This window comes from Nocardioides epinepheli, assembly GCF_037936805.1.
Classification (GTDB): Bacteria; Actinomycetota; Actinomycetes; order Propionibacteriales; family Nocardioidaceae; genus Nocardioides.
Map to the genome: position 1 here is coordinate 683,874 of NZ_JBBMMC010000001.1, position 57,671 is coordinate 741,544.

General features: G+C 71.3%; 42 protein-coding genes (2 of these 42 cut by a window edge). 20 read left to right on the forward strand and 22 right to left on the reverse strand.

Translation table 11 applies throughout. The annotated features are described in order from the left end of the window. The 10 genes from WMR31_RS03215 to kduI form a co-directional block, all read right to left on the reverse strand. A protein-coding gene (locus tag WMR31_RS03215) for a LamG-like jellyroll fold domain-containing protein (protein ID WP_340537323.1) crosses the window boundary here: on the reverse strand, nt 1–604 show its beginning. 6,128 nt of this gene lie to the left of the window's left edge; 604 of the gene's 6,732 nt are visible here — the first part of the coding sequence; it begins with the start codon at nt 602–604; its stop codon lies off the left edge, out of view. 515 nt (nt 605–1,119) lie between these two features. Next, complete coding sequence (locus tag WMR31_RS03220; RefSeq protein ID WP_340537324.1) at nt 1,120–2,217, reverse strand: sugar kinase; 1,098 nt, start codon at nt 2,215–2,217, stop codon at nt 1,120–1,122. Beyond that, on the reverse strand, nt 2,214–2,870 hold the full coding sequence (eda, locus tag WMR31_RS03225; protein WP_340537325.1) for a bifunctional 4-hydroxy-2-oxoglutarate aldolase/2-dehydro-3-deoxy-phosphogluconate aldolase: 657 nt from the start codon (nt 2,868–2,870) through the stop codon (nt 2,214–2,216). The genes WMR31_RS03220 and eda overlap by 4 nt, the downstream gene beginning before the upstream one ends. Continuing rightward, complete coding sequence (locus WMR31_RS03230) at nt 2,867–4,369, reverse strand: aldehyde dehydrogenase family protein (RefSeq protein WP_340537326.1); 1,503 nt, start codon at nt 4,367–4,369, stop codon at nt 2,867–2,869. The genes eda and WMR31_RS03230 overlap by 4 nt, the downstream gene beginning before the upstream one ends. 82 nt (nt 4,370–4,451) lie before the next feature. Beyond that, the gene (locus tag WMR31_RS03235) at nt 4,452–5,444 is read right to left on the reverse strand and encodes an ABC transporter permease (protein ID WP_340537327.1); all 993 of its coding nucleotides are present in this window, start codon (nt 5,442–5,444) and stop codon (nt 4,452–4,454) included. A gap of 2 nt (nt 5,445–5,446) precedes the next feature. After that, nucleotides 5,447–7,003, reverse strand: a complete 1,557-nt coding sequence (locus WMR31_RS03240) for a sugar ABC transporter ATP-binding protein (protein ID WP_340537328.1) — start codon at nt 7,001–7,003, stop codon at nt 5,447–5,449. Next, nucleotides 7,000–8,001 carry an ABC transporter permease gene (locus WMR31_RS03245; protein WP_340537329.1) on the reverse strand — a complete coding sequence of 334 codons (1,002 nt, stop codon included), beginning with the start codon at nt 7,999–8,001 and terminating at the stop codon, nt 7,000–7,002. The genes WMR31_RS03240 and WMR31_RS03245 overlap by 4 nt, the downstream gene beginning before the upstream one ends. Nucleotides 8,002–8,003: 2 nt before the next feature. Beyond that, complete coding sequence (locus WMR31_RS03250; RefSeq protein WP_340537330.1) at nt 8,004–9,098, reverse strand: sugar ABC transporter substrate-binding protein; 1,095 nt, start codon at nt 9,096–9,098, stop codon at nt 8,004–8,006. 149 nt (nt 9,099–9,247) lie between these two features. Next, entirely contained in the window at nt 9,248–10,006 is a 759-nt protein-coding gene (gene kduD / locus WMR31_RS03255) for a 2-dehydro-3-deoxy-D-gluconate 5-dehydrogenase KduD (protein ID WP_340537331.1), read from the reverse strand. Next, a complete protein-coding gene (gene kduI, locus WMR31_RS03260; RefSeq protein ID WP_340537332.1) occupies nt 10,003–10,785 on the reverse strand; it encodes a 5-dehydro-4-deoxy-D-glucuronate isomerase in 783 nt (260 codons plus the stop codon). Before kduI ends, kduD begins: the two co-directional genes overlap by 4 nt. A 239-nt stretch (nt 10,786–11,024) precedes the next feature. Here kduI and WMR31_RS03265 point away from each other — a divergent pair, with 239 nt between their 5' ends. Beyond that, entirely contained in the window at nt 11,025–11,900 is an 876-nt protein-coding gene (locus tag WMR31_RS03265) for an IclR family transcriptional regulator (RefSeq protein WP_340537333.1), read from the forward strand. Between the two features lie 326 nt (nt 11,901–12,226). On the opposite strand, the gene WMR31_RS03270 is transcribed toward WMR31_RS03265, so the two are convergent. Next, the gene (locus WMR31_RS03270) at nt 12,227–14,275 is read right to left on the reverse strand and encodes a PTS mannitol transporter subunit IICBA (protein WP_340537334.1); all 2,049 of its coding nucleotides are present in this window, start codon (nt 14,273–14,275) and stop codon (nt 12,227–12,229) included. A gap of 208 nt (nt 14,276–14,483) precedes the next feature. On the opposite strand from WMR31_RS03270, the gene WMR31_RS03275 reads away from it, so the two are divergent. After that, nucleotides 14,484–15,530: a zinc-dependent dehydrogenase gene (locus tag WMR31_RS03275; protein WP_340537335.1), complete on the forward strand. Its 1,047-nt coding sequence runs from the start codon at nt 14,484–14,486 to the stop codon at nt 15,528–15,530. A 433-nt stretch (nt 15,531–15,963) separates the two neighbouring features. Here the strand turns inward: WMR31_RS03275 and WMR31_RS03280 are convergent, their stop codons facing one another. Next, nucleotides 15,964–17,115, reverse strand: coding sequence for a class F sortase (locus WMR31_RS03280; RefSeq protein ID WP_340537336.1), 1,152 nt, complete (start codon nt 17,113–17,115; stop codon nt 15,964–15,966). A 213-nt stretch (nt 17,116–17,328) separates the two neighbouring features. Between WMR31_RS03280 and WMR31_RS03285 the strand changes: the two genes are divergently transcribed. Both WMR31_RS03285 and WMR31_RS03290 read left to right on the forward strand, forming a co-directional pair. Then, nucleotides 17,329–18,195, forward strand: a complete 867-nt coding sequence (locus WMR31_RS03285; protein ID WP_340537337.1) for a class I SAM-dependent methyltransferase — start codon at nt 17,329–17,331, stop codon at nt 18,193–18,195. A gap of 133 nt (nt 18,196–18,328) precedes the next feature. Then, on the forward strand, nt 18,329–31,687 hold the full coding sequence (locus tag WMR31_RS03290; protein ID WP_340537338.1) for a CLIPPER-2 domain-containing protein: 13,359 nt from the start codon (nt 18,329–18,331) through the stop codon (nt 31,685–31,687). A gap of 102 nt (nt 31,688–31,789) precedes the next feature. Here WMR31_RS03290 and WMR31_RS03295 read toward each other — a convergent pair whose 3' ends face one another. Continuing rightward, entirely contained in the window at nt 31,790–32,956 is a 1,167-nt protein-coding gene (locus tag WMR31_RS03295; RefSeq protein ID WP_340537339.1) for a GDSL-type esterase/lipase family protein, read from the reverse strand. A 67-nt stretch (nt 32,957–33,023) separates the two neighbouring features. Between WMR31_RS03295 and ppgK the strand changes: the two genes are divergently transcribed. The 4 genes from ppgK to WMR31_RS03315 all read left to right on the forward strand — a co-directional run bounded on the left by ppgK (nt 33,024) and on the right by WMR31_RS03315 (nt 38,517). Then, the gene (gene ppgK / locus WMR31_RS03300) at nt 33,024–33,779 is read left to right on the forward strand and encodes a polyphosphate--glucose phosphotransferase (RefSeq protein ID WP_340537340.1); all 756 of its coding nucleotides are present in this window, start codon (nt 33,024–33,026) and stop codon (nt 33,777–33,779) included. Between the two features lie 16 nt (nt 33,780–33,795). Beyond that, nucleotides 33,796–37,023 carry a PAS domain-containing hybrid sensor histidine kinase/response regulator gene (locus WMR31_RS03305; protein WP_340537341.1) on the forward strand — a complete coding sequence of 1,076 codons (3,228 nt, stop codon included), beginning with the start codon at nt 33,796–33,798 and terminating at the stop codon, nt 37,021–37,023. 136 nt (nt 37,024–37,159) lie between these two features. Beyond that, nucleotides 37,160–38,245, forward strand: a complete 1,086-nt coding sequence (locus WMR31_RS03310) for a glycosyltransferase family 2 protein (RefSeq protein WP_340537342.1) — start codon at nt 37,160–37,162, stop codon at nt 38,243–38,245. Between the two features lie 62 nt (nt 38,246–38,307). Next, entirely contained in the window at nt 38,308–38,517 is a 210-nt protein-coding gene (locus WMR31_RS03315) for a hypothetical protein (protein ID WP_340537343.1), read from the forward strand. On the opposite strand, the gene WMR31_RS03320 is transcribed toward WMR31_RS03315, so the two are convergent. After that, the gene (locus WMR31_RS03320; protein ID WP_340537344.1) at nt 38,476–39,510 is read right to left on the reverse strand and encodes a phosphatase PAP2 family protein; all 1,035 of its coding nucleotides are present in this window, start codon (nt 39,508–39,510) and stop codon (nt 38,476–38,478) included. The genes WMR31_RS03315 and WMR31_RS03320 overlap by 42 nt on opposite strands. Nucleotides 39,511–39,666: 156 nt before the next feature. Here WMR31_RS03320 and WMR31_RS03325 point away from each other — a divergent pair, with 156 nt between their 5' ends. Next, nucleotides 39,667–40,329 (forward strand): SDR family oxidoreductase, encoded by a 663-nt coding sequence (locus WMR31_RS03325; RefSeq protein ID WP_340537345.1) that lies wholly within the window; start codon nt 39,667–39,669, stop codon nt 40,327–40,329. A 238-nt stretch (nt 40,330–40,567) separates the two neighbouring features. On the opposite strand, the gene WMR31_RS03330 is transcribed toward WMR31_RS03325, so the two are convergent. Both WMR31_RS03330 and cobT read right to left on the reverse strand, forming a co-directional pair. Further along, the gene (locus WMR31_RS03330; RefSeq protein WP_340537346.1) at nt 40,568–41,284 is read right to left on the reverse strand and encodes a tyrosine-protein phosphatase; all 717 of its coding nucleotides are present in this window, start codon (nt 41,282–41,284) and stop codon (nt 40,568–40,570) included. A gap of 222 nt (nt 41,285–41,506) precedes the next feature. Continuing rightward, nucleotides 41,507–42,553 carry a nicotinate-nucleotide--dimethylbenzimidazole phosphoribosyltransferase gene (gene cobT / locus WMR31_RS03335; protein WP_340537347.1) on the reverse strand — a complete coding sequence of 349 codons (1,047 nt, stop codon included), beginning with the start codon at nt 42,551–42,553 and terminating at the stop codon, nt 41,507–41,509. Nucleotides 42,554–42,603: 50 nt separating this feature from the next. Between cobT and cobS the strand changes: the two genes are divergently transcribed. Then, nucleotides 42,604–43,386 (forward strand): adenosylcobinamide-GDP ribazoletransferase, encoded by a 783-nt coding sequence (gene cobS / locus WMR31_RS03340; protein WP_340537348.1) that lies wholly within the window; start codon nt 42,604–42,606, stop codon nt 43,384–43,386. A gap of 8 nt (nt 43,387–43,394) precedes the next feature. Here cobS and WMR31_RS03345 read toward each other — a convergent pair whose 3' ends face one another. The 5 genes from WMR31_RS03345 to WMR31_RS03365 form a co-directional block, all read right to left on the reverse strand. Next, nucleotides 43,395–44,441, reverse strand: coding sequence for a maleylacetate reductase (locus WMR31_RS03345; RefSeq protein WP_340537349.1), 1,047 nt, complete (start codon nt 44,439–44,441; stop codon nt 43,395–43,397). 5 nt (nt 44,442–44,446) lie between these two features. Then, the gene (locus WMR31_RS03350) at nt 44,447–45,052 is read right to left on the reverse strand and encodes a hypothetical protein (RefSeq protein WP_340537350.1); all 606 of its coding nucleotides are present in this window, start codon (nt 45,050–45,052) and stop codon (nt 44,447–44,449) included. Between the two features lie 121 nt (nt 45,053–45,173). Continuing rightward, nucleotides 45,174–46,031 carry a dioxygenase family protein gene (locus tag WMR31_RS03355; RefSeq protein ID WP_340537351.1) on the reverse strand — a complete coding sequence of 286 codons (858 nt, stop codon included), beginning with the start codon at nt 46,029–46,031 and terminating at the stop codon, nt 45,174–45,176. A 52-nt stretch (nt 46,032–46,083) separates the two neighbouring features. Next, nucleotides 46,084–47,691 carry a 4-hydroxyphenylacetate 3-hydroxylase family protein gene (locus WMR31_RS03360; protein ID WP_340537352.1) on the reverse strand — a complete coding sequence of 536 codons (1,608 nt, stop codon included), beginning with the start codon at nt 47,689–47,691 and terminating at the stop codon, nt 46,084–46,086. A 46-nt stretch (nt 47,692–47,737) separates the two neighbouring features. Then, nucleotides 47,738–48,304: a flavin reductase family protein gene (locus WMR31_RS03365; RefSeq protein ID WP_340537353.1), complete on the reverse strand. Its 567-nt coding sequence runs from the start codon at nt 48,302–48,304 to the stop codon at nt 47,738–47,740. A gap of 187 nt (nt 48,305–48,491) precedes the next feature. Here WMR31_RS03365 and WMR31_RS03370 point away from each other — a divergent pair, with 187 nt between their 5' ends. Further along, nucleotides 48,492–49,328: an IclR family transcriptional regulator domain-containing protein gene (locus tag WMR31_RS03370; protein ID WP_340537354.1), complete on the forward strand. Its 837-nt coding sequence runs from the start codon at nt 48,492–48,494 to the stop codon at nt 49,326–49,328. A 7-nt stretch (nt 49,329–49,335) separates the two neighbouring features. Here WMR31_RS03370 and WMR31_RS03375 read toward each other — a convergent pair whose 3' ends face one another. Then, nucleotides 49,336–50,214, reverse strand: a complete 879-nt coding sequence (locus WMR31_RS03375; protein ID WP_340537355.1) for a LysR substrate-binding domain-containing protein — start codon at nt 50,212–50,214, stop codon at nt 49,336–49,338. 79 nt (nt 50,215–50,293) lie between these two features. Between WMR31_RS03375 and WMR31_RS03380 the strand changes: the two genes are divergently transcribed. From WMR31_RS03380 to WMR31_RS03420, 9 genes are all read left to right on the forward strand, one after another. Continuing rightward, a complete protein-coding gene (locus tag WMR31_RS03380; RefSeq protein ID WP_340537356.1) occupies nt 50,294–51,217 on the forward strand; it encodes an HpcH/HpaI aldolase/citrate lyase family protein in 924 nt (307 codons plus the stop codon). Further along, on the forward strand, nt 51,214–52,212 hold the full coding sequence (locus WMR31_RS03385; protein WP_340537357.1) for a MaoC family dehydratase: 999 nt from the start codon (nt 51,214–51,216) through the stop codon (nt 52,210–52,212). Before WMR31_RS03380 ends, WMR31_RS03385 begins: the two co-directional genes overlap by 4 nt. 1 nt (nt 52,213) lies before the next feature. Further along, nucleotides 52,214–53,443, forward strand: a complete 1,230-nt coding sequence (locus WMR31_RS03390; RefSeq protein ID WP_340537358.1) for a CoA transferase — start codon at nt 52,214–52,216, stop codon at nt 53,441–53,443. 71 nt (nt 53,444–53,514) lie between these two features. Next, entirely contained in the window at nt 53,515–54,729 is a 1,215-nt protein-coding gene (locus WMR31_RS03395) for an acetyl-CoA C-acetyltransferase (RefSeq protein ID WP_340537359.1), read from the forward strand. Nucleotides 54,730–54,731: 2 nt separating this feature from the next. Further along, nucleotides 54,732–55,514: a 3-oxoadipate enol-lactonase gene (pcaD, locus tag WMR31_RS03400; protein WP_340537375.1), complete on the forward strand. Its 783-nt coding sequence runs from the start codon at nt 54,732–54,734 to the stop codon at nt 55,512–55,514. After that, nucleotides 55,511–56,299 carry a CoA transferase subunit A gene (locus tag WMR31_RS03405; RefSeq protein WP_340537360.1) on the forward strand — a complete coding sequence of 263 codons (789 nt, stop codon included), beginning with the start codon at nt 55,511–55,513 and terminating at the stop codon, nt 56,297–56,299. The genes pcaD and WMR31_RS03405 overlap by 4 nt, the downstream gene beginning before the upstream one ends. Continuing rightward, complete coding sequence (locus WMR31_RS03410; protein ID WP_340537361.1) at nt 56,296–56,937, forward strand: CoA transferase subunit B; 642 nt, start codon at nt 56,296–56,298, stop codon at nt 56,935–56,937. Before WMR31_RS03405 ends, WMR31_RS03410 begins: the two co-directional genes overlap by 4 nt. Nucleotide 56,938: 1 nt before the next feature. Beyond that, a complete protein-coding gene (locus WMR31_RS03415) occupies nt 56,939–57,490 on the forward strand; it encodes a nuclear transport factor 2 family protein (protein ID WP_340537362.1) in 552 nt (183 codons plus the stop codon). Then, on the forward strand, nt 57,487–57,671 hold the beginning of the coding sequence (locus WMR31_RS03420; RefSeq protein WP_340537363.1) for a mandelate racemase/muconate lactonizing enzyme family protein. The gene runs 922 nt beyond the window's last position; the window shows 185 of its 1,107 coding nt (coding positions 1–185); it begins with the start codon at nt 57,487–57,489; the stop codon falls past the right edge of the window. Before WMR31_RS03415 ends, WMR31_RS03420 begins: the two co-directional genes overlap by 4 nt.

Sequence of the window (57,671 nt, forward strand, 5' to 3'; positions counted from 1 at the left end):
GAACGATCGTGTGCACGTTCTGAGCCGGGTTGACCACCCAGTCGTACCACTCGTCGTTGCGGTTGATCTGGGCCGGCAGCCCCGCAGCGAGCGGGCCGGCATCGTCGGCGACGACGACGCGGCCTGGGCGCACGCCGGGGTTCTCGGGGTGTCCTTCGGACATCGCGCCGACAAGCTTGAGGTAGAAGGGGTTGACGTCGTGCTCGCTGGTGCCGACCGACCATCCGGTGTAGTGGACGCCGGCGAAGCCGCCGCCACCGCGGATGTAGTCCTCGAGCGCGGTGCGCTGGGCGTCGTTGAAGAGCACCCCACCGGTCTGCACGAAGACCAGGGCGTCCTTGGACGCGAGGTTGTCGGCGTTGAAGCTGGCCGGGTCGTCGGTCTCCTGGATCTCGACCGGCTGGCTGTACTCGGTGCCGAGCTGGTTGACCAGATCCTTCACGGCGACCCGCGCCTCGGCCTGCGAGGCGTGGAACTGGGTCTTGTAGAACAACAGGACCCGTAGGACCCCGTCGTCGGCGGCTGGAGCGGCCGCGGCGGCTTGCGGTGCGGACACGATGCCGAGCACGGAGGCTGTGACGGCGAGTGCCGCTGCGAGCGCCACGGCGCGGGCACCGCGTCGGCGTCGCCGATCGTGGTGCCCGCGATATGACCTGCGAAGCAGTTTCATCTTGGGAGTCCCCTTGGTTGGCTCTACCTGAGGCGAGCCTGGACCGACGCCTGGGGGACCCCGGTCCAGAACTCTGGTGGGCCGACCGTATGAGCACCATCACACAGAGTCAAGAATCGTGTCCAGATTTGTGAACGAAAACGGCTTTCAGTTCGCATTTCTGAATTTGGTTGGGAAGTGGGTCACATTCAGGGCCAGATGTACGCGCCAGCGAACCCAGATCGCCCTGAGAGCCCACCGCGGTCTTCCGGAGGCGTCGGCGAGCCGTTCTGGCCCCGAGAGTGCCGCTCCTGCCCGCATCCGAGCCTGGCCCACGGTCCCCCAGGTCGGGTGAGTCCGGGAGCCGGTCGCAGCCACGAACTCGCGGCGGCCGCAAAACCTCCGGTGACCCGTCAGCTATGGCTGACGGGTCACCGAGAGATGGCGGGTCGAGTAGGGGCGAGCCGGGGTCAGCGGCGCACTCGGGCGCTGCCGCCGCCGGCCAGCGAGCGGACCTCCTCTGCGGTCACCATCGACGTGTCGCCAGGTGTGGTCATCGCCAGGGCGCCGTGGGCGGCGCCGAACTCGAGGGCCTGCTGGAGGTCCTCGCCCTCCATCAGGCCGTAGACGAGGCCGGAGGCGAAGCCGTCGCCGCCGCCGACCCGGTCGAAGATGTCGAGATGGTCGCGGGCGACCGACGACAGCACCCCGGTGGCAGGCGACCACGCGATCGCCTGCCAGTCGTTGTCGCTGGCGGTATGGACCGTCCGCAGGGTCGTGGCGATGACCTTGAACCAGGGCATCTTCTCCGCGACCGTGCCGACCATCGCCTCGAAGCTGTCCATCGGCAGCGCGCTGAGGTTCTCATCGACATGGGCGACCTCGAAGCCGAGGGCGGCGGTGAAGTCCTCCTCGTTGCCGATCATCACGTCGACGTGACCGGCCAGCCGGGTGTTCACGTCGCGCGCGAACTCCTGCCCACCGATCGCGCCCCACAGGCTCGGCCGGTAGTTGAGGTCGAACGAGACGACGGTGCCGTGCTTCTGCGCGGCCGCCATCGCCTCCTCGGCGACGGCGGCGGCGTTCTCCGACAGGGCCGCATAGATGCCGCCAGTGTGGAGCCACCGGACCCCGCGACGTCCGAAGAGGTCGTCCCAGTCGATGGTGCCGGGGGCGAGCTGGCTGATGGCGGTGTTGGCGCGATCGGAGACCCCGAGCGCGCCTCGGACGCCGAAGCCCCGCTCGGTGAAGTTCAGGCCGTTGCGCACCGAGCGCCCGATGCCGTCGAACTTCTCCCAGCGGATCATCGAGGTGTCGACGCCACCCTGCATGATGAGGTTCTCGACGAGATGGCCCACCTCGTTGTCGGCCAGGGCGGTGACCACCCCGGCGCGCTTGCCGAACACCTTCCGCATGCCGCGGGCGACGTTGTACTCCCCGCCGCCCTCCCAGGCCTCGAACCGCCGAGCGGTGCGGATCCGGGTGTCGCCCGGGTCGAGGCGCAGCATCACCTCGCCGAGCGCCACGATGTCGAACTCGCACTCGTCCGCGGGACGGGTCTCGATCACGAACTCACTCCTTCTAATACGGGCTTGTACAGAGCGACCGCTGCCGCGCAGCGGGCCGTCACCTCGTCCCACTCCCCTGCCGCGAGCAGATCGGGCGCGACCATCCAGGTACCGCCGAGCGCGGCGATCGCCGGGTGGGCGAGATAGGACGGCGCACTCGCGGCGGTGATCCCGCCGGTCGGCACGAAGCGCACCTGCGGGAACGCCGCCGCCAGGGCCTTGATGGTGCCCAGGCCGCCATAGGCCTCGGCCGGGAAGAACTTGACGACGTCGACCCCGAGGTCGAGTGCGGCGATGATCTCCGAGGCCGTGCACACCCCGGGCAGCACCGGAAGGCCGACCTCCTGGCACCGGCGCACCACCGAGGCGCTCAGGCCGGGCGAGACCACGAAGGTGGCGCCAGCCTCCTTCGCCTGGTCGACCTGGGCGGCGGTGATGACGGTGCCGGCACCGACGATCAGGTCGCCCCGCGCGGCCAGCGCACGTAGGACGGCGCCGGCCTCGGGGGTGCGGAAGGTGACCTCTGCGACCGGGAGGCCGCCGGCGACCATGGCGGCACCGAGGTCGTCGGCCCGGGCGGCGTCGTCGAAGACGACGACCGGGACGACGCGGTGACCACCCAGCAACTGGTCGAGAACGTCGGGTGCGCTCATCGAAGCTCGGCGATGACGGTCTTGAGCTCGGTGTAGTCGTCCAGACCGAACGAGCCGAGCTCGCGACCCCAACCGGACTGCTTGAAGCCGCCGCGCGGCAGCGTCACGTCGTCGGCGTGCCAGGTGTTGACCCACACGGTTCCGGCACGCAACTTGCCGGCAACGCGGTGCGCAGTCCCGAGGTCGCGCGACCAGACACCGGCCGCGAGGCCGTAGACGGTGTTGTTGGCGGCGGCGACGACCTCGTCCTCGGTGTCGAAGGGGATCGCGGTGACGACCGGGCCGAAGATCTCGTCGGTCTGGACGGCCATGTCCTCGGTGACGCCGGTGATGAGGGTCGGGTTGACGAAGTAGCCCTGCTCGAACGGAGCGTCGGCGCTGCCGGCGCTGATCGTCGCGCCGTCGGCGACGGCGCTGCGGATGTAGCCGAGCACCTTGTCGTGCTGCTCCTTGGAGACCAGCGGGCCCATGGTGGAGTCGGCGGCGAAGCCGTCACCGGGGGTGATCGCGCGGGCGGCCGCGGCCACGCCCTCGATCACCTGGTCGAAGACCTCGCGCTGGACGTAGAGGCGCGAGCCGTTGACGCAGCACTGGCCCTCGTTGAAGTAGCCGCCGAGGACGGCGCCGGCGATCGCGGCGTCGATGTCGGCGTCGGCGAAGATGATGTTGGGCGCCTTGCCGCCCAGCTCGAGCGAGACCTTCTTCAGGTTGCCCGCCGCGCCCGCGGCGATCTTCTTGCCGACCTCGGTGGAGCCGGTGAAGGCCACCTTGTCGACCCCCGGGTGGTCGACCAGAGCGGCACCCGCGTCGCCGAAGCCGGGCAGCACGTTGACGACACCGGCGGGCAGGCCGGCGTCGAGGAGCAGCTGGCCCAGGCGCAGCGCGGTGAGCGGGGTCTGCTCGGCCGGCTTGAGGACGACGGTATTGCCGGCGGTGATGGCCGGCACGATCTTGAACGCGGCCATCAGCAGCGGGAAGTTCCACGGCACGATGCCGGCCACGACGCCGAGCGGCTCGCGGCGGGTGTAGGCGTGGAAGTCGCGGCCGGGCACCGACATCGGGATCGAGGTGCCCTCCATCTTGGTGGCCCAGCCGGCGAAGTAGCGGAAGAGCTCGGCCGCGGTGGCGACGTCGCCGTCGCGGGCGGCCTCGACGCGCTTGCCGTTGTCGAGCGCTTCGAGTTGGGCGAACTCGTCGGCGTGCTCCTCGATGAGGTCGCCGATGCGCCACAGCAGGTGGGAGCGCTCGCGCGGGGTGAACTTCGACCACGGCGAGCCGGGCTCGAAGGCCTTGCGGGCGGCCTTGACGGCGCGGTCCGCGTCAGCAGCGGAACCCTGCGCGACGACGGCCAGCACCTCCTCGGTGGCCGGGTTGAGCGTCTCGAACGTCTTGCCGTCGGCGGCGTCGACCCACTCGCCGTCGATGAGGAGCTTCTTCGGGGAGGAGAGGAACTCGCGCACGGCGGGGAGGAGCTCGGCGCGGTCGTAGGTGACGGTCATGAATGGCCTTCCAGTTCTGGCAGCGGATGTGGACCGATGGCCCACGGAGGAACGAGTGATGCGGATGAGGTCAGTGGGCGTCCTACTTGATGATCAGCACCTTCGAGCGGTCGAGGGTCAGGGCGACGGCGATCACGATGATCGCGCCGTAGAGGATCTGCTCGTACGCCGAGGGCACGCCCACGATCGGCAGGCCGACGCGCAGCAGCGTCACGACGAGAGCACCGGCCACGCTTCGCCACATGCTGCCGTGGCCGCCGGTGATGGCGGTGCCCCCGACGACGATCGCGGCGACCGCCGGGAGCAGCAGGTTGTCGGCCATGGTCGGGCTGCCGCTGAAGTTGCGGGAGACCAGCATGACGGCGGCGAGTCCGGCGCAGGCACCGGAGACGGTGAAAGCTCCGATCTTGACGAAGTCGACCGGCGAGCCCGCCAGGCGCGCCGCCGACTCGGAGTAGCCGATGGCCGAGATCCAACTCTGGATCGGCGTCAGCTTGATGATCAGCGTCAGGATGGCGACGACGATGAGCGCCAGCGCGAAGGACATCGGGATGTAGCCGCCGACGTAGAGGTTGAGCCAGTTCAGCAGGTCGCGATCGACCAGGCGGATCGGGCCCGCGTCGGAGATGACCAGTGCGATCGCGGAGAAGATGCTCATCCCACCGAGGGTGACGATGAAGGAGGGGATCCGGAGCACCACGTGCACCACCCCCTGCACGGCACCGATCACCCCGGCGGCGAGGATCACCGCCGGCACCGACGCGGCCCCGAGGTCGGGCACCCACATCGCGAGCAGGACCGTCGAGAGCGAGCACATAGCCGCGATCGAGAGGTCGATACCGCCGCACAGCACCACGAGGGTGGCGCCGGCAGCGAGCACGATGAGCGGTGCCGCGGTCTTGGAGGCCGCGGTGAGATTGCTCTGGGTGAAGAAGCCCGGGTCCTTGATGCTGAGCGCGGCGATGATGGCCACCAGCGCGATCACGGGCATGAAGTTGGTGACCCGCTGGCGCAGCGTCGGACCGCGCTGGATCGCTGCCTCGGAGGGAGGGGCAGTCACAACGGGGGTGGCCATGATCAGACCATCTCCTTGACGAGGTCGAGGGGGGTCGGCTTGTTCCCATTGGGGCAGGCCATCTCGGAGACGATCCGGCCATCGCTCATCACGACGATCCGGTCGGCCATACCGATCGCCTCTTCGAGGCTGTCGGCGAGCAGCACGGTGGCGACGCCGGTGTTGGCGAGCTCCCGCATGAGCCGGTAGACCTCGGAGCGGGCGCCGATGTCGAGGCCTCGGGTCGGGTGGTCGAGCAGGAGGAGCCGGATGTCGCCGCTGACCAGCCAGCGGGCGAGCACGACCTTCTGCTGGTTGCCGCCGGAGAGCCGTTGGATCTGGGTGCCCCGGTTCGGGGTGCGGATCTTGAGGCGCTCGATCCAGCCGTCGACCAGCTTCGCCTGCTTCTTGGGCGCCACGAGCGGTCCGGAGCAACGGGACTTCTGCTTGGTGAGCGTCATGTTGTCGGCGACCGACATCGGACCGACCATGCCCTCGATCTTGCGCTCGGCCGGCACGTAGCCGACGCCGGCGCCGCAGGCGGCGCGGGTGCCGGACAGGTCGAGCCTCTTGCCGTCGAGGGTTACCTCGCCGGAAGCGACGGGCTCGGCGCCGAACAGCGCGCGGCACACGTCCTCGCGGCCGGAGCCGTGGACGCCGACGATGGCGAGGATCTCCCCGCCGGCGATGTCGAACTCGACGTCGCGGAAGGTCTTGCCGCTCAGGCCGCGGACCTTGAGCCGGGTCTCGGGCTTCTCCACCGTCTCGGCGAGGCCCTCGTGGTAGTGGTCGTCGGAGCCGGTCGAGCCGATCATCATCTTGTGCAGATCGCCGGGCACCGCACCTGCGGTGGGGACCTCGCCGACCGACTGGCCTCCGCGGAGGACCGCGACCCGGTCGCAGACGTCGAGGACCTCGTCGAGGCGGTGGGAGACGAAGATGACCGAGGCGAACTCGCGCAGCCGGCGGATCTGCTTGAACAGGGTCTCGACCTCGCCGGACTCGAGCACCGAGGTCGGCTCGTCGAGGATGATCACCGGCGCCACGTTCGTGCGCTGCTCGATCCGCAGCACCTTCGCGATCTCGACCATCTGCCGGTCGGCGAAGCTGAGGGTGTCGGTGCGCGCCAGCGGGTCGATGTGGGAGCCGATCTTGTCCAGCTGCTCCTGGGCGAGCTTGCGCATCGTCCCCCAGCGGTAGGTGCCGGCGCGCACGCCGGCCCCCTCGCTGCCGAGCACGATGTTCTCGGCGGCGGTGAGGTTGGGCACCAGGGACTGCTCCTGGAAGACCATCCCGATGCCGTGGTTGGCGGCGTCGACCACGCTGCGCAGGCGCACCTTCTCTCCGCGCACGTAGATCTCGCCGGCGTCGGGCTTGACGAGGCCCACCAGCGCCTTGAGCAGGGTCGACTTGCCGGCGCCGTTCTCTCCGGCGAGCCCGAGCACCTCGTTCTGCTTGACGTGGAAGTCGACGCCGTCGAGCGCCTTGACGCCGGGGTAGTGCTTGACGAGGCCGCGCACCTCCAGCGCGGGCACGGTCGCGGCGTGCTCGGCTGGCTGCTTGTCCATCTCGACGCTCACTTGACCACCTGGTTCCTGCGACGTTGCGGGATGACCGCGGCGGCGACCGCGACCACGACGATGAGACCCTGCACGCCGCCCTGCCAGTAGAGGTTCACCCCGACCTGGACCAGGCCGTTGGTGAGGACCACGGTGAGCAGCACGCCGACGGCGGAGTGGAGCACGCCGCCGCGGCCGCCGGTGAGCAGGGTGCCGCCGACGACGGCGGCGGTGATGGCGGAGAAGTCGTAGCCGTCGCCGGCTTGGACCAGCCCGGCGCCGAGCTGGCTGGTCACCATCACGCCGCCGAGGCCGTAGAAGGCGCCGGCGAGGGCGAAGACCGCGATCTTGTAGGGCTTGACGTTCACTCCGGAGAGAGCGAGGACCTCCTCGGCGCCGCCGATCGCGTAGGCGTAGCGGCCGAGACGGGTGAAGCGCTGGATCAGGTAGCCGATCGCGATGCAGCCGATGGCGATCCAGGTGAGATAGGAGAGGCCGAGGAACCGGTTGACGGCCCAGCCCTGGAGGAACTCGTCGGTGATGTTGGGCTGGACGCCGTTGAACATCAAGGTCGCCACACCGAGGCCGACCGCCGACATCCCGAGGGTGGTCATGAAGGAGGGCACCTTCAAGAACACCAGCGTCAGACCGCTCAGTGCTCCCATGGCGGCGCCCAGGCCGATGGCGATCAGGATCCCGATCAGGCCGAGGTCGTTGTCATTGCGATTGTTGGCGACCAGGAGCGCCACCGCGATCGCGGAGGCGCCCATGACGCCGGGAACGGAGAGGTCGATCGACCCCATCATCAACACGAACGAGATGCCGCAGGTCACCACGGCCAGCACGGCCGCGGTGTCCAGCATGTTCTGCATGTTCGTGAGGCTGCGGAACTGGGTGTTGACCACAGCGAAGAACAAGAAGATGACGACGAGCGCGATGGGTGGCCCGGCGTCAGCGAGGGACACCCCCCGCCGAGGCTGGGGGCGCGCCGCGACGACGTCCTCGGCGGGGGATGTCATGGTCACGAGATGGGACCCACTGCGCGGTTGAACACGTTGTCGCACTCGAAGTCGGCCGGGTCGGTCTCCGGGGTGGAGAAGTCGGCGACGTTGTCCTTGTTGATCAGGAACTGCTCGGCGTAGAACGCGCGGTCCTCATCGGCGATGTCCTCGACCTTGAGCTCGCCGATGGCGACGCAGTAGCCGATCGCCAGGCCGACGCCGCCCTGCCAGGGGCCGTCGCTGGACACGGTGGCGGTCATCGTGCCGTCCTCGATCGCGCTGAGCGCGTCGGGCACGGCGTCGATGCCGACGACGGCGACGTCGGTGCGACCGGCCTGCTTGAGCGCCTCCAGAGCACCGAGCGCCATGTCGTCGTTGGCGGTCCAGATGCCCTTGACCTTGTCGCCGTGCTTGGAGAGCAGGGTCTTGGTGACCGTCAGCGCCTCGTCGCGGGAGAAGTTCGCGGTCTGCTGGTCGAGCAGCTCGACGCCGGAGTTCTCCTCCAGCGAGGCCTCCAGGCCGGCGAACCGGTCCTTGGCCGCCGCGGTGTCGAGGACGCCCTGCAGCGCAATGATGCCGCCCTCGCCGCCGATCGCCTCGGCCAGCGCGTCCCCGATCTGCTTGCCCGACTCGACGCCGTCGTAGGTGATGTGACTGATCCAGTAGTCGTAGTCGGCGACGTTCATGTCGGCCGGCTTGTTCCACTGGGTGACGGTGTAGACACCGGCGGCCTCGGCGCCCTCCACGATCGGCGGGGTGTCGGAGTCGCCGTTGGGGAGGATGTTCATGACCAGGCACTTGGTGTCGCCGGCCAGGCGCTGGGTGATCTGGTCCTGCTGCTTGGTGGAGTCGCCGTCGTAGGTGAGGCGCTCCTGCTCGAGACCGACCGACTCGGCGAAGGCGTCGCCGCCGTCGAGCCAGGCCGCCTCGTAGGGGTTGGACTCGTTGCGGACCTGGCCGAGGAGCTGCACGTCCTCCTTGGCGCAGGCCGCGGAGTCACCGTCCCCGCTCCCGCCGTTGCCGCCCCCGGAGGCCTCCTCGCTGCAACCCGCCAGGGCGACGGCAGCCAGCGACAGGCTGATCAGCGCTGCGGCGGGACGTGACTTCAACTTCATTGTCATTTCCTCTTTCTTGGTGCCAGGAAGTCCGGCGGGATGATCCGAGAGGTCGGGAAGGTGGTGCGGGTACTGCAGGTGGTGCGGCACTGCTGGTGGAGCTGCGGTTACTGCACTGCGGGGGATTCAGGTCCGAGACGGACGGGGACTCAGCGGGCCATCCAGCCGCCGTCGACGACCAGCACGTGACCGTTGACGTAGTCGGCGGCGGGAGAGCTGAGGAACACCGCGGCGCCTGCGATGTCCTCGGGCGTGCCCCAGCGACCGGCCGGGATCCGCTCGAGGATCGCCTGGGCCCGGTCGGCGTCGGCGCGCAGCGGAGCGGTGTTGTCGGTGGCCATATAGCCGGGGGCGATGGCGTTGACCTGCACGCCGAGCGGACCCCACTCGTTGGCGAGGGCTTTGGTGATGCCGGCGACGCCGTGCTTGGCGGCGGTGTAGGAGATGACCCGGATGCCGCCCTGGAAGGCGAGCAGGCTGGCGATGCTGACGATCTTGCCGGCGCCGCGCTCGACCATCGGCCGGCCGAGCGCCTGGGTGAGGAGGAACAGTCCGGTCAGGTTGATGTCGATGACCCGGTTCCACGAGTCGGCGCCGAGGTCGACGGTGTCCTCGCGCTCGATGATGCCGGCGTTGTTGACGAGGATGTCGATCTGCCCGCCGGTGACGAGGTCGGCACCGACCCGCGCGACGGCGTCGTGGTCGGAGACGTCGAGGTCGACGACCTGGACCTGACGGCCGAGATCGGCGATCTGCTTGGCCGACTCGTCCTGGCTGCCGGGCAGGCCGACCAGGATCAGGTCGGCGCCGGCGTCCGCCAGACCGCGGGCGACGCCCTGGCCCAGACCGCGGCCGGCTCCGGTGACGACGGCGGTCTTGCCGCTCAGGTCGAAGGGCGAGGTGCTCACAGGTCCTCCAGGGCGACGGGTGCGAGATCGGTGTAGGCGTTGTTCTCTCCGGTCATGGCCCACACGAAGGCGTAGGAGCCGGTGCCGGCACCGCTGTGGATCGACCACGGCGGGGAGATCACGGCCTGCTTGTCCTTCACGACCAGGTGGCGGGTCGCGCCGGGCTGGCCGAGGAAGTGGAAGACGCGGTCGTTCTCGTCGAGGTCGAGATAGAGGTAGACCTCGGTACGACGGTCGTGCAGATGCGGCGGGAAGGTGTTCCACACCGATCCGTCGGCGATGACCGTCATCCCGATCTGGAGCGCGGCGGACTCGACGTCCTGGCCCCACACGTAGCGGTACAGGCTGCGCTCGTTGGCGGCCTCGGGCGAGCCGAGCTCGACCGGCTCGACCTTGCTGCGCTCGAGGAGCGTGGTCGTGTAGGTGGCGTGGGCCGGCGCCGACACGAAGTAGAAGGCAGCGTCCTCGCCGTCGAAGGTGACCTCGCTGCCGCGCGCGACGTAGAGGCCGTCGAGGTGCCCGAGCTCGAACTTCTCGCCGTCGACGATCACGTGACCGGAGTCGGCGACGTTGATGATGCCGAGCTCGCGACGCTCCAGGTGGGAGTCGACACCGAGGACGTCGGTCCACGCGGGAAGCTCGAGCGGGCCGGCGCTCGGGACGGCGCCGCCGACGACGAGGCGGTCGTCGTGGGTGTAGACACCGTTCACATCGCCCGGAACGAACAGATCCTCGATGAGATAGTCAGCCTTGAGGTCCGCGGTGCATGCTGTCTCCACGCTCGTTGGGGCGGTGGAATATCGGACCTTGATCAACTGAAACACTCCTCGGTCATGAACTACGTTCGGCTATGTGAACTGGACCGTACACGTGACCCCGATCACTGGTCAAGAGTTCGAAACTAGTCCACGTATGCGAACTGCAGTACACTGTTGTCAAACGCCCGAGGCGCTACCCATCCGGGGCGTCGTACCGTGGGTACCGACCCCCCGCTTGTCTTGATCAGGAGGCCTCTCGGATGACGATTCAGAAAACGGTGACCGGGGCGGGGAGTACCGCCACCGACAACCCGGCCGACAGCACGGGCTCGCCCAGGACGACGGTCGGCGGGGCGAGCACCGAGACCGGCCACTCCCCCGCGGGACCTGTGAAATCGGCCGCCCGGGCCCTCGATCTGCTCGATGAGATCGCCGCCCACGGCCCCGGAACGCAGCTGCAGCTCTCCACCCGGCTCAAGATCCCCAAGAGCAGCCTGCACGCGCTCCTGCGCACCATGACCGACCGCGGCTGGCTCGACACCGATCCCACCGGCAGTGTCTACATGCTCGGCATCCACTCGCTCGTGGTGAGCTCGGCCTATCTCGACGGCGATCCCGTCCTCGCCCGGGCCGCCACCGTGCTCGACGAGGTCGCGGCCGCCACCGAGGAGACCGTCCACCTCGGTCGCCTCGATGGCGCCAACGTCATCTACACCGCCAAACGAGAGTCGGTGCACCCGCTGCGGATGCACTCGGCCGTCGGACGCCGGCTGCCGGCCTACTCGACGTCCCTCGGCCGCGCGGTGCTGGCCGACCTGGCCCCCGCCGAACGCAGCGCTCTCGTGCCTGAGGAGATCTCTGCGATCACCAGCCACACGACGACCAACAAGGACGCCGTCCTCGCGATCATCGCCCAGGCGCACGAGCAGGGCTACGCGGTCGAGAGTGAGGAGTCCTGCCTCGGGGTTCGCTGCTTCGGCGTCTCCCTACCGTTCTCGCGCACCACGCGCGACGCGCTCAGCGTGGCGGTCCCGATCAGCCGCCTGGTCGGCGGCCGCGAGGACCTGATCATCGAGACGCTGCTCAGCGTCAAGGCCCGCGTGGAGTCGGTCTACGACAACAGCCTGGTGCGGTAGGTCGCAGTACCTGCCCACACTCAGAGGTTGAGCAAGCCGGAGCGCGAAGAACGAGCCCGACCGGCCGACGAAAACCTCGCAAGCCTCCCACCGAACGCTGGCACGGAGCGTTGCCGGGGTTTCGACAGCGCTCACTGGCGCTCGCTTGCTCAACCTCCGGCGTGGCGAGCGGCCCCCGGCCAACGCGGGCACGGACCCCGGGCGTCTCCGGAGACACGTGATCCGCGGAGCCCGAAGGCCCCGCGGATCACTTGCGTGGGGAGAGTTGCCCCTCAGGGCTACCGAGCTCCGGCCCCCCAGACCGCGGCTCGGCAAGTCCTACCGGGTTACTGGGCCGGCTGGAGGGCGCCGAGAATCTCGCGGACCTCGGCCTCAGTCGTGGCCGCCTCGAGCCGGGCGACCTGGTCGGGGTCGGTGAAGATCGTGGCGATCTTCGCCAGGAGCTTCAGGTGCTCGTTCCCGGCCGAGGCGATGCCGATGACGAAGCGCACCTCCTTGCCCTTCCAGTCGATCGGCTCGGCGTAGCGCACGAAGGTGATCGCCGTCCGGCTCACGCCGCTCTTGGCGTCGTTGGTGCCGTGCGGGATGGCGAGCAGGTTGCCCATGTAGGTGGACACCGACTCCTCGCGAGTGTGCATCGCGTCGGCGTAGGCCTGGTCGGCCGCGCCCGCGGCGACCAACAGCTCGCCGGCCCGGGTGATCGCCGCGTCGCGCGACTCCTTCCCGACGTCGAGCAGCAGGGCGCCCTCGGGCAGCAGGTCGGCTCCGCCGTCGGAGGCGTCGGTCGCCGGCTCCGCAGGGGTGGCCGCGTGCGCTCCGCCTCCGGATGCGCTGCTCGAGGCAGCACCGCCGCCGTTGCGCTCGCGCACCAGCTCGACGATCTCGTCGTAGCGCGGGCTGTTCATGAAGTTCTCCACCGACACGTGGGCCGCGGACGGCGTGCGCTGCTCGGCACGCGCGGTGAGGTCCTCGTGGGTGACGACCAGGTCGACGTCGTCCTTGAGGTTGGCGATCGCCAGGTTGGTGACGCTCACCTCGCCGAAGCCGGCGTCCTTGATCTTCTTGCGCAGCACCGAGGCGCCCATCGCCGAGGAGCCCATGCCGGCGTCGCAGGCGAAGATGATCCGGTTGATCGGGCCCGTGCCGCCCGCGCCGGTGAGCGCCGAGGCGACCGACGACTTCTTGCCCTTGTTGGCCTCCATCTGTGCGGTGGCGGCGGCCAGGTCGCCGTCGTCGCCCTTGTCGGTCTTGAGCAGCAGCGCGGCGACGATGAAGGTCACCAGGGCCGAGCCGAAGACCGCGATCGTCACGCCCACATAGGAGTCCTTGGCGGTCTGGGCGTAGACGGCGAAGATCGAGCCGGGCGCGGCCGGGGCACGCAGGCCGACGTCGAAGGCGACGTTGAGGGCCACGCCGGTCATGCCGCCGGCGACCATCGCGATGAGCAGCTTGGGCTTCATCAGCACGTAGGGGAAGTAGATCTCGTGGATGCCGCCGAAGAAGTGGATGATCGCGGCGCCCGGCGCGGTCGCCTTGGCGATGCCCTTGCCGAAGAAGGTGAACGCCAGCAGCAGCCCGAGGCCGGGGCCCGGGTTGGCCTCGAGAAGGAAGAGCACCGACTTGCCGGACTCGGCCGCCTCGGAGAGGCCGAGCGGGGTGAGCACGCCGTGGTTGATGGCGTTGTTGAGGAAGAAGACCTTGGCCGGCTCGATGAGGAGCGAGGTGAGCGGCAGCAGGTTGTTGTCGACCAGGTACTCCACGACGTTGCTCAGGCCGTCCATCAGCTCGTTGACCAGCGGCGCCAGGGCGAGGAAGCCGACCAGGGCCATCGCGAAGGCGATGATGCCGGCCGAGAACATGTTGACGAGCATCTCGAAGCCCGCCTTGACCTTGCCGTCCCACAAGGAGTCGAGCTTCTTCATCACCCACGCGGCGAGCGGACCCATGATCATCGCGCCGATGAACATGTGGACCTGGCCGAGCTCGCTGAAGTCCGCCTCGGGCTTGCCGGCAGCAAGCCATGCCTCGAGAGCGTCGGCGTTGGTCTGCGCGATCAGCCAGTCGGAGCCTGCGATCACGCCCATCGTCGCGAAGGCGCCGACGACGGCGCCGCGGTCGCCGTAGATCATCCGACCGCCGGTGGCGCCGATCAGGATGGGCAGCAGGTAGTGGATCGCCGGGCCCACCATGGAGGCGAGCTCCTCGTTCGGCAGCCAGCCGACGTCGATGAACAGCGCGGTGAGCAGGCCCCAGGCGATCAGGGCCGGGATGTTCGGCATGATCATGTTCGACATCGCCGTGCCGAACTTCTGGATCCGCACCCGCAGGCTCGTCGAGCCCTCGTTGTGCTGAGGCGCTTGCTGAGTGGTGGCCATGCTCGCCCTTCCCTCCGGACCGTGTTCACCCCACGGCCCTGGCTGGCGCGGCGCTGTGACGACAGTCACCGCATCTGTGATTGCCTTTATATCTGCCCGCCTGTTCGGCCGTCAAGCAACTTGAACCAACATGAGCGGGCACAAATCAACATTCATGGGCTAGGGTCGGTGGCACCCGACGACCCCCATAGCGACTCAGGAGACAGCGATGAAGGCACTGCGGTTCTACGCACCCGAGGACGTACGACTGGTCGAGGTGCCCGAGCCGGTCTGCGGACCCGACGAGGTCAAGATCAAGGTCAAGAACTGCTCGACCTGCGGCACCGACGTCAAGATCAAGAAGAACGGTCACCCCAACATCACCGGCGAGACCACGCTGGGTCACGAGGTGGCCGGCGAGGTCGTCGAGGTCGGCGAGAACGCCAAGGGCGGCTTCAAGGTCGGCGACCGCGTGCAGAGCATCGCCGCGGTGCCGTGCGGTGAGTGTCACGAGTGCCGCAAGGGCTGGATGGAGGTCTGCCAGAACCAGACCTCGGTGGGATACCAGTACGACGGCGGCTTCGCCGAGTACATGATCGTCCCCGAGCAGGTGCTCAAGGTCGACGGCCTCAACCGGATCCCCGACAACGTCGGCTACGACGAGGCCTCGGCCGCCGAGCCCTTCGCCTGCGCGATCAATGCCCAAGAGCAGCTCGGCATCGAGGAGGGCGACTTCGTCGTCGTCTTCGGCGCCGGACCGATCGGCTGCATGCACACCCGGATCGCCCGCGGCGTCCACAAGGCCGGCACGATCGTGCTGGTCGACATCAACGACGAGCGACTGAAGATGTCGGCCGACGCCGTCCAGCCCGACCACGTCATCAACTCCGCGAACGAGGACGTCGTCGCGAAGGTCATGGAGCTCACCGACGGCCGCGGCGCCGACGTGATCATCACCGCGACCCCGGCGAACATCACCCAGGAGCAGGCGATCTCGATGGCCGCCCGCCAGGGCCGCATCTCCTTCTTCGGCGGCCTGCCGAAGAACGACCCCTTCATCAAGGCCGACTCGAACCTCATCCACTACCGCCAGCTCCACGTCCACGGCGCCAACGGCTCCTCCCCCGACCACAACAAGCGGGCACTGGAGTACATCTCCACCGGCCAGGTTCCGGTCAAGGACCTGATCACCAGGCACGTCCCCCTCGACGACGTCATGTCCGTGTTCGACATCGTCGCCAACGGCGAGGCCATCAAGGTCACCGTCGAGCCGTAGCGGCGCCCGACGGGGAGGTTGAGCAAGCCGGGAGGGCGAGGAACGAGCCCGCCTGACAGTCGGCCGCCGACGAAACCCCGTTGGCCTCCGTCGGGAACGTTGGCAGGCACGGTTGCCGGGGTTTCGTCGGCGCTCGCTGCGCTCGCTTGCTCAACCTCCGGCCGCAGGCCACTCCCCGGAGGTTGAGCAAGCCGGACGGCGAGGAACGAGCCCGACAGCGCAGACGAAACCTCGCAACCGACCTCACCAGCGCTGGCAAGGACGGGTGCCGGGGTTTCGTCGGCGCTCGCTGGCGCTCGCTTGCTCAACCTCCGGCCGCAGGCCACTCCCCGGAGGTTGAGCAAGCCGAGAGGGTGCGGAACGAGCCCGACAGCGCCGACGCTGGCAGCGACGGTTGCCGGGGTTTCGTCGGCGCTCGCTGGCGCTCGCTTGCTCAACCTCCGGCGGTCGGGTGGGCGGTGACGACGACATTGCCGCGGTACTCGGTGCCGTCCCAGCCGGTGCAGGTCAGCAGCAGGAGGCCGGGGCGGCCGCCGGAGCCGAGGATCCTCGCCGATCGGTGCGCGAACTCGGCGTCGGTGAGGACGCGCACCGAGGCGACTCGGTAGCGCAGCGTCGGGCCGTCGGTCCGGTGCAGGAAGATCTTCGCGCCCTTGCGCAGGGACCCGATCTCGTCGAAGGCGCCGTCGCCCTGGCGGAGGCTGTGGCCGACCAGGACCGATCGACCCGAGGCGCTGCCGGGTACGGCCCCACCGGCCCAGAGCCCGACCGCCGCGGCATCGGCCGGAGGCTCCAGGAGCCCGTCGACCACGGCCGCGATGCCGATCGGGGCCTGGATGCCGACCGCTGGGATCTCCACCGTCGAGGCGGGCACCCTCCCGAGCGCGGCGTCCGCCCCGGCCGGAGCCGTGTTCTTCAGGCCCGCGGCGCTTCCGGTGGGACAGGAGGAGCCGGTGGACGTCGGCGGCTGGGGCGAAGCCGAGTCGTCTGTCGTGGACGTCGGCTCGGCGGTCCCGTCCGTCGCGGTCGGGTCGCTCGGGTCGGTCGTGGCGATCCCGGTCGGCGTGGCCGGATCGGTGGCGGTCTCACCCGGGGTCGCAGGACCGGTCGTGGTCTCGGCGGGGTCCTCCGTCTCCGGCTGCGTCGGCGACTCGGTGGGTCCCTCGGTCTCGGTGGGTGTCTCGGTGGGCGTCTCAGTGGCACAGGGGGTCTCGGTGTCCCCGGGCTCGGTGGGTTCCGTGGTCGTCTCGCCCGGCGGGGTGGCCGGGCACTGCGGACCCTCGGCCTCGCCGTGCGAGATCGCGATCACGTACGACCGGCCCTGTGCATCGGGAAACACGCTGCCCACCGCTCCCACGGCGTCGATGCTCACCTCGATCGGGTTCTTTCCTTCCTTGAGGCGTTCGTCGACACCGGGCTTGCCGACGTACTTGCACACCCAGACCTTCTTCTCATCGCCCGGGTCGCCCGAGCCCGCAGCCAGGGCGAACCGCGTGACCGAGGCCAGCGTCGCCGTCACGAGGCACACGAGCGCCACGGCTCCCACGATTCGGCCGCGTGCGGTGATCTCGCGGTGGCGTCTCATCCCCAGCTCCGTCCGGTCGGCGACCCCGACGCCACTCGATCACCGACCGACCCCGCCCACATGGTCCGGAAAGTACGAGGACGTCCGGGGCAGACCGCGGTTCCGCGAGGTATCGGTGTCAAGACCCCGATCGAGTCTGCCGCGCTGGGCTCACCCGAGGGCATCATCGGGTCTCCCTTGCAGATCGGGTGGACCAGGCCGGAGGCGAGTCGCATGACCAACGAGGAGATGCGCGCCAGCTGGACGGCGCTCGGCACGAGGTGGGTGAAGCACGAGGCCGTCTTCGACGCGGTCTTCGCACCGGCGACCCGCGCGTTGCTCGCCGCGGCCGGGATCTCCGAGGGCGACCGGGTGCTCGACGTCGGCTGCGGGTCGGGCACCCTGCTGGCGGCTGCGGTCGCCGACGGCGCCGCGGTGGTCGGCATCGACATCTCCGCCACCATGGTGGCCGCCGCGCGCGCCCGCGTCCCCGATGCCACCGTGCTGCTCGCCGATGCCCAGGAGACCGACCTCGTCAGCGCAGCGCCGGGGCGACCGTTCGATCGGGTGATCTCACGGTTCGGCGTGATGTTCTTCGCCGATCCCGTGGTGGCCTTCACCCGGATCGGTGCGGCCACGGGCGAAGTCGGCCGCCTCGCCTTCGCCTGTTGGCGCCCGCGCGAGGAGAACCCGATCTTCACCTCGGGCAGCGAGCTCATCAACGAGGCACTGGAGAGGATCGGCGCCTTGCCGCCCCCCGCTGCTCCGGATGCCCCCGGTCCGACCTCGCTCGGTGATCCGGCCCGGATCACCTCGATCCTCACCGCGGCCGGATGGACGCCGCCGACCATCACCGCGTACGACTTCGAGGTCGACTATGGTCGCGCGCCCGGCGCCACCGACGGCGTCAACGAGCGTCTCGACATGATCCTGGCAACGCCTGCGGGGGCGCACGCCCAGTCGGCGCTCGCGCCGGCCCTCGGCGAGAGTGGCTGGGCCGACCTGCTCGAAGAGTCGCGGGCCCATCTGCGCTCCTCGACCGTCGACGGCTCCGTGCGCTTCCCGGGTGCGGTGTGGATCGTGACCGCAACGCCGGCCTGACAACGCCGGCTATGGCACCGAGGATGCCTCTTACCTGACCAAGTGCCCCATTGGCCACACAACACACCGGAAACCTGACAGAATCCCTCGACCCCCACGCTCGGGGGGGCACTCGGCGTGGGGAGTCAGGCACTTGTCGCATCACAGGTTCGTCCTGCTCCGAGGCCTGCTCGTGATGGCCATCGGCCTGGCGGCCAGCCTCGCCCTGGTCCCGGTCGCCCCGCGCGCCGACGCCGCGGTCATCCGCGACTTCACCAAGCTCTACTCCGCGCAGATCAACGGCAGCATCCAGATCACCGGCAACACCCTGCTGAGCTGCACCACGACGGTGGCCAACTGCCCGGCGGCGCGGGCCGGCACGGTCGCGCTGGGCAACAACGACTTCGTCATGTCCCGCGTCGACGCCGACGCCGACTCCTCCACCACGTCGAGCTCCTCGGCCGACGTCACGCTCCCGGCAGGCTCGACCGTGGCTCGGGCCTACCTGTTCTGGGGCGCCAACACCGCCCCCACCGGCACCGCCAGCACCATCCGGTTCCGCACGCCCGCCGGCGGCTACCAGACCCTGACCTCCGACGGCCGCGACTCCACGGCCACCGACTACAGCGCCTACAAGGACGTCACCTCCCTGCTGCGAGCCGGCGGGAGTGGCACCTACTGGGGTGCCGACATCCCGCTCGCAGCCGGCGCCACCGGGCAGTACGCCGGCTGGAGCCTGGTCATCGCGATCGCCGATCCGAACGCGCCGCTGCGCGACCTGTCGATCTTCTCCGGTTACGCCACGGTCGGCGTCAACAACCCCGCCTCCGCCTCGATCTCCGGCTTCCTGACCCCGCCGACCGGGACCGTGGTCTCCAAGGTCGGCGTGGTGATGTACGAGGGCGACCTCCAGTACGCCGGCGACCAGTTCCTCGTGAACGGCGTCGCGCAGTCCGACGGCAGCGCCGGGTCCACGACCAACTTCGCCAACAGTCGCGTCGCCGCCGACGGCACGCTGCTCACCAATCGCGGCCCGGCCTATGCCAACTCGATGGGCGTCGACGCCAAGACGTTCAGCACCACCTCCATCCCGAACAACGCCACCTCGGCGACCTTGCAGTTCAACAGCACCAACGACGTCTACTACCCGGCCGCGCTGACCACCCAGGTCGATCTCTACGCGCCGACGATCAACGGGCAGAAGACGGCCACCAACCTCACCCGCAGCGGCACCGCGCAGGTCGGCGACCTGCTCGAGTACACGATGTCGTTCACCAACACCGGAGACGACAACGCCACCAATGCGGTGGCCCGCGACGTCCTTCCTGCCGGCGTCCAGTACGTCCCCGGCTCGATCCAGGTGACGGCCGGACCCAACGCCGGCGCCAAGACCGACGCCACCGGCGACGACGTCGCGGAGTACCTGGCCGCGAGCCGGACCGTGCGGGTGCGGCTCGGCACCGGCGCCAACGCGACCACCGGGGGGACCCTGGCGAAGAACGTGACCTCGACGGTGAAGTTCCGCGCGACCCTCGTCGACGCCTCGGCCGGGACCTCGGTCGACAACGTCGCCCAGCTCGACTACCGCGCCCCCCAGATCGGACGGGACTACACCTACAGCTCGGCCACCAACTCCACGCCGGTGACCGCACGCGCGGACCTCGCGATCACCAAGACCGCCTCGCCGACCGCCGCCGTCGCCGGGTCGCCGTTGACCTACACGCTCACCGTGACCAACAACGGCGAGAACACCGCGGCCAACGCGACGGTGAGCGACACTCTGCCGTCCGGACTCACCCTCACCTCGGCGACGCCGTCGAGCGGCACCTGCACCGGCACCAGCACGGTCACCTGCACCCTGGGCGACATCCCCAGTGGCGCGACCCGCACCATCACCCTGCTCACCCAGGTCCAGGGCGGGTTCGGCGGCTCCTCGCTGACCAACGTCGCCTCGGTCTCCTCCGACGTCGGCGACCCCGTGCCCGGCAACAACACCGCCTCGGTCTCCACCCCGGTCTCCCGCGCGGCCGACGTGCGGGTCACCAAGACGGTCTCGCCCGCCGCCCCGGCGCCCGGCCAGGACGTCACGTACACCGTCGAGGTCACCAACGACGGTCCGTCGAACGCCGCCGCCGTCAACCTCGCCGACACCCTTCCGGGAGCATTCCTCACAACCCCGGCGCCCACGGCGACGATCACCGGAACGAGCGGCGCGACCTGCACCGTCGCCGGTCGCGCGGTCAGCTGCGGCATCGGCACCCTCACCCCAGGCCAGACCGCGACGGTGACGATCCTCGCCCGGCTCGGATCGGGCTACGCCGGTGGCGCGGTGTCCAACACCGCCACGGCCAGCACCTCCACGACGGATCCGAACCCCGCCAACAACTCCTCCACCGCGACGTTCACGCCGGGAGCCGCACAGGCCGACCTGGCGGTCACCAAGACCACGACGACCAGCCCCGTGGTGCCCGGCGCACCGGTGCAGTACCAGATCACGGTGACCAACAACGGCCCATCGGATGCTCCCGGCGTCACCGTCACCGACGCGCCACCCGGCGCGCTGAGCGGCCTGACCGCCACGCCGTCGCAGGGCACCTGCGCCACGGCGACGTCGTGTGCGCTCGGCACGCTCACGCCGGGCAGCTCGGCGACGATCACCGTCAACGGCCTCGTCGCCGCCGGCGCCACCGGCAGCCTCACCAACAGCGCGACCGCGACCAGCGGCGCCACCGACCCGACGCCGGGCAACAACACCGCGAGCACCACCGACATCCTGCAGCCGCGGGCCGACGTCGCGATCACCAAGACCGCGGGCCCGGCGGTCACCGGCGCGAACGTCAACTACACGGTCACCGTCACCAACAACGGCCCCTCGACGGCCCAGGGCGTGCAGGTCACCGACCCGATCCCGGCCCCGCTCAGCTTCGTCTCGATCAGCTCCTCGCAGGGCACCTGCACCGGCGGCACGAACGCCCAGTGCAGCCTAGGCTCCCTCGCACCGGGTGCCAGTGCGACCGTCACGATCGTGGCCCGCACGCCGTCCGACGGCAGCGGCAACGGCGCGGTGAACACCGCGACGGTGAGCACCTCGACCACCGACCCCACGCCGGGCAACAACTCCGCGAGCCACACCCTCACCACCGGTGCCCAGGCCAACGTGAGCCTCAGCAAGTCCGCGGCGCCCGCGCAGCTGGTGGCGGGCGGACCGGTCACCTTCACCCTCACCGCGCACAACGACGGACCCTCGAACGCCAACGGCGTCTCGATCACCGACACTCTCCCGGACAACGTCGCGATCGGCACACTGCCGGCGGGCTGCACCCGCGCGGGGCAGACCGTCACCTGCACCCGCGCCACCCTCGCCGCCGGAGCCGACTTCACCGTGCAGATCCCCGGCACCCTCGCCGCGACGACGCCGGCGGGCACGCTCACCAACACCGCCACCGTCGGCGCCACCGGTCCGGTCGACCCCTCGCCGTCGGACAACACCGCGACCAGCACCAGCCCCGTGGTGACCCGCGCCGACCTCTCCCTCACCAAGACCGGGCCGGCTCGCGTGGTTGCGGGCGACGTCGTCGAGTACACGCTGAGCGTGACCAACGCCGGGCAGTCCGAGGCTCGTGACGTGATGATCACCGACCAGCTGCCGGCCGGCACCGCATTCGTCTCCAGCCCCGACTGCGCGCTCCAGAGCGGCAGCACCACCACGGCCGAGTGCTCGCTGGGCACCCTCGCGCCGGGCGCGACCCGCACCACGACGCTTCGGGTGCGGGTGCCCGCCGGCCAGGCGGACAGCTCGAGCGTCACCAACTCCGCGCAGGTCTCCTCCAGCACCACCGACCCCACGCCGGGCAACAACACCGCGAGCGCGAGCACCGCGATCGACACGCGCACCGACCTGGCCGTCACCAAGCGGGTCCAGCCGAGCCCGCTGCTGGCCGGCCAGCGCGCCGTCTACACCGTCACCGTGACCAACAACGGGCCCTCCGACGCCCGCGGGATCACCGTGACCGACACCCTGCCGACGGGCGTGAGCCTGGTCGACGCCAGCACCCCGGCCGGCTCGTGCAGCGGCACCACCACGGTCACCTGCCAGCGGCCGCTCCTGGCCGCGGGCGACACGTGGACCATCACGATCCGGGTCGCGGTCGGCGCCGACACCACCACCGCGCAGGTGAACCGGGTCGTCGTCTCGAGCAGCACCACCGAGACCGCGCCCGGCGACAACTCCTTCGACCTGACCAGCCCGGTCACCTCGGCGGCCGACCTCGCCGTCGTCAAGACCGTGCAGCCGAATCCGGTGGCGCCGGGACGCCAGGTCAGCTACGGCCTGACCGTGGTCAACAACGGTCCGGCGACCGCCACCGGCACCACTCTCACCGATCCGCTGCCCGCCGGACTCAGTGGCGCCACGGTCACCCTCGCACCGGCCTCCGCGGGCACGTGCACGATCACCGGCGGTGCGCTCGACTGTGCGCTGGGGGCCGTGGCTCCGGGCACGCCGATCACCGCGACCGTCACCGCCCTCCTCGACGCCGGCTACACCGGCACCGACCTGGTCAACACCGCCACGGTCGCAAGCAACGTCTCCGATCCCACCCCCGGCAACAACTCCAGCACCGCGACCGCCGCCGTCGTGGCCGAGTCCGACGTCGCCGTGGTCAAGCGCGCCGACACCGCGACCGTCGTCGCGGGCGAGGCGTTCCAGTACACCCTCGAGGCCGCCAACGGCGGCCCGTCGGTGGCCCGCGGAGTGGTGGTGACCGACGACGTCCCGGCAGCGCTCACCATCCTCTCGGCCACGGTCGGCGGCACCGCCTGCTCGGTCACCGGCCAGCAGATCTCCTGCCCGGTCGGCACCCTCGCGCCCGGAGCCTCGGCGCTGGTCGTCGTGCGGGTCCGGCCCGCGGCCGACCTCACCGCGACCTCCATCGAGAACACCGGGCGCGTCACCTCCACGACCGACGACCCGAACTCCGCCAACAACGCCGACACGCTCACCCTCCCCGTGACGGCCGCGGCCGACGTCCGCGTCACCAAGACCCGCACCGTGCCCGCGTCCGGCCCGGTCGTGCCGGGCGAGCGGGTCACCTGGACGGTCACGGTGTCCAACCCGACCGGGCCCAGCGCCGCCCGCGGCGTCACGCTCGACGACCCGGTCGACCCCAGCCTCACCGGCGTGACCGCCACCGGGGCGGGTGGGGGCTGCTCGGTCGCCGCGACGAACCGCGTGACGTGCACCATCGGTCGTCTCGACGTCGGCGACTCGGTGACCGTCACCATCTCCGGCATCGTCCCGGCAGATCGCACCACGGCCCTGAGCAACACCGCCACCGCGAGCGCCACCACCGCCGATCCGGCGGGCGGCAACAACTCCGCGACCGTCACCGACCCGGTCACCGCCCGGGCGGCGGTGTCGATCGCCAAGCAGCGGACCTCGGGTCCGGTCGTCCCCGGCCAAGACGTCACCTGGCAGATCACCGTCACCAACGCCGGGCCGTCGATCGCGCGCGCCGTGACGATCACCGACGACGTCGCCGACGCGCTCACCGGCGTCACCGCCACCGTGAGCGGCGCTCCCGGCGCCACCTGCTCGGTGGGTTCGGGGAACCTGGTGTCCTGCGCGCTCGGCGACCTCCCCGCCGGCACCGCCACAGTGACGGTCAGCGGCACCGTGCCGGCCGGATTCACCGGCTCCCTCGACAACACCGCGACCGTGGCCTCCCCCACCGACACCACGCCGGGTGACAACTCCGCGACCTCCAGCGGCACCGCCCAGCCCAGCGCCGACCTGGCGATCACCAAGACGCGGACCTCGGGTCCGGTCGTCCCCGGCCAGGACGTCACCTGGCAGATCACCGTCACCAACGGCGGCCCCTCGGTGGCCACCGGCGTGGTGGTCACCGACGACGTGATCGACGCGCTCACCGGCGTCACCGCGACCGCCACGGCCGGCACCTGCACGGTCACCAACGGCGGGGCGAACCCCAACCTGGTGCGCTGCGACCTCGGCGACGTCGCCCCCGGGGCCAGCATCACTCTGACCGTCAGCGGCCGGGTCCCCGCCGACTACACCGGCGCGGTCGGCAACACCGCGTCCGTGTCGGCCACGACGCCGGACCCGGTCGCGGCCAACAACACCGCCACGGTCGGCGGCACCGCGCAGCCCGCCGCCGATGTCTCGATCACCAAGACCCGCACCAGCGGACCGATCGTGCCCGGCTCCGACGTGGCATGGAGCATCACCGTCTCCAACGCCGGCCCGAGCTCGGCCACCGGCGTCACCGTGTCCGACGACCTCCTCGACGCGCTCACCGGCGTCACCGTGAACGCACCCGGCAGCGCGAGCTGCGCCGTCGGGGCCGGCAACACCGTGGCGTGCACGCTGCCCGACCTCGCACCCGGCCAGTCGGTGTCGCTGACCGTGCGTGGCGCTCTTCCGGCCGGCTACACCGGCAGCGTCGACAACACCGCCACCGTCTCTTCGCCGACCGACACCACGCCGGGCAACAACACCGCCACCTCCACCGGCACCGCCGCGCCCGCGGCCGACGTCTCGATCACCAAGACCCGCACCAGCGGGCCGATCGTGCCCGGACGTGCGGTCACGTGGTCGGTCGTCGTCACGAACGCCGGCCCTTCGGTGGCTCGCAATGTCGTCGTCTCGGACGATCTGGTCGACGCCCTCACCGGCGTGAGCGCCTCGGCGTCGGGCGGCACGACCTGTGACGTCGCCGGCGGAAACCAGGTCACCTGCACCGTCGGCGACCTCGCCCCCGGCGCCAGCGTGACGATCACCGTGACCGGCTCGCTTCCGGCCGGCTATACCGGCAGCGTCGACAACACCGCCACCGTCTCCTCGCCGACCGACTCCACGCCGGGCAACAACACCGCGACCTCCACCGGCACCGCCGCGCCTGCGGCCGACGTCTCGATCACCAAGACCCGCACCAGCGGGCCGGTGGTGCCGGGACAGCCCGTGACCTGGTCGGTCGTGGTCACGAACTCAGGTCCCTCGACCGCACGGGGCGTGACCGTCTCCGACGACGTGATCGACGCCCTCACCGGCGTGAGCGCCTCGGCGTCGGGCGGCGCGACCTGCACCGTCGGCACCGGCAACCAGATCGACTGCGACCTCGGCGACGTCGCTCCAGGCGGCTCGGTCACCATCACCGTCACCGGGTCGCTGCCGGCCGGCTACACCGGCAGTGTCGACAACACCGCCACCGTCTCCTCGCCGACCGACTCCACGCCGGGCAACAACACCGCGACCTCCACCGGCACCGCCGCGCCCGCGGCCGACGTCTCGATCACCAAGACCCGCACCAGCGGGCCTGTCGTCCCCGGCCAGGACGTGACCTGGTCGGTCGTGGTCACCAACTCAGGTCCCTCGACCGCACGTGCCGTGACCGTCTCCGACGACGTCATCGACGCCCTCACCGGCGTGAGCGCCTCGGCGGCGGGCGGCGCGACCTGCACCGTCGGCACCGGCAACCAGGTCACCTGCACCGTCGGCGACCTCGCCCCCGGCGCCACCGTGACCATCACCGTGACCGGCTCGCTCCCCGCTGGCTACACCGGCAGCGTCGACAACACCGCCACCGTCACCTCGCCGACCGACACGACCCCCGGCAACAACACCGCGACCTCCACCGGCACCGCCGCGCCCGCGGCCGACGTCTCGATCACCAAGACCCGCACCAGCGGGCCTGTCGTCCCCGGCCAGGACGTGACCTGGTCGGTCGTGGTCACCAACTCAGGTCCCTCGACCGCACGTGCCGTGACCGTCTCCGACGACGTCATCGACGCCCTCACCGGCGTGAGCGCCTCGGCGGCGGGCGGCGCGACCTGCACCGTCGGCACCGGCAACCAGGTCACCTGCACCGTCGGCGACCTCGCCCCCGGCGCCACCGTGACCATCACCGTGACCGGCTCGCTCCCCGCTGGCTACACCGGCAGCGTCGACAACACCGCCACCGTCACCTCGCCGACCGACACGACCCCCGGCAACAACACCGCGACCTCCACCGGCACCGCCCAGCCGCAAGCCGACGTGTCGATCACCAAGACCCGTACGTCGGGCCCGGTCGTCCCGGGCCAGCCGGTCACGTGGCGGGTCACCGTCGTCAATGACGGCCCCTCCGTCGCCCGCGCCGTCACCGTCGCCGACGACGCGATCGACGCCCTCACCGGCCTCACCGCCACCGCCACCGGCGGCACGACCTGCACCGTCGCCGCCGGCAACCAGGTCACCTGCACCATCGGCGACCTCGCCCCCGGCAGCTCGACCACGATCACGATCACCGGGTCGCTCCCGGCCGGCTACACCGGCGCGCTGGACAACACCGCCACGGTCACGTCGCCCACCGACACCACCCCCGACAACAACTCGGCCACCTCCACCGGCACCGCCCAGCCCCACGCCGACGTCTCGATCACCAAGACCCGCACCAGCGGCACACCGATCCCGGGGCGCCCGATCAGCTGGGACATCGTCGTCACCAACTCCGGCCCGTCCGTGGCGCGCGACGTCACCGTCGCCGACGACGCGGTCGACGCCCTCACCGGACTCACCGCCACCGCGACCGTCGGCACGACCTGCGACGTCGCCGCCGGCAACCAGGTCACCTGCACCATCGGCGACCTCGCCCCCGGCAGCTCGACCACGATCACGATCACCGGGTCGCTCCCGGCCGGCTACACCGGCACGCTGGACAACACCGCCACCGTCACCTCGCCCACCGACACCACGCCCGACAACAACACCGCCACCTCCACCGGGACCGCCCAGCCGCAGGCCGACGTCACGGTCGCCAAGACCCGCACGTCGGGCCCGGTCGTGGCGGGCCAGCCGGTGTCCTGGCAGGTCACCGTGACGAACAACGGGCCGTCGGTCGCCCGTCAGGTGACCATCTCCGACGCCGTCGAGCCGGCCCTCACGGGTGTGACCGCCACCCTGGCCGGGGCGCCCGCCGGAGCCGCCTGCACTGTCGCAGCGGACAACCAGGTGGCCTGCAGCCTCGGCGACCTCCCCGCCACCGAGCCGGGGCGCACGGTGGTCCTCACCCTCACCGCCGACGTGCCCGCCGGCTTCACCGGGACCCTGGACAACACCGCGACCATCGCCTCACCCACCGACACCACGCCGTCCAACAACACCGCCACCTCTCCCGGCGACGTCGACTCGATCGCCGACCTCTCGATCGTCAAGGCCCGGGTGTCTGGACCCGCGATCCCGGGGCGTTCGATCGAGTGGACCCTCACCGTCGACAACGCCGGACCCTCGAACGCGACCCAGGTCGTCGTCGACGACGACGTGCTCGACGCCTTCACCGGCGTCACCGCGACCACCACAACGCCCGGTGTCGCGTGCACCGTCGCCGCGGGCAACCAGGTGTCCTGCGATCTCGGCACCGTGACGCCCAGCCAGGCGCCCGTGGTGATCACCGTGCGGGCGATGATCCCGGCCGGCTACACCGGGAGCGTCGCCAACACCGCGACCGTCGACTCGAACCCGGCCGACGGAAATCCCACCGACAACACCTCGACTGCGGGCGGCACCGCCGGCCCCGAGGCCGACGTCTCGATCGCCAAGACCCGCACCAGCGGCCCCGTCGTGCCCGGCCAGGACGTGTCGTGGTCGGTCGTGGTGGCCAACGGCGGCCCGTCGACAGCTCGTGACGTCACCGTCGCCGACGACGTGATCGACGCGCTCACCGGCGTCACCGCGACCGCCACCGGCGGCGCGACCTGCACCATCGCCGCCGGCAACCAGATCACCTGCGACCTCGGCGACCTCGCCCCCGGCGACACGGTGACCATCACGGTCACCGGCACGGTTCCGGCCGGCTTCACCGGCGCCGCCGACAACACCGCCACCGTGTCCTCGCCGACCGACACCACGCCCGGCAACAACTCCGCGACGTCGAGCGGCACCGCGCAGCCCGAGGCCGACGTCTCGATCGCCAAGACCCGCACCAGCGGGCCGGTCGTCCCCGGCCGCGACGTCACCTGGCGGATCACCGTCGCCAACGACGGCCCGTCGGTGGCCCGCGACGTCACCGTCGCCGACGACGTCATCGATGCCCTCACCGGAGTCACCGCGACCTCGCCGGGCGCGACCTGCACCGTCGCCGCGGGCAACCAGATCGCCTGCGACCTCGGTCAACTGGCACCGGGAGACTCGGTGACCATCACCGTGACCGGGTCGGTTCCGGCCGGGTACACGGGCACGGCCGACAACACCGCGACGGTGTCGTCTCCCACCGACTCCACGCCCGACGACAACTCGGCCACCTCGACCGGCACCGCGCAGCCCGAGGCGGACGTCTCGATCGCCAAGACCCGCACCAGCGGGACGCCGATCCCCGGCATGCCGATCGGCTGGCAGATCCAGGTCTCCAACGCCGGCCCGTCCGTCGCGCGGAACGTGACCGTCGCCGACGACGCGATCGACGCCCTCACCGGCGTCACCGCGACCGCGACCGGCGGCGCGACCTGCACGGTCGGGTCGGGCAACCAGATCGACTGCGACCTCGGTGACCTCGCCCCCGGCTCGACGGTCACGATCACCGTGTCCGGGTCCATCCCCGCCGGCTTCACCGGCGCGGTCGGCAACACCGCCACGGTGAGCTCGCCGACCGACACCACGCCCGACAACAACTCCGCCACCTCGGGCGGCACCGCCCAGCCCGAGGCCGACGTCTCGATCGCCAAGACCCGCACCAGCGGACCGATCGTCCCGGGCCAGGACGTCACCTGGTCGATCGTGGCCTCCAACAGTGGCCCCTCGGTGGCTCGCGACGTCACCGTCGCCGACGACGTGGTCGACGCCCTCACCGGCGTCACCGCCACCGCGACCGGCGGCACGACCTGCACGATCGGTTCGGGCAACCAGATCACCTGCGACCTCGGCGACCTCGCCCCCGGCAGCACGGTGACCATCACGATCACCGGCTCGGTGCCGGCCGGCTTCACCGGCGCCCTCGACAACACCGCCACCGTGTCGTCTCCCACCGACTCCACCCCGGGCAACAACACCGCGACCTCCACCGGCAGCGCGCTGCCCGAGGCCGACGTCTCGATCGCCAAGACCCGGACGAGCGGCCCGGTCGTCCCGGGCCAGGACGTCACGTGGCGGATCACCGTGACCAACGACGGGCCGTCGGTGGCGCGCGACGTCGCCGTCGCCGACGACGTGGTCGACGCGCTCACCGGCGTCACCGCGACCGCGACCGGCGGTACGACCTGCACCGTCGCCGCCGGCAACCAGATCGCCTGCGACCTCGGCGACCTCGCCCCCGGCAGCACGGTGACCATCACGATCACCGGCTCGGTCCCTGCCGGAATCACCGGCGCCCTCGACAACACCGCCACCGTCTCGTCTCCCACCGACACGACCCCCGGCAACAACTCCGCCACCTCCAGCGGCACCGCCCAGCCGGACGCCGACGTGTCGATCACCAAGACCCGCACCAGCGGTGCCCCGACCCCCGGCCGACCGATCGGCTGGGACGTCGTCGTCACCAACTCCGGCCCGTCGGTGGCCCGCGACGTCACCGTCGCCGACGACGTGATCGACGCACTCACCGGCGTCACCGCCACCGCGACCGGCGGCGCGACCTGCACCGTCGCCACCGAAAACCAGGTCACCTGCGACCTCGGCGACCTCGCCCCCGGATCGTCGATCACGGTCACGATCTCCGGCGAGCTCCCCGCCGGCTACACCGGGACCGTCGACAACACCGCCACGGTGAGCTCACCGACCGACACCACGCCCGGCAACAACACCGCGACGTCCACCGGCTCCGCCCAGCCGCAGGCCGACGTGTCGATCGCCAAGGTCCGCACCAGCGGACCCGTGGTGGCCGGCCAGGACGTGACCTGGCGGATCACGGTCGAGAACACCGGACCCTCCACGGCCCAGGGGGTCACGGTCGCCGACGACGTGAACGACGCGCTCACCGGCGTCACCGCCACCGCGACCGGCGGCGCGACCTGCACCGTCGGCGCCGGAAACCAGGTCGACTGCGACCTCGGCGACCTCGCTCCCGGCAGCACGGTGTCCATCACCGTGACCGGCTCCGTGCCTGCGGACTTCACCGGCGCCCTCGACAACACCGCCACCGTCGACTCCCCCACCGACAGCACGCCCGGCAACAACGAGGCGACCTCCGCCGGCACCGGCGGCAGCCGCGTCGACCTGGCGATCACCAAGACGCTCGACCGCGAGGCGGTGCCGGGGCAGGCGGTCTCGTGGACCCTCGAGGTCGGCAACGACGGTCCGTCGGTCGCCCACGACGTCGTGGTGAGCGACCAGGTCCCGGCGACCGTCGGCGACGTCACCGCCACCGGTCCGACCGGCGTCACCTGCACGGTCGTCTCCGGGCTCGTCACCTGCACGCTCGACGAGATCGCGCCGGGCGCGACGGTCTCGATCCAGGTGGGCGGGCTGCTCGGCACCGACGTCCGCGGCGACCTCGTCAACGCAGCCGAGGTCACCTCGAGTGACATCGAGACCGCCCCGGGCGACAACTCCGCGACCTCGACCGAGCCGGTCGGGCCGCGGGCCGACCTCGGCCTCACCAAGACCGTCGACCCGCAGGCGCCGCTGGCCGGCGGGCCGGTCACCTTCACCCTCACCGTGACCAACGCCGGCCCGTCGACGTCGACGGGCGCGGTGGTGACCGATCCACTGGCGAGCCAGATCCGCGACCCGCGGGTCAGTGCGACACCCGGCACCGACTGCTCCCTCGGCTCGGACCGAGTGGTCACCTGCGCCGTGGCCGACCTGGCACCGGGTGCGACGGCGGTGATCACCGTGCGCGGCACCATCGCCCCCGGCACGACAGGGCCGCTGACCAACACGGCCTCGGTGGCCCCGGGCGCCGAGATCGACCCGGACCCGGCCGACAACGAGGCCACCATCGTCAGCGACGACGTCCAGGGCGCCGACGTCCAGATCGTCAAGGACGCCTCGAAGGCGGAGGTCACCGCGGGCGACCGGCTCGACTACCAGCTGAGCGTCACCAACGCCGGCCCGGCCGTGGCCCGCGACATGGTCGTCACCGACGAGCTTCCCGACGGTCTCACCGCCGAGCGCGCGACCGTGCCCGGCGCAGGCCGCTCCTGCTCGATCACCGCGGGCGGGGGGCTGGTGACCTGCGAACTCGGCGACCTGGCCGCGGACGCCGAGGTGACGATCACGCTGAGCGTCGCCGTGGCCGACGACGCACGCGGACGCATCGTCAACGGCGCCGAGGTCTCTTCGTCCACAGCAGATCCGACGGCCGACAACAACGACGACTCCGTCGCCGTCGACGTCGAGCCGGCCACGAGCCCGGGATGCCCGGACTGCCCCGGCCCCGGCCCTGATGGTCCCGACCACCCCGGCGGCCCAGACCTGCCCGACACCGGCGCCGACGCCTCCCTCACCCCCTTGGCGCTTACCGGCCTGTTCGCCCTCCTCCTGGGCGGCTGGCTCCTGCTGCGCTCGCGTCGCCGCCGGTCCTGACGCGTTCCGGCGTTGGGCGGGCTGTGGACGGGCCCGGGATAGTTTGAGGCGTTATCAACCTCCAGCGGGTCCGAAAAGGTTGATAACGCCTCAAACTATCCGTCAGCGACCGGCCCCGAAGGCGCCGCCGGGACCGAAGGCGAGCGCCGCGAACCGCTCCCCCATCAGCGCGTGGGTGGGGCCGTCGGGGTGCAGGCCGTCGGGAAGCGGGTACTCGGCCTCGTCGGCCTCGCCGTAGAGCTCGCGGCCGTCGAGCAGGTGCAGGTGCGGGTCGGACGACGCGCGCTCGGCCACGATGCGGGCCAGCTCGGCGCGGATCACCTCGAGCGTGAGCCGCCCGGCGGCGACTTCGGCAGGATCGCCGGTCGCGATCCAGCCGACTCGGCCTTCCGCCATCGCGGAGAGGTCGGGTGCCAGCGGGCCGGGCGTGTTCTCGTGCGTCGGGCAGCGCACCGGCGAGATCACCAGCAGCGGCGTCTCGGGGTGTCCCTCGCGGATGGTGTCGAGGAAGCCGTGCACCGCCGGGCCGAAGGCGCGCAGGCGCATCAGGTCGGCGTTGACCACGTTGATCCCGATCTTCACGCTCACCAGGTCGGCCGGCGCGTCGCGGATCGCACGGGCGGTGAACGGGTCGAGGAGCGCACCTCCGCCGAAGCCGAGGTTCACCAGGTCGACGCCGCCGCGGCGGGCCGCGATCACCGGCCAGGTGCCGGTGGGATGGGTGGCGTTGGACCCGTGACTGATCGAGCTGCCGTGGTGCACCCACACCCGGTCCGAGGCCGCGAGCGGGGTCACCGGCGCATCGGCCCGCAGCGCCGACACCACCGTGCTCTCGTCGTGCGGCAGCCAGATCTCCACGGACTTCTCGCCCTCGGGGAGGTCGGCGAAGCGCACGGTCGCCCGATCACCGGCGCGCTGCTCGAAGCTGCCGGTCGCCAGGTCGATGGTGAGGACGTCGCCGCCGTCGGCGGTGGCCTGCGCGACCAGCGCGCCGTCGACCAGCAGGTCGTAGACGCCGTCGGGCCGCGGTGGGGCTCCGAGGTAGACCCGCTTGGTCGGCACCGTGTCGAGCTCGATCGTGCGCGCTGCGGTGGTGAGGGCGAGCCGGATGCCCGCAGGCTGAGACTCCGCCATCAGCAGCTGTGGATCGGTGCACTGGGCACGTGCTCGTGCTGGCAGGCGATGAAGCACCAGCCCTCGCGGGGTCGGCTCGACCTCGATGACACCACGAATCAGGGACGCGTCCAGCGGGATGTCGTTCAGGCTCACTCCGCCGATTCTCGCCCGGACCCGGCAGCGATCACGAGCCGCCCCGCCGACGTGGTGGGATGTGCGCATGAGCACGAGCACCCCGAGCGGGACGCCGATCGGCATCGACTTCGGCGGGTCCGGGATCAAGGCGGCCGCCGTCGACCTCGACACCGGCGACTTCGCCGGCGAACGGACCCGGATCGACACCCCGCAGCCCTCGACACCCGACGCCGTCGCCAAGGTCCTGGTCGACCTGCTCGACGCCGTCGACGCCGACGGCCCGGTGGGGGTCACCGTGCCCGGTGTGGTCCGCGGCGGCGTCGTGGGCAGCGCGGCGAACATCGACCAGTCCTGGATCGGCGCCGACGCCTCGGCCGTCTTCGGGACCGCTACCGGGCGCCGGGTCGTGGCTCTCAACGACGCCGATGCCGCCGGCCTGGCCGAGGCCGCCTTCGGTGCCGCGCGAGGTCAGCGCGGCCTCGTGGTGATGACCACCCTCGGCACCGGGATCGGGTCGGCGCTGCTGTACGACGGCGCCCTGGTCCCGAACGCCGAGCTCGGGCACCTCGAGATCGACGGCCGCAACGCCGAGTCCCACGCCGCCAACAGTGCGCGCGAACGCGAGGACCTGGACTGGGCGGAGTGGGCGGACCGGCTCACCGTCTACTACACGACGGTCGAGCGGCTCCTCTCCCCCGACCTGTTCGTCGTGGGCGGCGGAGTGAGCAAGCACGCCGACAAGTTCCTGCCGCTGATCAAGATCGACACCCCGATCATCCCGGCCCTCCTGCGCAACAAGGCCGGGATCATCGGCGCCGCGCTGCACGCGAGCCGGGCCTAGGCCTCCAGGGATCCATATGGAGAGTGGTGATCTCGCCCGCCAGCTCGTCGACGCCCTGCCGGACGGCGCCGTCATCGTCGGCCTGGACGGCACGGTCCGGTTCGCCAACCCGGCCGTGGAGACCCTCCTCGGCGTCGACCGGCTCATCGGGCGTCACATCGGCGAGTTCCTCGACTCGGTCGGGATGATCGACGCCGACGAGCTGCTGACCGAGACCTCGGAGGGCACCGACCCCGCCGACGAGGAGCTCGACACCATGCTGGTCCGCGCCGACGGGGCTCCGCAGTGGGTGCGCCTGCGCCGGACGATGCTCAAGGAGGACGGTCGTCCGATCGGCGTGGTCCTGCGCCTCACCGATCACAGCCGCACCAAGCAGGTGTGGGACTCGGTCAGTGCGAGCCGGGTACGCCTGGCCAGGGCCGAACGGATCTCCCGCACCGGCAGCTGGACCTGGGACCTGGCCCGTGACGTCGTCGCCTACTCCCAGGGCCTGGTCGACCTCTACGGCGCACGAGCCGAGGACCTCACCGTGCGCGATCGCGAGCGGCTGCTCTCGGTGACCCACCCCGACGACCACGAGCGGTTGACGACGGCGCTGGACCGGCTGCTGCGCCGCGAGGCCACCACACTCGACCTCGAGGTGCGCCAAGAGGGGGTCGCCGGCTGGATGTGGGTCCGGCTCCGGGCCGTCGGCAGCTACGGCGACGACGGTGCTCCGGCGGAGCTCTCGGGGACCTACCAGGACATCACGCGCGCGCGCGACACCGAGGACCAGCTGCAGGACCTGGTGGCTCAGAGCTCCTTGATGCAGGCGGTCGCCAGCGCCGCCAACCATGCGGCGACATTCGGCGAGGCACTGATCCAGGCACGAGAGCTCGTCCTCGCTCACGAGTCCTGGGAGCGTGCCCGGGCATTCGTACCGACCGACGACGGGCGCGGACTCGACCCGCTCCTGGCCCCGGACGACGAGCCGGATCGTGACCAGACCCCCGCCGACCTCGCCTCCGTCGAGGCGTCCACCGCCCTGGCCTGCCTGCACCGCGGAGCGACGGTCTGGGACGACGACCGCGGGCTCACCATCGCCTTCCCGATCCTGCTGGGCACCCGGATCATCACCGTCGTCACGATCACCTCGCGCCCGCCGGTGCGCCAGCGTGAGGTCTTCGAGCAGCTGGTCGAGCAGGCAGCGCTCCAGCTGGGCCGCGTCGCAGAGCGCGAGCGGACCGCTCGCCAGCTCGCCGATGCCCGCGATCGGGCGGTAGGCGCCTCCCAGCACAAGACCGACTTCCTGGCCACGATGAGCCATGAGATCCGCACCCCGCTCAACGGCATCATCGGCCTGAACGAGCTGCTCGCGGCCACCGAGCTCACCGACCAGCAACAGCACCTGATCTCGGGCATCGCGGTGTCCAGCAGGTCGCTTCTGGAACTGACCAACAACATCTTGGACTTCGCCAAGATCGAGGCCGGACGGCTCGAGGTGGAGAGCATCGACTTCGGGGTGCGCGAGGTGCTCACCGAGGTCGGCAACGTCCTCGCCGAGGCCGCACGCGCCCGCGACATCGACCTGCGGATCTCCTGCAGCCCCGACGTGCCCGCCTCGGTGTCCGGCGATCCGATGCGCTTCAAGCAGGTGGTGCTGAACCTGGCCTCGAACGCCGTCAAGTTCACCGCCGAGGGGTCGGTCACGATCCGCGCGACCGCACGCCCGGACCGCGGCGACGTCACCGTGGTGCGCGTCGACGTCCACGACACCGGCATCGGCATCGACCCGGAGCAGCAGGAGCACATCTTCACCCCTTTCGCCCAAGCCGACGCGTCCACCACGCGCCGCTTCGGAGGCACCGGTCTCGGCCTGGCGATCTCCGCCGAGATCGTCGCTGCCTTCGGCGGCCGGATCGGCCTGGAGAGCAAGCCCGGCGAGGGGAGCACGTTCTGGTTCACCTCGCGCTTCGGTTCGGCGGCGAGTCCGGTGAGCACCGCTCTCGTTGCGGACCGCGAAACGCTCGGGGCCGCACACTTCCTCGTGGTCGCCGATGACTCCCGGAACCGGATGGTGCTGCAGGAGCAGCTCGGCTGGTGGACGGCGAGCAGCACCGAGGTCGTCGACGCGCACGCGGCCGTGCTCGCCGTGGGCGATCGTTCGGTGCGCTACGACGCGGTCATCGTCGACCTCGTGGCCCCGCACGACGACGTCGCCCTGGCCCGCGACCTGCGCGCGGCCGGGCTCCCCGACGGCCGTCCGATCATCGTGCTCAGCGCGACCACAGCCGATGTCGACGATCTGGCCGCCCTCGGTGCGATCGCGCGGAACCTGCCGACCCGGTTCGACTCGCTGCGCGAGGACCTCCTCAGCGCGCTGACCGAACGGGACTCGGCTGCCGGCGACTCCGGGGAGCTCATGCCGGTAGGCCACGGCTCGGTCCTCGTCGTGGAGGACAACCCGATCAACCAGCTGGTCGCACGCGGCCTGCTGGAGTCGCTCGGCTACGAGGTCGACACCGCCGACGACGGCACGGCCGCCCTGGACCGACTGCGACAACGGTCCTTCGACGCGGTTCTGATGGACGTCCAGATGCCACGCCTCGACGGCTACGACACCACCCGGGCACTCCGGCTCGACGACGTCAGGGACCGGCGCGGCCGGCGGCTGCCCATCCTGGCCATGACCGCCGCTGCGATCACCGGCGAGCGCGAGCGCTGCCTGGCGGCAGGGATGGACGACTTCATCGCCAAGCCGGTCTCGATCGGAGCCCTCGCAGCGGCGCTCTCGCGTTGGATCGGCGAGCACGCCCCCGAGCTCGAGCCCGAGGCGGCACCGGTGGACCATCGCGACGACGTCGACGACCTCGAGCCGTCCCCGGCAGCACCCTTGGACCACGACCGGCTGACGATGCTGCGCGAGCTGCGCCCGGGCGACACCTCCTACCTCGACCGGGCGATCGGCAACTTCCTGGAGCGACGCAGCGGCGTCGTGTCCACCGTGTCTCGCACCATCGAGGAGCGCGACCCCGTGGCCCTGGTCGCCGCGGCCCACGCACTGCGCGGCAGCGCCGGCAACCTGGGTCTCCCGGTCGTCGCCGACATCGCGGCAACCCTCGAGGAGCTGGGCCGAGGCGCCAGTACCGCCGGCTCCGCCGCCCTGCTCGAGCGGCTCGTCCTCGCCCTGGACGACGCGTGCGCGGCCCTGGCCGAGTACCGCGAGTGGTACCAGTCCGCCGAGACCGACGGGCTTGTGACATAGGTCACAAAGCCGAAGAATCTTTGTTTGTGTGGACTTTTTTCCGAACGGTACCGTTTAGTCACTGACTCCGCGGACCGATACCTCGGAGCACACCGGCTGAGGTTCGAGGGGGGCCACCAGCATGGACAACGACTGCGTGACCGCCGAACACGATGCTCGGCCACGGCCCGCTGCCCACGAGGTCTGCGCGATCGTGCCGGCCCACAACGAGGCCGCGGGGATCGCGGACACGCTGGCCGGACTGCGCGAGCAGACCTCGCCGGTGACCCGCGTCGTCGTGGTAGCCGACAACTGCACCGACGACACCGCGGAGATCGCACGGCGTCATGGCGCCGAGGTCGTGGTCACCGAGGGCAACCAGGATCGCAAGGCCGGCGCGCTGAACCAGGCGATCGCACGGCTCGACCTCCCGGCGCTGACCCTGGTGATGGACGCCGACACCGTGATCTCGCCCCGATTCGTCGAGCTCGCGTTGGAGGAGCTGCGCGATCCGGCGATCGGCGCGGTGGGCGCAGTCTTCACCGGCGAGGGACGCTCGTTCCTCGAGCGCTGCCAGGTCAACGAGTGGGCCCGCTACGCCCGCCAGCTCTCCCGCGCCAACCGGGTGTGGGTGCTGTCCGGCACCGCTGCCCTGATCCGCAGCGAGGCGCTGCGCGCCGTCGCGCAGGCCCGCGGGACGACGCTGCCCGGCCGGCGCGGCGACGTCTACCTCTCCGACGCGCTCACCGAGGACTTCGAGCTGACCCTCGCCCTGCGGACGGTCGGCTACGACCTGCGCTCACCGCTCGAGTGCTCCTCGACCACCGAGGTCATGCCGACCTGGCCCGCCCTGTGGCGCCAGCGCTCGCGGTGGTACGCCGGTGCCCTGCAGACGGTCGGGACCTATGGAATGACGCGCGTCACCTGGCGCTACTGGGGCCAGCAGGTGATGCTCGGACTGAGCACCTTCGCGATGGCGCTGCTCCTGATCGTGACGGCGACCGCGTTCTTCGCCGACGACCTCACCACCTCCCCGTTCTGGATCGCCGTCGGCGTGGCGTTCTGGGTCAACCAGGTCGTCACCTCGTGGCGGCACCGCCAGGGGCGATGGCTCTCGGTCCTGCTGCTCCCCGAGCTGGTCTACGCCCTGTTCCTCCAAGCGGTCTTCGCCGACTCCATCCGCCGCCGGCTCCTGCGCCAGCGCCTGGAGTGGGGGCATCTGGAGTCCCCCGCCGGCGCCTGACGTCGGACCACCTCACCCACCTGAAGCCGCGGTCGCCGAGACCGCCTCCTCAAGGAGCCTCCATGCACTACTCGCCCTCGGCCGCGATGGCCTCGATCGGCGTGCCCTTCGTCCTGCTGCAGCACACCCTCGCCGGGCTGGTGCTGCTCTTCGCCGTGCTCGCCGTCAAGGCGCTGCTGCCGCGCGTGATCGCACACCCGGTCGCAGCACACCGCCGGCGAGCCGCCCGCTCACGCCTTGCGGAGGGAGTCGTCGCCGACCAGCTCGTCTGACTCGACGTCGGCGCGTGCTGCCTGGCGTCGCGCCTGCCTTCGTTCCCACCAGGCCGCGACCCACATCACCAGTCCGGCCAGGAGCGCGCCGACGATCAGGTCGATGACGTAGTGCTCGGCGTAGTAGACCAGCGCGACGCACATCAACGCCGGGTAGATCAGCAGCATCCACCGCCACGGGCTCTTCCATCGCCAGATCCCATAGAGGGCGATGAGCACCGCCGTGGCCGTGTGGAGCGACGGCATCGCCGCGACCGGGTTCCCGACGCCGTTGAGGATCACATTGGCCCGCTGGACGCCGAGATCGCCCCAGCCACGGGAGGTGAGCCGGGTCACCGGCCCGAACAGGCCCTCCTGGGAGGCCAGCCACGGTGGCGCCATCGGGTAGGACATGTAGATGAGGAGGCCGGCGAAGTTGAGGCCGATGTAGCGGCGCATCCACACCAGCCACTCGGCACGATTGCGCAGCCACAGCACGACGGCGATGATCAGCCCGGCCAGGAAGTGGGTCGCGTAGACGGTGGTGAAGACCACCTCGAACCACCGGGTGGGCTGGTCCAGGCGACACGGGTCGCCGCACCAGGCGTGCTGGAGGGTCTCGGTCGGCGTCGTGCCCCCGAACATCCAGCGATCGACGTCGATCGGCATCTGCCAGTGGATGGTGATGTCGAACTCGTCGATCCACCCGCGGCTGAAGAAGTAGACGGTGAGCAGGAGCGCCGGGATCGACCAGTCGCGCAGGAAGCCGAGGTGCTGACGCCAGGGCGCCTCGATGCTCCAGGCGATCGTGCCGAGCCAGCAGGTGAAGAGCACGGTCAGGGCATCGTTGGGGATCCCGATCGTCGCCGACCACACGACGACGAGCAGGACCCACACCGTCATCGCGGTGTAGCGGGCGGCCGGCCGCGTCTGGTTCGGCGTGCTTGCGCTCGCCTCCGCCGTGGGAGCGCCGGTCGTGGCGGGCTCCTCGTCGATGCTCGACTCCTTCCGCACCGGACACACCCCTCGTTGGCTCCTTCGAGCCGTCAGTGTGGCCTATCCCACCAACTCGACCCGACGCCGCCCCCGGGCCGTGCCTTCTTGGAACACCGACGCGCACTCGGCCGTTGACCCCCTAAGCACCCTCGACACGACGGCGATCGGAGAGACATGAGCGAGGTACTGATCATCGGCGGCCACGGCAAGGTGGCACTGCTTGCAGAGCGCCTGCTGGCCGGCGCCGGCCACCGCGTGGTCGGTGTGATCCGCAATCCCGACCATGCCGACGACGTCCGGGCCGCCGGCGCCGAGCCGCTGGTGAGCGACGTCGAGAGCCTCGACGTGGCCGGACTCACCGAACTGGTGGCGGGATACGACGCAGTGGTCTGGTCGGCAGGCGCGGGCGGCGGGAACCCGGCCCGCACCTACGCGGTCGATCGCGACGCCGCGATCCGCACGGTCGACGCCGTCGGTGCGGCGGCCGCCGACGGCGGCACGCCGGCGCGCCTGGTGATGGTGTCGTACTTCGGCGCCGGACCCGACCACGGCGTCGCGCCGGAGAATGCGTTCTTCCCCTACGCCGAGGCGAAGTCCGAGGCCGACGCCTACATCGAGGCCTCGGCGGTGCCGTGGACGATCCTGCGACCCAGCAGGCTCACCGACGGCGCCCCCGGCGGTGTGAGCACCACCGACCGCAACCCGGGCGAGGTCCCCCGCGCCACCGTGGCCGAGGTGATCGCCGCGGTCGTAGACCATCCGGCCTCCACCGACCGCCGCATCATCACGTTCAACCAGGGACCGGAGCCCGTCGCCGACGTCGTCGCCGGGGCGTGAGCAAGCGAGCTTGCGAGCGCCGACGAAACCCCGGGTCCCGCACCGCCCCCGGAGGTTGAGCAAGCGAGCCTGCGAGCGCCGACGAAACCCGGGGTCCCACAGAGCGCGCCGGACAATAGAAGAAGCCCGCCGGAGTCTCGGGTCTCCAGCGGGCTTCTGTGTTCAAGTGTAGGGCGTTGGTTCAAGGGAGCGCAGCACAATCGCGTGATTCGCCGGAACTTTCTCGATCGGCCCTTGCTCAGCCTTCCAAAGTGGCCGCACGGAAGCGGTCGACGTCGCCGTCGGACAGGGCGTGCGCTCGCAGCCAGGCGCGCGGTCCGCCCTCGCTGTGGAGGTAGTCGAGCAGGCCCCGCATGTTCTCCGCCCGCGGCAGCTGGTCGTCATACGACGACCCGGACAACATCTCCGCGTAGGGTCCACGTCCCGACAGCCGGCCGAGGATCGCGGTGAGCGCACCCTCGGTGAGCACGTAGTCGGCGATGATCTCCTCGTCGGGCACACCGAGCAGGCCGAGCACGAGCGCGGCCACGGTGCCGGTGCGGTCCTTGCCTGCGGCGCAGTGGAAGAGCACCGGCGCGTCCTCGGGGGTGATCACCTTGCGGACCGCCTCCACCACCAGGTCGGGCCGATGGGTCAGGTAGCCCTGGTACTTCGCGTGCCACGACGTCTCACGCCCTGCCGAGATCGGCACCGCGAGGTAGTCGACGCCGTGCGCTGACCAGTCGACGCACTCGTACTGCGCCTCGGCGGGCTGACGCAGATCGACCACCGACCGCAGGCCCAGCGTCTCGACGGCGTGCGCGACGTCGACGAAGCCGGGATAGTCACTGCGGTAGAGCAGGCCGCTGCGCACCCGGCGTCCCTCGTCGTTGACCAGGCCGCCGAGATCTCGCACGTTGTGCACGCCGTCGAAGGTGCGCACCCGGTCGGCGTGCTGGGTGAGGTCGGGTCTCATGCCCCCACTATGGGGGTCCGCGGTGGCCGGTAGGGCACTACGGCCTGAAAGGTGAGCGAACTCCCACCCGCACGACGTCAGCAGCCGGGAGGGCGAGGAACGAGCACGACCGGCGCCGGCGAAACCTCACCAGCCCCCTCGCGAACCCCGGCAAGGACGGCCGCCGGGGTTTCGTCGGCGCTCGCTGACGCTCGCTTGCTCAACCTCCGGCCGGTCGCTCGCTCAACCTCCGGCGGGACCGCCGTCGGCGACTCCGGCCTCGTCGAAGGTCGCCATGCCGTCGTGCACGGCCACCGCGGCGCTCAGGACCCCGACGGCCAGGCCGGCGCCGGAGCCCTCGCCGAGGTGCAGGCCGAGGTCGAGGAGCGGGGCGAGGCCGAGGCGGGCGAGGACGTCGGCGTGGGCGCCCTCGGTGCTCACGTGTCCGGCCAGGCAATGGTCGAGCGTGGTCGGCTCCTGCGCGAACAGGACGGCGGCGGCGGCCGTCGTCACGTAGCCGTCGAGGACGACCGGGACTCCGAGCAGTCGGGCGGCCAGGATCGCCCCGGCCATCGCGGCGATCTCGCGACCACCCAGCCGCGCCAGCACCGCGAGCGGGTCGTCGAGCCCGTCGGCGTGGCGGGTGAGACCGGCGGAGACCGCGGCGGCCTTACGGGCCAGCCCCTCGTCGTCGACGCCGGTCCCGCGACCGACCCAGTGCTCGGCGGCGCCGCCCCAGAGTCCGGCATAGATCGCCGCCGCGGACGTGGTGTTGCCGATTCCCATCTCGCCGATCGCCAGCAGGTCGGTGCCCGGCGGGACGGCGCGCATCCCCGCGGCGAAGGCCTCCACGAACTCTGCCTCGTCCATCGCGGGCTGCATCGTCAGGTCCTGGGTGGGGCGCTCCCAGCCCAGGTCGACCACCTCGAGGTCGATGCCGTGCGTGCGGCAGATCTGGTTGATCGCGGCACCACCGGCTCGGAAGTTCGCGATCATCTGCCCGGTCACCTCGGCCGGGAAGGCCGACACCCCCTGCTCGACGACGCCGTGGCTCCCGGCGAAGACGCACATCCGCGGCGTCTCCAGCCGAGGGCGCGGACGCCGCTGCCAGGCCGCGAGCCACTCCACGACGTCCTCGACGCGGCCCAGGCTCCCCGGCGGCTTGGTCAGCCGGGCGTCCCGCTCGCGCACCGCGGCGGCGGCGTCAAGGTCGGGCCCGGGGAGATCGTCCAGCAGAGCGCGGATATCGTCGGCGGTCGAGACGGCGGGCACGGCGGAGGAGTCGGGCACCGCCCCATGGTGCCGGACGAGAGGTCCGGCCGAACGACGAGGGCGGGCCGGTGCTGACGCAGATCTGCATGGGACTGCGGTTCTACTCGCGACTACCCATCCCGACCGGGCCCTGGGAGCGCGACCCGCACGGCGTGCCCGACTTCCGGCGGATCACGCCGGTCGTCCCGATCATCGGCCTGCTGCTCGGCGTGCTCCCCGCCGCCGTGCTCCTCGGCGCGGACGCCGTCGGCCTCGGTCCGCTGCTCGCGGCCGGTCTCGCCGTCGCCACCGCCACCGTCACCACCGGCGCCTTCCACGAGGACGGCCTCGCCGACACGGCCGACAGCTTCGGGGCGCACACCACCGAGCGGCGCCTGGAGGTGATGCGCGACTCGCGCATCGGGACGTTCGGCGCCGCGGCACTGATCCTCGGCCTGCTGCTGCGCGTCGGCGCCCTCGCCGAGCTGCTCGCGCACCTGGACGCCGCCGAGACCGCGGCCCTCCTGGTCGCCGCGGCCGGGGCGAGCCGCGCCGCGCCGTTGCTGATGATGGTGCTCCTGCCCACCGCGCGCACCGACGGCGCGTCGTACTCGGTCGGCCTGCCCAGCCGCCTCGGCGTCGGTATCGCGTGGGTGCTCGCGGCCGCCGCCGGGCTCGCCCTGGCCGCCGCGACCGGCGCACCGCTCGGCGCGACCGCGGCCGGGCTGGGCGCCGTCGCGATCGTGGGGCTGCTCGCGGTCCCCTTCGCCGCCCGACACATCGGCGGCTACACCGGCGACATCGCCGGGGCCGCCCAGCAGGTCTCGGAGATCGCGATGCTGCTGACCGTTCTGGCAGTGGTGAACGGCTAGGACACGCCCTAGGACCCGGCCCAGGCCGAGCGCAGCAGGGTCTCCAACACCTCCAGGTCGGCCGGGGCGGGGTTCGACTCGGGCACCACCGACAGCACCGCGGCGGCGGCCTCGACCGCCTGCGCCTCCGACAGTCCCAGCTCGCGCAGCGTGCGCGGCGGGTCGAGCTCGTCGTACAGGGCGCGCAGACCCGCCGACGCCGACGGCGCGCCGAAGGCCTCGGCCAGCCGCCGCTCGGCGTCGGGCGCGTGCGGCGCGTTGAGCGCGAGGACGTGGGGAAGCACCACCGCATGGGTCGCGGCGTGCGGCAGGTCGTAGCGCCCGCCGAGCACGTGACAGATCTTGTGATGGAGCCCGGAGCCGGCCGAGGCGAACGCCGTCGACGCCAGGTAGGTGCCATAGAACGCGTCGGCCCGCGCCGGGAGCGAGTCCGGGGTCGCAGCCACCGCGGGGAGCGCCGCGGCGAGGGAACGCACGGCCTCGGTCGCGAGGACGGCGTTGATGGGGTCGGCCCGCGGCGCCCACAGCGCGTCGACGGCATGCGCCAGGGCGTTGAGACCGCTCGACGTCGAGAGCCCGACCGGCAGGCCGACGGTGAGCGCCGCGTCGTAGATCACCGCCTTCGGGAGCACCTGCGGGTCGACGCCGGTGCGCTTGACGCCGTCGGTGGTCAGGCCCCAGATGTCGGTGGCCTCCGAGCCCGCGTAGGTCGTGGGCACCGCGAGGATCGGCAGCCCCGTGGTGAGCGCGACGGCCTTCGCCAGGCCGGTGGCCGAGCCGCCGCCGACGCAGATCAGCCCGTCGACGTCGTGCTCACCGGCCACCGTGCGAGCCCGCTCGGCGACGTCGGCGGGAACATGCTCGCGTACGTCGTCGTGCAGCACCGCGACGTCGAGGCCAGCGGTGAGCGTGCGCGCGAGGGCGGCACCACGCGGGGTGGCGATCACCATCGGACGGGCGATCGCCGCCGACGCGGCCTCCTCGGCGAGCGCTGCCGTCGCGCGACCGGTGTCGAAGCGCACCCGCTGCGGGAGCCACTCGTGGAGGAAGTCCACGAGGATCAGCCGGCCAGGGCCAGGATGCGGTCGTCGCTGCGGCCGAGGACGTCGAGTGCCGTCGCCCGGTCTCCCGCGGCGAGAGCCCTGCGGAGCTCGGTCGAGGAGCACGTCCGCTCGCCGCGGCGGACGAGGTCGACGCCGCGGACCTCGAAGCCGAGCCGAGCGCCGAGGCGTTCGAGGAAGAGCAGATCGCCCTCGCCGCCGTAGCCGCAGCGGAAGTTGTCACCGACGACGAGCGACCGCGCACCGAGCCGGCCCACCAGGCCACGCTCGACGAAGGCGGTGGCCGTCTGGGCGGCCAGCGTGCGGGTGAAGGGCAGCACCACGACGCCGTCGACGCCCAGGGACAGGGCCTGGTCGATCCGGTCGGTCACCGAGAGCAGTTGGACCGGCGCCCGCTCGGGAGCGAGGACCACCAACGGGTGCGGTTCGAAGGTGACCAGCACCGTGGGGAGGTCGAGGCGTCGACCCGAGGCCAGCGCCTCCTCGACGAGCGCGACGTGGCCGCGGTGGAAGCCGTCGAAGACGCCTGCGGTGACGACCGATCCGTCGATCTCGCCGATCAGCGGCCAGGTCCGCCACACGCGCTGCTGTCGCGACCGGTTCATCGGGGCCTCCAGAGGGGGACGGACGTCGAGAAGGGAGTCGAGAAGGGAGTGGTGATCGGTCGTGGGGCCGGTACGCCGCCGGCCCCACGACCGAAGCCTGGGTGAGACTGACCTACCAGGCTCAGGCCTTGGCCGGCTCGAGCTCGAAGTCGTAGGTCGTGCGGCGGGTGCCGGTGCCGTCGTCCTGCGGGTCGAGGATCAGCTCGGGCTTGGTCGCCTCGGCGACGTCGGAGTCGAGCCACTCGCCGCCGGCGAAGTAGAGCTGCGTGGTGATCGGGCGGTGCCCCTCGGCCTTGACCAGGATGTGCAGGTGAGCCGGACGCCAGGGGTGCCAGCCCGCGGCCTCGATGAGCTGGCCGGTCGGGCCGTCGGTCGGGATCTGGTACGGCGCAGGCTGGATCGTGGTGATCGAGAACCGGCCCTCGTCGTCGGTGACCACGACACCGCGCAGGTTGCCCTCGGGCAGATGCTCGGCGAAGCCGGAGTAGTAGCCGTCGGCGTCGCTCTGCCAGATCTCGACGGTGGCGCCGCCGAGGCCGGTGCCGTCGATGTCGCGGACCTGCCCGTCGAAGACCAGCGGGGTCGCGTTGGGGTCGTCCTGGTGCGGCAGCTCGCACACCGACTCGAGACGGGTCTGGTCGGGCAGGTAGTAGGGGCCGAGGATCGAGCCCTTGGTGCCGGACTGCGACTTGGCGACCTGCTCCTCGACCGCGTGCTCGACGAAGACGTCCATGAACAGCGGCCACTCGCCGCCCTCGCCGACTGCCATCAGCCAGCCCTTCGCGGCCTGGAACTCGGGGTAGGTGACGTCGTGCTCGGCGATCGCGTCGTGGACGCCCTTGAGGACGGCGGTGACGATCGCGGCCACCCGCTCCGGCGGGGTGTCGGCGAGATCGCCCGAGGCGGCGGTCGCCTTGAAGTTCTTGCTGGCATTGGCGCCCGCGCCTGCGGCGGTGGGGGTGTTCTGGGTGGTTGTCATGCTCGATCTAACCTCTTTCTGGGTCGGAGTGGGGGCGATAGGCAGGCCGCGGTCAGTTGCTCCGGTTGAGGATCTGGCTGACGTCGGTCGGGTTGATCAGGTCCGGAGCGGTCCAGCCGTCCAGGTCGTACTCGGCCAGGAAGGAGTCGGCGAAGCCGGTCATCCGGTCGGCCTCTCCCTGCGCCTCGGCGGCGAAGAGGATCTCGGCCTTCACGTTCTCGTGGTTGCCCGAGTAGTTGCGCTCGTAGAGCTCGTGGCGCCCACCGAACTCGGTGCCCACGGCGTCCCAGAGGGCCTTCATCAGCTTGGTCCGGTCGACGGCGTCGTAGCCGTTCGAGCCGCGGACGTACTTGTCGAGGTAGGGACGGACCTCAGGGGTCTTGAAGTCGATGGCATTGGAGTTGAGGTAGATCAGGCCGGAGGCGACGTCCTGCTGGATGATCTCCTTGACCCGCGGGTACATCTGGATCATCAGCTGGCGGTAGACCATGCCGTAGTCGAGCTTGGGCAGCGCCATCCCGCCGGGGCCCTGGTCGGGGTTGGCCACCGAGGCGTCGGCCAGGGCGCGGAAGGTGTTGCGATAGCCGATCACCTCGCCGACCCGGGTCTGCACGCCACGGAAGTCCTTGGTGCCGGTCGCCTCGAGCGCCTTGAGCAGCAGGCCGGCGATGAACTCGAGCTTGGTCGCCAGGCGGATGCAGCCGTGGAAGGTGAAGCGGTGGAAGAAGCCGGTCTGCATGGCGAAGCCGTTGATCTTGTCGACGTCGCCGTAGACGAAGATGTTCTCCCACGGCACCAGGACCTTGTCGAAGACGAAGATCGTGTCGTTCTCGTCCATCCGGCTCGAGAGCGGGTAGTCGAACGGGCTACCGAGGCTGTCGGCCTGCATGCCGTACGACGGGCGGCAGATGAGCTTCACGCCCGGCGCGTCCATCGGCACGGTGCAGACCAGCGCGTACTCCTTCTTGCGGATCGGGAGCCCGTAGTGGGCGATGAAGTTGTAGTTGGTGATCGCCGAGCCGGTGGCGACCACCTTCGCGCCCGAGACGATGACGCCCTCGTCGGTCTCCTTCTCGACCTTCATGAACACATCGCCGACCTCGTCGGGCGGCAGGTTGCGGTCGACCGGCGGGTTGATGATCGCGTGGTTCCAGTAGAGGACCTTCTCCTGGCTCTCCTTGTACCAGCGCTTGGCGTTCTCCTGGTACGGCGAGTAGAACTCCGGGTAGCCGCCGAGGGTGCCGAGGAAGCTGCCCTTGTAGTCGGGCGAGCGGCCCATCCAGCCCCAGGTCTGCCGGGCCCAGTGCTCGATCGCGCGACGGTCGGCGGCGAGGTCCTCGCTGGAGTGCGGGGTGCGGAAGAACGGGTGCGTCCAGCCTCCGTTGCCGGTGTCGGTGGAGACCCACAGGTCCTTCTTGAGCTCCTCGTCGTGCAGGGAGTCGTAGAGCCGGGCCGTCATCCGGATCGGATTGCGGAACGCCGGGTGCTCGGTGACGTCCTTGACCCGCTCGCCGTAGATCCAGATCTCCCGGTCGTCACGCAGGGACTCCATGTACTCCGCGCCGGTCATCGGCGCGGTGGCCGTGGCTCCCTCGGGGGCCTGCAGCGCCTCGATGTGCGCGTCGGTCGTGGTCTCGGGGCGATCCTCGGTCTGGGTCATCTCGTTCTCTCTTCGATAGATGGGAACTGGGGTCGGACGTTGGTGGTCAGAGCTGGGCGGTGCCGGCCAGCGGACGGAAGCTCTCGGCGTCGAACCAGCCGGAGGTCGGGCAGTCGATCGAGCCGTCCCAGTGCAGGCCGGGCGCCTGGTCGTGGTCGGGGCTCAGGTAGCGGAACTGGCCGCCGAAGAAGAGCAGGGGGTCCTGACCGGTGAGCTCTACGGCCTCCACCTCGCCGATGACGATGAGGTGGTCGCCACCGTCGTAGGTGCGCCACGGCCGGCACGAGATCGTCGTGGCGGCGCCGGCCAGCAGCGGAGCGGTCGGTCCCTCGGCCCACGCGGGAGGGTCCTCTGCCGGACGCCCGGCGAAGTGCCAGGCGACGTCGAGCTGGTCGTGGGCCAGCACGTTGATGGCGAAGGGGCGGCCGTCGAGGAACTGGCACGCCTTGGAGGCGCGGCCCAGCGTCACCTGGGCGAGGGCCGGCTCGAGCGAGACGGCGGTGAAGGCGTTCACCGTGGCGCCGTGGGGCTGACCCTCGCTGGTCTCACAGGTCACGACGGTGACGCCGGTGGCGAAGCCACCGAAGGCGTTGCGTAGTTGGCGCGGGTCCATCCGAACCTCCTGTACGCTATGCGTACGATCTGTACGACTGGCGTACACCGACTGTGTCCGCGATCACAGCCGAAGTCAACAGGTCGGCTCTCACCCATTGGTACGCATGCGATATCGACTAAGACGCGGCCTGGGACATTGGAGGCGAGCACCGCAGGACGGTCATCGGAGAGGAGCGGCGAAGGGCATGGACGAGGTCTCGGGACGCGACATCATCCAGAGCATCGAGCGCGGCTTCGCGGTGCTGCTCGCCTTCGACGCCGACCTGCCGACCGCCACCCTGGCCGAGCTCGCCGAGAAGACCGGCCTGTCGCGTCCCGCCGTCCGCCGGATCCTGCTTACCCTCCAGCGCCTCGGATACGTCGCCGGGGAGTCGGGCCGGTGGTCCCTCACTCCGCGGGTGCTCACCATCGGTCAGCACTATGCGGCGACACACGGCATCGTCGAGATCGCCCAACCCCACCTACTGCGCCTGGTCGAGCTCACCGGCGAGTCCGCGTCCCTGGCCCAGCTCGACGGCGTCGAGGTCGTCTACGTCGCCCGCGTGCACGCCCGTCGCGTGCTGAGCCACAACGTCGACATCGGCACCCGGCTCCCGGTGCACGCGACCTCGATGGGCCGCGTGGTGGCGGCCTACGCGCCGGCCGACACCGTCACCCGGATCATCGACGAGACCGGCCTGCCGGCGCTCACCCCGCGCACCGTCACCGACCCGATCAGGTTCCGCGACATCCTGCACGAGGTTCGGACCCAGGGCTACGCCCTCGTCGACGGCGAGCTCGAGGAGGGCTTCCTCTCGATGGCGGTGCCCGTGCGCGACGGTCGCGGCGACGTCGTGGCCGCGCTCGCCTACTCGACCTCGCGCGGACGCTTCGCCCCCGACGACCTCGTCCGCGACGCCTTGCCCCTGCTGCTGGAGGCCGCCGCCTCTGTGAGCGCCGATCTCGAAGTGGTCACCGCCCGCCCCCGCACGCTCCCGGGCGGCCCACGTCCGGGGATGTTCCCGCCGCCGACGGGGCACTAGCGCTCGGTCAGGCCAGGCCGTCCAACAGGGCCAGTGCGCGCCCAAGTACCGGGTTGTCGTCGCCCTCGCGGGTGGCGACCACCAGCTCGACGCCCGGTGATCCGGTCAGCGGGACGTAGACCACGCCGGGCACCTGCAGCGCCGCGGTCGGCTCGGGCACGACGGCGATGCCGATGCCCGCGGCCACGAAGGTAACCAGGGTCGAGGTCTCGGCGACCTCGTGGACGACCTGGAGGTCGAGCCCGGCGGCGCCGAAGAGGTCGTGCACCAGGGAGTTCATCGCCGAGCGCCCGCTGCCGGCATGGATGATCAGCCCCTCACCGGCGAGGTCGGTGAGGCGCAGCCGCTTGCGCTCGCCGAGCCGGTGCTCCTCGGGGACGGCCGCCAGGAGGCGGTCCTGACGAACGGCGCCGAGCGCGAGACCGGCGGCGTCAGAGACCCGCCGCATCAGGGCGAGGTCGAGGTCGCCGTCCTGCAAGGCGGTCGCCTGCTCGGGCGAGAGCATCTCGCCACGGAAGCCGAACTCGACCCCGGGCATCTCCCGCCGCAGTGCCTTGGCGAACGCCGGCAGCAGGGAGTACGTCGCCGACCCGACGCACCCCACCATGAGCCGCCCGCTCCGGCCGGCCGCGATCCGGCCGGCCAGCTCTCCCGCCGCATCGACGGCGGCGAGGATCTCGCGAGCGTGCTCGAGGTAGGACGCGCCGGCCGCGGTGAGGTCGACGCGACGGGTCGTGCGGGTCAGCAGGGTGACGCCGAGCTCGGTCTCGAGCTGGCGGATGGCCTGCGAGAGGGGCGGTTGGGCCATGTGCAGGCGCTCGGCAGCGCGACCGAAGTGCCGCTGCTCCGCCACCGCGACGAAGTAGCGCAGATGCCGCAGTTCCATCCACTGATACTTGCAGAGTTCCAGTGATCTGAGAATGGGTTCTTCCACATATCGACGGTCGTCAACTACGTTCGGCTCCATGGACTCTCCGCTGACCGCGCTCCCCCGGTGCGCGCTCGTCGTCCCCGCCTCGAACCCGAGGATGGTGGCCAAGGCCCTGGCCTCGACCGCCGACGAGGTGGTGCTCGACCTCGAGGACGCCGTCGCACCGGCGGCCAAGAGCGAGGCCCGCGACACCGTCGTCGAGACCCTCACGAACGCCGGCCCCGACGGTTCCCGTGCCCCCGCCCTCGCGGTACGGGTGAACCAGATCGGCAGCGCCTGGTGCCACCTCGACGTGCTGGCCGTGGCCGGCGCGATCGCCGCCGGGGCGCCTGCGGTGACCCTGGTCGTGCCCAAGGTGGAGTCGGCCGCCGACGTCGGCTTCGTCGACCGCCTGCTCCGAGGAGCGCTCGCCGAGCACGGCGACCCCGTTGGCGGCCGTGGCCGGATCGCGGTCGACGTCCTGATCGAGACCGCGGCGGCCCTGCGCGACCTCGACCAGATCCTCTCGGCGGCCTCGGCGGCCTCGGGCGACCTGGTCCGCGCGGCGATCATCGGCTACGCCGACCTCGGCGCGGACCTCGGCCGCGAGCCAGGCGGCGACCGGTGGGACGCCGTCCGCGACCGGGTCGTGACCGCGGCCCGTGCGGCCGGGTGCGGGCTGGTCGACGGGCCCTGGCTCGGCACCGCCGCCGACGAGGAGTTCGTGCACGACCGGGAGCGCGCCCGGGCCCTCGGCTTCGACGGCACCTGGGTGATCCACCCGGCCCAGATCGCCGAGGCGACCCGCATCTACAGCCCCACCGGCGAGCAGGTCGACTGGGCCGGGCGGGTCGTGGCTGCACTCGACGCCGCGATCGCCGACGGCGCGGGCGCGGTCGCCCTCGACGGGCAGATGCTCGACGAGGCGGTCGCGGTGCGGGCACGCTCCATCCTCGCCCGGGCGGAGGCTGCGCGGTGAGCACCGGAACGACCACCCCCGCCCGCGGGCCCTACTTCGACGAGCTGACCCGCGGCCAGGTCTTCGACACCGCTCCCGGCGTCACCCTCACCTCTGGCGGCGCCGCCACCCACCAGGCGATCCTCGGCGACCGGCTGGCGCTGGCCACCGACCACGAGCTCGGGCGCCGGCTCAGCGGACGCGGCCCGCTCGCCCACCCGGGATACGTGTGGGACGTCTCGATCGGCCAGTCGACGCTGGCCACCCACTTCGTCAAGGCCAATCTGTTCTACCGCGGCCTCGCGTTCCGGCGGTTCCCGGTGCTCGGCGACACGCTCTCGACGGTCACCACCGTCGTGGGCCTCAAGCAGAACACCCCACGCGAAGGACGTCCGCTCACCGGCCTCGCCGCCCTGCGGATCACCACGGTCGACCAGCACGGCACCGCCGTCCTGGACTTCCATCGCTGCGCGATGCTCCCTCTCTCGCCGGGGGCCGGCCCCACCGAGGACGCCGACGACCTGTCGCAGCTGGGCTCTGAGTCGACTGATGACCCCAGCGTCCTCGACAGTCTCGACCTCGACGCCGTACCGGCCGCGTTCGGGCCACCGCCCGAGCCCGGCACCGTGATCGAGGTGATCGGGGGCGACGTAGTGAGCAGTGCTCCCGAACTGGCCCGGCTCACCCTGAACGTCGCGCAGGTGCATCACGACGCCCGCGCCGGCGGCGGTCGTCGACTGGTCTACGGCGGGCACACGATCGGGCTCGCCGCCGCCCAGGCGAGTCGTGCGCTGCCGGGTCTGCTCACCTTCGTGGGCTGGCGCTCGTGCGACCACACCGGCCCGGTGCACGAGGGCGACACCCTGCGCAGCACCGTCACGGTCGACGACGTCCGCCCCGGACCCGCCGGGACGCACCTGCTCGATCTTCGCTCGCTCGTCACGGCCGATGCCCTCGAGGCCGAGGGCGAGGCGCGTCCCGTACTCGACTGGCACTACACCGTCTGGAGTCGCTGACATGTCCGATCAGCCCACGAACACCGCCCTCGGCCCGCTCGACGGGCTCCGCGTCGTCGAGACCACCAGCTTCGTCGCCGGCCCGCTGGCCGGGATGACCCTGGCCCAGCTCGGCGCCGAGGTGATCCGGCTCGATCCGGCCTCCGGTCCCGCGGACGCCGGGCGCTGGCCGCTCGACCACGACGGCCGCAGCCTGTTCTGGGCCGGGCTCAACAAGGGCGTGCGCTCGGTGGCGCTCGACTTCCGCAGCCCGGAGGGGCAGGAGCTCGCGGCCGCGCTGATCACGGCGCCGGGCGAGAACGCCGGACTCTTCGTCGACAACACGATCGGCCGCGACTTCCTCTCCTACGACTCGCTCAGTGCGCGCCGCCCCGACCTGGTGCACGTGCACATTCAGGGTCATCCCGACGGCCGCCCGGCGATGGACTACGCCGTCAACCCGCTCTACGGCGTCCCGATGCTCACCCGTCAGGTCGACAGCGATCGTCCGGTCAACCACGTCCTTCCCGCCTGGGACATCGCCACCGGCCTGCTCGCCGTCACGGGCCTGCTCACCGGCCTGCACAAGCGGCGGAGCGACGGCTCGGGGTCGCGCATCGACCTCGCCCTCGCCGACGTCGCCGCCGCGCACGTGGCCCATCTGGGCTGGCTGGCCGAGGCCGCCGAGCGCGGCCACGACCGGCCCCGGCTGGGCAACCACATGTTCGGGGCCTTCGGGGTCGACTTCGGCTGCGCCGACGGGCGACGCGTCATCGCCGTGGCGATCACCGGTCAGCAGTGGCGCGACCTGGTCCGGCTCACCGGCACCCAGGCCGTCTTCGACGCCATCGCCGAGAGCCTCGGCGCGGACCTCTCGGTCGAGGGCCAGCGCTTCGAGCACCGCGCGATCATCGAGGCGGTGCTCGCCCCGTGGTTCGCCAAGCGCACCTCCGCCGAGGTGCTGGCGGCCGCCGAGGGCACCCGGGTGATGGTCGGCGAGTTCCGCTCGCCCAAGGAGGTCGTCGACGCGTTCCGTCGCGGCGAGGAGTCCGCGATCCTCACCGAGATCGACCAGGCGGGCTCGCCGATGCTCACCGCGGCCTCGCCGCTGCGGTGGGACGACGTGTACGCCGAGCCGCGTCCCGCGCCCGCCTTCGCCTCCGACACCGAGTGGGCGCTGGCCGACGTGCTCGGCCTGTCGGGAGCCGAGATCGGGAGGCTCGCCGAGGCCGGCGTCATCCGCGAGCATTGATATTCTATGACTCTCAATAACGGCCAGATCGATACTTCTCTGTATCGACCTGCCGCCACTACCGTGGCTCCATGACCGACATCGTCATCTGCGAGCCGCTGCGCACCCCGGTCGGGCGCTACGGCGGCGCCCTCTCCTCGCTCTCCGCGGTCGACCTCGCCTCGACCACCCTGCGTGAGCTCGTGGCGCGCACCGGACTCACCGAGGGCGACGTCGACGACGTGATCCTCGGCAACTGCTACCCCAGCGGCGAGAACCCCGCGATCGGCCGCATCGCCGCCCTCGACGCGGGCCTCGGGACCGGCGTCCCCGGCCTCCAGCTCGACCGCCGCTGCGGCTCGGGCCTTCAGGCCGTCCTCTACGCCGCCGCCCAGATCGCCAGCGGTGCCGGGAAGGTCATCGTGGCCGGCGGCGCGGAGTCGATGTCGAACGTCGAGCACTACGCGCTCGGCCTGCGCACCGGCGTCCGCGGCGGCAACATCGACCTGATGGACCGCCTCGTGCGGGCCCGCGAGACGGCCGGGGGCAAGGACCACCCGGTGCCCGGCGGCATGCTCGAGACCGCCGAGAACCTGCGTCGCGAGTACGACATCTCCCGCGAGGAGCAGGACGAGTTCTCGGTCCGCTCCCAGCAGCGTGCCGGCGCCGCCCACGAGGCCGGCAAGTTCGCCGACGAGCTCGTGCCAGTCACCGTGCCCGGACGCCGCGGCAAGCCGGACGTCGTCGTCGACCGCGACGAGCACCCGCGCCCCGAGACCACCCTGGAAGAGCTGGCCGCGCTGCGCCCGGTGCGCCTCAAGATCGACCCCGACTCCACCGTCACCGCCGGCAACGCCAGCGGCCAGAACGACGGCGCCGCCATGTGCGTCGTCACCACCCGCGAGGAGGCCGAGCGGCGCGGCCTGCGTCCGCTGCTGACCCTCAAGTCGTGGGCGGTCGCCGGCGTCGGCCCCGAGGCCATGGGCATCGGACCCGTGCCGGCCACCGCCGCCGCCCTCGAGCGCGCCGGCCTGAGCCTCGACGAGATCGGCGTGATCGAGCTCAACGAGGCGTTCGCCGCCCAGGTGCTGGCCTGCCTGCGCGAGTGGAAGGTCGACCCGACCGACGAGCGGCTCAACCCCAACGGCTCCGGCATCTCCCTCGGCCACCCCGTCGGCGCCACCGGTGGCCGCATCCTGGCGACCATGGCCCACGAGATGCAGCGGCGCGAGGCGCGCTACGGCCTGGAGACCATGTGCATCGGCGGCGGCCAGGGCCTCGCCGCGATCTTCGAGCGGGTGGCGTGAGCATGTCCGCCTCGAACCCCGTCGCCGTCCACCACGTCGTCACCGGCCCCGAGGACGCGCCCGTCGTCGTCCTGTCCAACTCGATGGGCGCCGACCTGCGCATGTGGGACGGCATCGTCGATGCGCTGTCCGAGCACTTCCGGGTGGTCCGCTACGACACCCGCGGGCACGGCCACTCCCCCGACGCACCGGGCCCCTACTCCATGGACGACCTCGCCGACGACGTCGTCGCCCTGCTCGACACGCTCGGGGTGGAGCGCGCCCACATCGTCGGACTCTCCCTCGGCGGCATGATGGGCATGCGGCTCGCGGCCCGCGACCCCGAGCGGGTCGACCGCCTGGTGGCGTTGTGCACCGGCGCCCACCTCGATGTCGGGCCCGCCTACACCGAGCGCGCCGCTCAGGTCCGCGCCGAGGGCACCGGCTCGGTGGCCGAGGGCGTCGTGAGCCGCTGGTTCACCCCGGCCTATCTGGAGGCCAACCCCGACGTCCGCGACTACCACGTGGCGATGTGCGCCGCGACGTCCGCCGAGGGCTACGCGGGCTCGTGCGAGTCCATCGCCGCGATGGACCTGCGCCCCGACCTCGCCTCCATCGCCGCCCCCACGCTCGCCATCGCCGGCGCGGACGACCCCGCCACCCCGCCGCCGTACCTGCGCGAGATCGCCGACGGCGTCCAGGACGGCCGGCTGGTGGTCGTCCCCGACGCCGCCCACCTGGCCGCCGCCCAGCAGCCGGAGGCCGTGGCGGCCGCCATCCTCGACCACCTGGGGGTCCAGTCATGAGCACCAAGGGCATCGACAAGGTCGTCCCGAGCGCGACCGACGCCGTCGCCGACATCGAGGCCGGCTCCAGCCTCGCCGTCGGCGGCTTCGGTCTGGTCGGCATCCCGTGGATCGTCATCGACGCGCTGCTCGAGCAGGGCGCCGACGACCTCACCGTGGTGTCGAACAACTGCGGCGTCGACGGCGCCGGCCTCGGCCTGCTGCTGGAGGCCCGGCGGATCACCCGCGTGATCGCCTCCTATGTCGGGGAGAACAAGGAGTTCGCCCGCCAGTACCTCTCCGGTGAGCTCACCGTCGAGCTCACCCCGCAGGGCACGCTCGCCGAGCGGCTGCGGGCCGGGGGCGCCGGCGTCGGCGCGTTCTACACGCCCACCGGTGTCGGCACGATGGTCGCCGAGGGCGGCCTCCCCTGGCGCTACCACCCCGACGGCACCGTGGCGCTGGCCTCGGAGCCGAAGGAGGTCCGCACCTTCCACGGCACCGAGATGGTGCTCGAGGAGTCCATCGTCACCGACGTCGCGCTGGTGCGCGCGGCCAAGGTCGACCGCGCCGGCAACTGCGTCTTCCACGCCTCCGCCCGCAACTTCAACATCCCCGCCGCGATGGCCGGCCGGCTCACCATCGTGGAGGCCGAGGAGGTCGTCGAGATCGGCGAGATCGACCCCGACGACGTGCACCTGCCCGGCGTCTTCGTCCAGCGCATCGTCGAGCTGACCCCCGAGCAGGCGCACGAGAAGGACATCGAGAAGCGCACCACCCGACCCCGCGAGGAGGTGCCGGCGTGAGCTGGACCCGTGACGAGATGGCCGCCCGCGCGGCCCAGGAGCTGCATGAGGGCGAGTACGTGAACCTCGGCATCGGCCTGCCGACGATGATCCCGAGCCACCTGCCCGCCGACTCGACGGTGACGCTGCACGCCGAGAACGGCATCCTCGGTGTCGGGCCGTTCCCCTACGACGACGAGGTCGACCCCGATCTCATCAACGCCGGCAAGCAGACCGTCACCGTGCTGCCCGGCGCCTCGTTCTTCGACTCCGCACTCAGCTTCGCGATGATCCGCGGCGGCCACATCGACACCGCGGTCCTCGGCGGCATGCAGGTCTCCACCACCGGCGACCTCGCCAACTGGATGGTGCCCGGCTCGATGGTCAAGGGGATGGGCGGTGCCATGGACCTGGTCAACGGCGCCCGCCGGGTGATCGTGCTGATGGAGCACGTCGCCCGCAGTGGCAGCCACAAGCTGGTCGCCGCCTGCGACCTGCCGCTGACCGGACGCGGCGTCGTCTCGCGGGTCATCACCGACCTCGGCGTCCTCGACGTCGCCGGCGACGCCTTCGAGCTCGTCGAGCTCGCCCCGGGCGTCACCGCCGAGGAGATCGCCGAGAAGACCGGAGCGCCGGTGCGGGTGCCGGTCGGGGTCTGAGATGCCCGACGACCCCGACCAGCTCGCGGCTCGGGTGTGCCGGCTGGAGGACCTGCACGACATCGGCCAGCTGCGCGCCCACTACTGCCAGGCCCTCGACGACGGCCGCTGGGACGATCTCGTCGACCTCTTCACCCCCGACGGCGCCTTCGTCGGGCTCTCGACCGCGCGCGGCCACGACCAGCTGCGCACCTTCTTCGCCGACCTGCAGTCAGGTCCGCTCAGCGCCTGGTGGCACTTCTCCTCCAACGAGACCGTCGAGCTCGAGGGAACGCCGGCGCATGCAGCGACCGGCACCACCTGGCTCGACCAGCCCTGCGTCGTCGACGGCCGCGCCCACATCGCCGCCGGCCGCTACGACGACCACATGGTGCGCTGCGACGACGGCCGCTGGCGCTTCACCGAGCGCAAGGTGAGCTTCTTCTTCTGGGTGCCGGGCGACGAGGGCTGGGCGCCGGGCCGCTACGGCTGGACGCCGGCCCGCGCGGCGGCCGACCCGCGTACCGTCGAGCGCGCCGCCGCATCCCACGCGACCTCCGAGGAGAGCCGATGAAGATCACCCAGGTCGAGGCGATCCCGTTCGCCATCCCCTATCGCAAGCCGCTGAAGTTCGCCAGCGGCGAGGTGCACGTGGCCGAGCACGTGCTGGTGCGGGTCACCACCGACGACGGCGTCACCGGGGTGGCCGAGGCACCGCCGCGCCCGTTCACCTACGGCGAGACCCAGGCCGGCAT

Excerpts from the sequence above, each read along its gene's own strand:
- WMR31_RS03235 (WP_340537327.1), bottom strand. The coding sequence starts at position 5,444 with ATGGCCACCCCCGTTGTGACTGCCCCTCCCTCCGAGGCAGCGATCCAG.
- WMR31_RS03365 (WP_340537353.1), bottom strand. The coding sequence starts at position 48,304 with ATGGACCCGCGCCAACTACGCAACGCCTTCGGTGGCTTCGCCACCGGC.
- WMR31_RS03415 (WP_340537362.1), top strand. The coding sequence starts at position 56,939 with ATGCCCGACGACCCCGACCAGCTCGCGGCTCGGGTGTGCCGGCTGGAG.
- WMR31_RS03230 (WP_340537326.1), bottom strand. The coding sequence starts at position 4,369 with ATGACCGTCACCTACGACCGCGCCGAGCTCCTCCCCGCCGTGCGCGAG.
- WMR31_RS03315 (WP_340537343.1), top strand. The coding sequence starts at position 38,308 with ATGCACTACTCGCCCTCGGCCGCGATGGCCTCGATCGGCGTGCCCTTC.
- WMR31_RS03280 (WP_340537336.1), bottom strand. The coding sequence starts at position 17,115 with ATGAGACGCCACCGCGAGATCACCGCACGCGGCCGAATCGTGGGAGCC.
- WMR31_RS03270 (WP_340537334.1), bottom strand. The coding sequence starts at position 14,275 with ATGGCCACCACTCAGCAAGCGCCTCAGCACAACGAGGGCTCGACGAGC.
- WMR31_RS03395 (WP_340537359.1), top strand. The coding sequence starts at position 53,515 with ATGACCGACATCGTCATCTGCGAGCCGCTGCGCACCCCGGTCGGGCGC.
- eda (WP_340537325.1), bottom strand. The coding sequence starts at position 2,870 with ATGAGCGCACCCGACGTTCTCGACCAGTTGCTGGGTGGTCACCGCGTC.
- WMR31_RS03375 (WP_340537355.1), bottom strand. The coding sequence starts at position 50,214 with ATGGAACTGCGGCATCTGCGCTACTTCGTCGCGGTGGCGGAGCAGCGG.
- WMR31_RS03405 (WP_340537360.1), top strand. The coding sequence starts at position 55,511 with ATGAGCACCAAGGGCATCGACAAGGTCGTCCCGAGCGCGACCGACGCC.
- WMR31_RS03245 (WP_340537329.1), bottom strand. The coding sequence starts at position 8,001 with ATGACATCCCCCGCCGAGGACGTCGTCGCGGCGCGCCCCCAGCCTCGG.
- WMR31_RS03390 (WP_340537358.1), top strand. The coding sequence starts at position 52,214 with ATGTCCGATCAGCCCACGAACACCGCCCTCGGCCCGCTCGACGGGCTC.
- WMR31_RS03370 (WP_340537354.1), top strand. The coding sequence starts at position 48,492 with ATGGACGAGGTCTCGGGACGCGACATCATCCAGAGCATCGAGCGCGGC.
- WMR31_RS03325 (WP_340537345.1), top strand. The coding sequence starts at position 39,667 with ATGAGCGAGGTACTGATCATCGGCGGCCACGGCAAGGTGGCACTGCTT.
- WMR31_RS03305 (WP_340537341.1), top strand. The coding sequence starts at position 33,796 with ATGGAGAGTGGTGATCTCGCCCGCCAGCTCGTCGACGCCCTGCCGGAC.
- WMR31_RS03330 (WP_340537346.1), bottom strand. The coding sequence starts at position 41,284 with ATGAGACCCGACCTCACCCAGCACGCCGACCGGGTGCGCACCTTCGAC.
- WMR31_RS03275 (WP_340537335.1), top strand. The coding sequence starts at position 14,484 with ATGAAGGCACTGCGGTTCTACGCACCCGAGGACGTACGACTGGTCGAG.
- WMR31_RS03380 (WP_340537356.1), top strand. The coding sequence starts at position 50,294 with ATGGACTCTCCGCTGACCGCGCTCCCCCGGTGCGCGCTCGTCGTCCCC.
- ppgK (WP_340537340.1), top strand. The coding sequence starts at position 33,024 with ATGAGCACGAGCACCCCGAGCGGGACGCCGATCGGCATCGACTTCGGC.
- WMR31_RS03285 (WP_340537337.1), top strand. The coding sequence starts at position 17,329 with ATGACCAACGAGGAGATGCGCGCCAGCTGGACGGCGCTCGGCACGAGG.
- WMR31_RS03355 (WP_340537351.1), bottom strand. The coding sequence starts at position 46,031 with ATGACAACCACCCAGAACACCCCCACCGCCGCAGGCGCGGGCGCCAAT.
- WMR31_RS03360 (WP_340537352.1), bottom strand. The coding sequence starts at position 47,691 with ATGACCCAGACCGAGGATCGCCCCGAGACCACGACCGACGCGCACATC.
- WMR31_RS03250 (WP_340537330.1), bottom strand. The coding sequence starts at position 9,098 with ATGAAGTTGAAGTCACGTCCCGCCGCAGCGCTGATCAGCCTGTCGCTG.
- WMR31_RS03265 (WP_340537333.1), top strand. The coding sequence starts at position 11,025 with ATGACGATTCAGAAAACGGTGACCGGGGCGGGGAGTACCGCCACCGAC.
- pcaD (WP_340537375.1), top strand. The coding sequence starts at position 54,732 with ATGTCCGCCTCGAACCCCGTCGCCGTCCACCACGTCGTCACCGGCCCC.
- WMR31_RS03350 (WP_340537350.1), bottom strand. The coding sequence starts at position 45,052 with ATGAACCGGTCGCGACAGCAGCGCGTGTGGCGGACCTGGCCGCTGATC.